The organism is Acinetobacter sp. ANC 4654 (assembly GCF_002135425.1).
Lineage (GTDB): Bacteria > Pseudomonadota > Gammaproteobacteria > Pseudomonadales > Moraxellaceae > Acinetobacter > Acinetobacter kyonggiensis.
Window position 1 is genome coordinate 1 of sequence record NZ_NEGL01000011.1, and the last position, 46,896, is coordinate 46,896.

Genomic DNA, 46,896 nt, shown 5'->3' on the forward strand with positions numbered 1-46,896 from the left:
AACTTCGAGTAATTTCTACCATCAATCAATGAAAATAATTTCGATCAATCAACCAGTAAAAATCCACACAAGTTGTTCTTCATAATCTCTTAATGATCTTCTTAATACTTCGTCAGTAATTAAGTCGCTCAACTTGATAATCCTTAACATCTCAGCACTTCGTGCTTCGCTTGTTTCCGGCTATCTCGTCGGGATGCTGCGTATTCTATACAGTTTCCAATCCTGCGCAACCCCTAAATTCACTTATTCTTCACGTGTGTCTTTTTTTTCAGCAAAAACTGCAAAAAAACCGTTTTTATAGCTATTTTTTAGGCGTTTTAACCCTAAAAAAACTCATTTTTATAAAAATTTATTTTCAGCATGCTTATTATTAAAGACCTTCTCGCCTTTAAACAGCATATAAACCACATATAGATTAAGTCGCTTTTTATTGAATTGAAAAATAGGGCTGGTTAGCTGCCTAATTTATTCTGCTTTAGCATTACTCAAATATTACGCCACTACTTTAAAGAAACTTTCCCACGCATAATTTTTACCAACAAACATTCCAAGGTTCGCAAAGGTAAAAGAGATCCTAATATTCCCCACTAAAAGTTTATCTTCTGTATGCTTTGAATTATGCTCAAGACTAGAGCTGTACTTTAGTTATTACCTACCAATCTGAGTTAGAGACTACAATTACAGTCACCCATATATCATATTTTAAAAATAAAACTCCCCTCGGGAATTTATAGCGCTAAAAAATGAGTGCGTTAAATGTCTATTTTATAAAGGTAAATACAATCAGATATCTAAACAACATGCTTAGCATTCGTGAAGGAAGCATTATCGCTGTGTTATGTGTCAGCAGCTTAATCAAAATAATTCGCCTAAACTCAGTTTGATATCCTTGAATGGCGTAATACCGATAAAACTAAATCTACAAATCAACCAAAAAAATTTCACGCAACTGAATTTTCTATTCTTTTTAGCTGAACAGATTCGCCTAAATTAGACTTCATTAAATTTTAGATAGAAAAAAAGAAAGAGATCTCTCCCAAAATCTCTCCCTTGAAGTTAGATCATTATTAGATCCATAGATGTCATTATTATAGTTATCTACATATATCGTTAAAAAAGTCTCTCGGGGGAAAGACTTAAAACCGTGGAGCTTTTTATAAAATCACTCTCTAACTATGCTTTCTACACAACAGCTAGATGAATAAATCTTATACATAAGCATATAGAAATGCAATACGAATGGAAAAATTTAACTCTTGTTTTTATAAGGTTTTTTTTACTTTGCTTATCTACATAACTTATTAAGAATTTGATAAATAAAAAGCAGACCGAAGCCTGCTTTTATTTCAATGCAAGTATGCTGATTTAGTCAACAAATGTAACTTTCGCAATCGCTTTCTTACCTGCTTGAATAATATAAGTTTTGTTCTCAGTAACAGAAAAATCAACATCAACCACTGCCCAGTCGACTTTCACTGCACCACGTGCAACTGCATCTTTAGCTTGGGCTGCATTTTTAGTTAAACCGGCTGCACGCACAATAGAAGCAATAAACATTTCACCACCAAATTCACCACGAGAAATCGTGACTTCAGGTGTGCCTTCAGGCAATTCACCTTCCGTAATGATATTCCCTGCACCTTTATGCGCATTGGCAGCAGCATCTGCACCATGAAAACGCTCAACCAATTCAAGCGCAAGAATCTTTTTCACTTCTTGAGGATTACGACCTTCTGCCACATCCTTCAACAACACGGCAATTTCATCGAGTGATTTGAAACTTAAAAGATCGAAATAGCGTTCAATCAAACTATCAGGCATTGAAAGTACTTTTTGATACATTGCACCTGGTGCATCAAATACGCCAATATAGTTGCCCAAAGATTTAGACATTTTATTGACGCCATCTAAACCTTCAAGAATTGGCACGGTAATACAGACTTGTGCTTCTTGATCATAACGACCTTGCAGCGTACGACCCATTAACAAGTTAAAGGTTTGGTCTGTACCACCCAACTCTACATCGGCCTCTAAAGCAATTGAGTCATAACCCTGAACCAACGGATACAAAAATTCGTGAATCGCAATCGGTTGATGGTTGTTGTAACGCTTGGTAAAGTCATCGCGCTCAAGCATACGAGCAACCGTTTGCTGTGAAGCCAATTGAATCAGGTCAGCAGCCGTTTTTTCGGCAAACCATTCAGAGTTAAAACGCACTTTGGTTTTATTTGGGTCAAGAATTTTAAAGACTTGTTCTTGATACGTTTTGGCATTTTCCAACACTTGTTCACGTGACAAGGGTGGACGCGTTGCACTTTTACCTGTTGGGTCACCAATCATGGCGGTGTAATCACCAATCAAAAACGTCACTTCATGCCCCAAATCTTGGAACACTTTTAGCTTATTAATCAGTACAGTGTGACCTAAATGTAGGTCTGGTGCTGTTGGATCAAAGCCCGCTTTAATTTTTAAGGGACGATTTTCTTTAAGTTTCTTTAACAGATCCTCTTCAGAAATAATTTCATGAGTGCCTCGTTGAATGAGGGCAAGTTGTTCTTCAGCCGGCAGGAAATTTGACATCACAAAACCCAATACATCTGTTATACAATTTGTGCGATATACTAACACTTTTTCAGCACAATGCAGGCTTAACTATCATCATGACAGCGATCTATATTGGGGTAATGACTGGCACCAGCATGGATGGCGTTGACATCGTTGCTGCTTCATTTGATCCTTTGCAGCTTCATGCCACCCTGACCTTGCCATTTGATCCAGACTTACATGATGAGCTGATGGCACTGACCTTACCGAATGACAATGAAATTGATCGCATGGGCAAAGCAGATGTTGCTTTAGCTCAAATGATTGGCAGTGGCATTAATGAGCTGATTGAAAAAAATCATTTAGATCGTAGCCAAATCAAAGCGATTGGTTCACATGGACAAACCATTCGTCACCGTCCTGAACATGGTTTTACGTTGCAAATTGGTGACCCCAATATCATTACTGAAATGACTAAAATCCCTGTAATTTCAGATTTTCGACGTCGTGATATGGCAGCGGGTGGTCAAGGCGCACCGTTGGTGCCTGCATTTCATCAAGCCTTATTTCAACATTCCAGTATTCACCGCGTCATTTTAAACCTCGGCGGCATTGCCAATGTCAGTATGTTGCCCGCAGGCAACCCAGACGGTGTGTTTGGTTTTGATACTGGCCCAGCCAATATTTTAATGGATGCTTGGTGTCATCGTTATACTGGACAACCCTATGATGAAAATGGCAATTGGGCAGCCTACGGTCAACCGATTCGCAGCTTGCTCGACCGCTTACAAGCACACGAATATTTTTCTAAAGAACCACCGAAAAGCACAGGCCGTGAAGATTTCAACCTAGAATGGTTGGATGAACAAATTGCCGATTGGCACAATGATCTTGAATATAACGAATTAGAAGATATTCCTGAAAATATTCAAGCGACTTTACTCAAACTCACCACGCGTGCGATTAAAAAAGCCATTTATCGTTCAAACATGGATACCGGTGAAGTCTATGTCTGTGGTGGTGGTGCCTATAATTCACATTTACTTGAACAACTGCGCTGGCGGTTACGTAAACACAATTGGTCTGTTCAAACCACATCCGCAATTGGCTTAGCCCCGACATGGGTGGAAGCCACTGCTTTTGCTTGGCTGGCGATGCGCTTTGTCAATCAAAAAAGTGGCAACTTACCTACGGTCACGGGCGCAGCAGGCTATCGAATTTTAGGTAGCATTACTGCGGTATAAGTAAAAACACCCAAAATAAAAGGTCTGCTTTATACAGACCTTTTTTGATTCTTAGATTAACATCTTAAAACCATTGATTTTATCGCATCATTTTTTGGGCATTTTCATTGCGAAAAGCAGCTAAAATTTGTTGTCCCGCGCGCCCTGTTGGACTAAGCCCCAAACGAATCTGCTCCTGACGAATTGCTTGACGACTTTTATCGCCAATCAATCCATCGACTGCGCCAATGTCATAACCTTTATTAAGCAAAAACTGCTGAATTTCACGACGTTCTGCCCGTGAAGTACCCGCATCATCAGTCGGCCAAGTTTGACTAAAACTACCACCGCCTTGTAAGCGATCAGACAAATGCGCAATGGCTAAGGCATAACTTTCCGCAGCGTTATAACTATATATAGCATCGAAATTTTTAAAGACAAGAAAGACTGGACCATTCGCGCCAGCAGGTGCCATCAGTCCAGCGGCACTACTGCTCGATAAATTCCCTTGAATTAAAGCGCTCCCATCCGCACGAGCCACACCACGACTCATCCAGCTACTTAAAGACTTTTTATTGCGACGACTTTCTCCACCAATTGACAGATCATCTGGAATGCGCACTTCAAAACCCCAAGGCATACCGGTTTGCCAACCACGTTTTTTTAAGAAATTTGCAGTAGAAGCCAAGGCATCCGAGGTACTGGAAACCAAATCACGACGGCCATCGCCATCAAAATCCACTGCCAATTCTTCATAGGTTGAAGGCATAAACTGGGTATGACCAAATGCGCCTGCCCACGAGCCTTTCATCTGCGCTTCAGTTAAATCACCGCGTTGTAAAATTCGCATGGTGGTAAAAAACTCACCACGGAAAAAACTTTGACGACGACCTTCACAGCTTAAAGTGCCCAAAGCTTGTAATAAAGGATAACTGCCCGAAATTTGACCAAAATTACTCTCCACCCCCCAAACCGCCACCACGGTTTCAGCGGGTACGCCATAGGTGGCTGCAACACGATTTAGCACCTCACGATGTTGTGCCAATTTTTGCTGCCCCAATTGCACACGCTCTTCATCCACCAAACCGGATAAATAATCCCAAATCGGGGTAGAAAATTCAGGTTGATAGTTCAGTTTTTCAATCACTGAATAATCTGGGGTTAAATTTTGCGTATAACGATCATAGGTCAAACCCGTTACACCCGAACCAATTGCTTGAGAACGTAAATTAGTCAGACATTGCTGAAAATTATTTTGTGGTGCAGATGCTGTATTAAAACTGGATGGCGAAGAAGAAATACTTTGACCATTAATAATCAACTCAGCCTTGGCCTGAGTCATGGCTAAAAAAACTGAACCTAAAACGAAAGCTAAGCGACGCATAGTATCCCTAATGGTATTTGAATTTAAATTATGTTTTTACCATACCATCATCAATCCAGAACGTCTGAATCAAATCGTAAATTTAAATTCATTCCTTTTGTTTTAAATTCATATTTACCTTTTTAAATTTAAAAAGTTATCCACAACACCCACTTTTTTTAAAATTTAAATTCAAAATCAGCCAAAATATAAATTCAAATTCGCATATTTAAATTTAAATAGACTTTTTAAATTCAAACACACTGTGGATAAGTTGATTTCTTTATGCTTTATAGGTTTTTACACAAATAAAACTTTAAATTCAAAACTTATTTTTAAATTTAAAGTTTGAATTCATCATGCAAATATCACTTTGAATTCATATTTTTTAAATTCAAAATCATGGCTTTTGAATTCAAATTGAGATCATTTTAAATTTATTTTTATCTTTTGAATTTAAAAAATCTGCGCTGCTCTACCTCAGTAAAAATTAAATACAGCAGATTTTTTTTGTGTTGGTTTTTTATGCAGAATATTTCTGAACTATTGCATCAATGGCATGCTGTTATTTTTATTTTGTTCCAGTAAATGCGGTGCTCGTTCAAAAGAGGCGCAATCATGCCCGAACTTCAGGCATAAAAAAAGCGGTCATTGGCATGACCGCTTTTTTTCCATTCAATCGAAGGATTAAATGCTCATATCTTGAGTAAGTGCCAATGGCTCTGGCAAAATTTTCGCCAATTGGCGACACAAAGTGGTCAATTCAGCACTGTCATTTGGCATTAACGTGATGTGACCAATCTTACGACCTTCACGTTCAGTCTTATTATATAGATGTAAATGTACGCCATTAAGCGCCAATACATCTTCAGACTTTGGATGCTTGCCAATGATATTGATCATCACGGTCGGGCGAACCACATCCGTTGAACCAAGGGGTAGACCCGCAACGGCACGTATATGGTTTTCAAATTGCGAGCAGATAGCGCCTTCAATGGACCAGTGACCTGAGTTATGCACACGAGGTGCCATTTCATTGGCATATAAACCGTTGTCAGTCACAAACAATTCCAGTGTCAACACACCGACATAATTCAAATGATTCAGCAGGCGAGTGATGTAATCCTGCGCCACAGGCTGTAAATCAGCACTGTTGGGTGCAGGAACAATCGAGTGCGATAAAATACCATTATGATGGTGATTTTCAGCCAACGGCCAAGTTTTCACATCACCGTTCTGACCACGCACCGCAATAATTGACACTTCACGAGAGAACATCACAAAGCTTTCTGCAATCAATGAACCCGCTGGACCCAATTCCGCCCAAGCTTGTTCCATTTGATCTGCTGAACGCAGCACAAATTGACCTTTACCATCATAACCACCCGTGGTGGTTTTCAGGACAATCGGCAAACCCAGTTCAGCAACCGCTTGTTGTAAGCTGTCTAATGAATCCACTGCACGATAGGGTGCAACAGGAATATCTAATTCATCAAACAAAGCTTTTTCTGACAAACGATGTTGTGCAATGGCTAAGGCTTGACGCGGTGGATGCAAATCTTTGTTTTTGATCAATACATCAACATCAGCCAAGGGCGTGTTTTCAAACTCTAAGCTAAATACATCAGCACTGTTGATGAAATCCTGTAAACCATTTTCAGCTTTGCTTGAAATCACCTGACCCAATACAGCCGATGGACAATCTGTGCTTGCTTCAAAGAAAGTACATTGAATATTCAGTGGTAGGGCAGCTTGTGCCATCATACGGCCAAGTTGACCACCACCAAAAATACCGATGGTTTTATCCATAACATGTGTCCCGTTTTAAGCTTGGCTCGGAATGTGACCCGGAATATTGTTGCTTGCTACTTTTTCAGTTTGGGCATCACGAAACTCAGCAACATTTTTTGCAATTTCAGGACGTGTCAAACCTAAAATTTGCGCTGCCATAATTGCCGCATTGGTTGCACCCGCAGGGCCAATCGCCAATGTACCGACCGCAATACCCGCAGGCATTTGCACGATAGAAAGCAATGAATCGACACCATTTAAAATAGACGATTTCACAGGAACACCCAGTACAGGTAAGTCCGTTTTCGCTGCACACATACCCGGTAAATGTGCTGCACCACCTGCACCCGCAATAATCACCTGAATACCACGTTCACGTGCTGTTTCAGCATATTCGAATAAACGATCAGGCGTACGATGGGCAGAAACAACTTCAGCTTCAAAAGGGACACCAAGCTGTTTCAGCATATTGGCAGTGTGTTCTAAAGTTGCCCAATCAGATTGAGAACCCATGATAATTCCAACTAAAGGAGCGTCTTGTGCAGCGGCCGCATTCATTGCAAATATTCCATAAACGAATGTAAGGAAGGATAAATCTCGACGAGAGCCAAGCTTTACATGAATCAGAAGCTCGCTATTATAGACTGAAAATTCGTCTCACCAAAATTTAACAGATACCGTACTGCTATATTTCCGCTATTTTTTTGGAAAATAATAAAGAAATTGATTTCAAACCCTAAAAGTAAATTGATACGCGGAAATGTCATTCGCAACTGTTTGAGGCAGGACTACACTTAATAAGTAATGTTTCTGCGATTAATATAGTTTTCGGTGGTATCTAACGAGTTTTGCGAATGACAATGATTTTGCTTACTTTTGCCAAAACAAAAGTAAGTCGAACCGAAGGTTATTTCCAAAATTGAAGGACCATTGAAAAGGCTTTGTTGTGTAAACCACATTTTTATAAAATCAAGTTTTACTGATTTCTAAAAACAAAATAGACACAGCCCAAAAGACACAATCCTGCCCACACATAATCCAACTTAAAAGGCTGTTTAAATAGAAAAATCATAAAAGGCACAAAAACCAGCAAAGTCACCACTTCCTGCGTGATTTTCATCTCGCCCAATGACCAACCTTGCTGCGCGAGCAAGCGTGTTGCAGGAATCATAAAACTGTATTCGAGCAGGGCAATCAGCCAACCAAATAAAATCGCCTGCCAAAGTGGCGCACCATGTAAAAATTTTAGATGACCATACCAAGCCAAAGTCATAAAACAATTCGAGACAATTAAAAGTAACAGGGGAAATAACATGCTGAATTTATCTGGAACACTCGTGAATATTTTACGTTTTTTAAATAAAAAATCATGTCATTTCAGTGCTGATTTTTCTTCCCGACAATATGCATCAAACAACACCATAAAACCCATCCTGCAATCCCATGAATAGATACAAGAAAAACTATCTTTTCAGTGAAACCCTTGCTATCGTTGCTTTCAAATCAAATTAATCACGACAACAGCACAATAAAAAAGTGATGTGTCTAAAACACAGCGGAGTTAAGTGTATGCATCTGCATATTTTGGGTATCTGTGGCACATTTATGGGTTCACTGGCGCTGTTAGCGCGTGACTTAGGTCATAAAGTGACGGGTTCAGATGCAAATGTCTATCCACCGATGTCGACCCAGCTTGAAAATGCAGGCATTACTTTAATGCAAGGTTATGACCGCAGCCATTTACAACCCCATCCTGATTTGGTGATTGTTGGCAACGCGATGAAACGTGGCATTGATGCTATTGAATATATGCTCAATGAAGGCTTACCGTATATTTCAGGTCCGCAATTTCTTGCCGATCATGTTCTACAAGGCAAACATGTTTTAGGGGTTGCAGGTACTCACGGTAAAACCACAACCACAACCATGCTGGCTTGGGTACTGGATCAAGCGGGTTTAAATCCGGGGTTCTTGATTGGTGGTGTACCTTTAGGTTTTAGCGAAAGTGCACGTTTGGGCGGTGGTAAATACTTCTGTGTCGAAGCTGATGAATACGATTCTGCATTCTTCGACAAGCGTTCTAAGTTTGTACATTACCATCCTAAAACAGCGATTTTGAACAACCTTGAATTTGACCATGCCGACATTTTTGATGACTTGGCTGCCATTCAAAAACAATTCCATCATTTAGTTCGTACCATTCCAAGTGAAGGTCGCATTATTGCCCCGATTACGGAAAGCAATATTGATGAAGTGCTCGAAATGGGTTGTTGGACACCTGTGGTTCGAACCAGTTTAGAAGCCAATGCCAAAGCCGTGCTTTCTGCGGAACAACTTTCTGCTGATGGTTCACATTTTAAAGTACTAGAAAATGGTGTAGTCAAAGGCATCGTTACATGGAATATGACGGGGCAGCATAGCGTTGCCAATGCTTTGGCGACCATTGCCGCTGCTGAGCATGTCGGTGTTTCGATTGAAACTGCTTGTGCAGCATTGTCAAATTTTGGCGGTGTAAAACGCCGTATGGAATTGTTGGGTACAGTGCGTGGCATTGAAGTGTATGACGACTTTGCGCATCATCCAACAGCCATTGAAACCACTTTAGACGGCGCACGTAAACGCCTTGCCGAACGTAAACTTTGGGCGATTATTGAACCACGTTCCAACACCATGCGTATGGGCAGCCATAAAGATGGTTTAGCCCATTCTGCACGTTTGGCCGATGAAGTGATTTGGTATCAACCTGAAGGTTTAAACTGGGATTTACAACCGGTGATTGAAGCGGCTTCAAATAAAGCGGTGGTTGCTCGCTCACTGGACGATATTATTCAAACAGTGGTCAATCAAGCAGGCGAGGGCGATGCTGTGGTGATTATGTCGAATGGCGGTTTTGGCGGGTTACATCAGAAATTGATTGCTGCGTTACAAGCTTAAAATTCAGCGCTGTAATTCTAAAAAGCCAATTCACACATATGAATTGGCTTTTTAGTTTTTAATTATTGTCATTTTATAATTCACATAAAAGCAGTCACTCCTATCCGAGGAAAACTGTTTGAAGCTATTTATTGTTTATGCGAAAAATATATTAAGCAGCCACATCCACCAAACTCTGATCACGCTTAAACATCGTATCCACATAAGAACAAGTCGGCACAATCTTTAACTGCTTTTCACGTGCAAATTCAACCAAAACATCCAGTAATTTTCGCGCGGCACCTTGCCCACGCAAAGAATCATCCACCCAAGTATGATCTGCAACAATAATATCTTCACTACGCCACACATAACTCATTTCTGCAATGCGTTTGCCTTGAGCATCGTCTAAAAAGAATTCACCTTTTTGTTGATTATCTAAATGTTGAAATTGCATAACGTCCTCTAAATTATTCGTTTCTAAATTATTAATACTTAAAAACATATCTTACCGAAATAAAACAGCATGCATAGTTGGATCTTTGTCGAATACAAATTTGATCAAAAGATAAAGTCTTTATATTTTTATTTTCACAATAAAAATCAGCCCCATATCATCAGTAAAAACTAATTCACTCTCCATACAACGTCACTTATATGAGTATAATTAATCACAAATACCCAATTAAAGGGATATAAAACAAAATCTTAAACCTTTAGATTGATCAGTAAATTTTATAGACTAACGCTTATGGATCTTGATTTAATTGCGATCATTTTTTTGTTTTGTATTGCACTCGGCCTAGTATTGTCAATTTACAAAGAAAAGTTAAAAAACCCATTTAAATAAGCGATCAATTCAGTAGAAAAATTAACTAAGCAATATTCTAATGATCATCTTTTCACTATTTTTAGCATTACTTTTCCACGACATTTTAGCTTAACAAGTCTGCAACTTAAGCCTAAAATTTAACGCTGCTCATTTAAGTTTCCAAACTTATGTCAATGTCATCTTCAGAAACAGCGTCTCCCAATCCATCACACCAATGGATTTGTGTCATCACCCTTGCTTTTGCTGCCTTTATTTTTAATACCACTGAATTTATTCCTGTAGCATTGCTGAGTGATATTGGTCAGAGTTTTAATATGCCTGCCACAGATGTAGGCATCATGATTACCATTTATGCATGGGTGGTTGCACTGATTTCATTGCCCATGATGTTAATAACCAAAAATATTGAACGACGCTTTTTGTTAATCGCATTATTCGTGGTTTTTATTGTTAGTCATGTGCTGTCTTATTTTGCATGGAGTTTTGAGATTCTGCTTACAAGCCGAATCGGCATTGCTTTTGCACATGCATTATTTTGGTCAATTACAGCTTCATTAGCCGTTCGTGTCGCACCCAAAGGTAAAGAATTTCAAGCCTTAGGTTTGTTGGCAACTGGAACGGCTTTAGCCATGGTTTTGGGTATTCCTTTCGGTCGCATGATTGGTGAAGCCTACGGTTGGCGCAATACCTTTGCTTTAATTGCCATTGGTGCAGCACTCATTTGTCTGACCTTGGCAAAAATGCTGCCGAAGCTGCCCAGTATCAATTCAGGTTCATTTAAAAGTATTGGCATCCTATTTAAGCGCCCCAGCTTGATGCTGGTCTTTGCATTGACGATTATCATCATTAGCGCGCAATTTACCGCTTATAGTTATATCGAACCCTTTACCCTGAATATTGCACATTTTAGTTCAGTACAAACCACCACTTTATTGCTGATTTATGGTGCCGCAGGTTTCTTAGGTTCTTATTTATTTGGCAAATTTGGTGCACGCTATCCTAAAGTTGCGATTCCTTTCAGCAGTCTATGTTTAGCCATTTCCATGTTGCTGTTGCTGCCTCTAGCACAAAATATGACCAGCTTAAATATGCTCAGCTTATTTTGGGGAATGGGTATTATTGGCTTAAGCTTAGCCCTACAAGCCAAAACGCTCAACCTTGCGTCAGATGCAACTGATGTGGCTATGGCCATTTATTCAGGTCTTTATAATGTCGGCATTGGCGGTGGTGCATTATTGGGTGGATGGGTTACCACACGTTATGGCCTAAGTTATATTGGCTTCGTGGGCGGCTTAGTCGCAGTTTTCGGCATGGTTTTGGCATTAGTGTTGGTGCAGCGCAAAGACTTTATGAAATTGTAACAACTACAGATAAAATTTGCACAATGACCATAAATATGCGATTCTTCAACCATATTTGGATTTAATCCAAAACTAAATTATGTTGAACAAGGGGAGTAGCCTCCTTCAAACGTCAGCCATTTAATCTTTTTAAATGACTGACGTGTCAGAATATCGTCATTACACTTTGCAAAAAGTCGGTATCTGAGCATCTGAAGTAACCAAACATTGGTATTCAGATGTAGGCAAGACCTTGATCATGTTGACACAGATGTTTAAATCATCTGGCAACAGGTCAAGGTTTTTTTTATGGCCGGTTGTCAGATGTGGAGGATTCACATGGAAACAATTGGCAATTTATGGCTGTATTTAGCATTCTTCGGTTTAGTTGCCGTCATGCTCACCATCGACTTTTTAGGCTTTAAACAAAAACAAGGTCAAGAAGTCAAAATTAAAACCGCAGCGTACTGGAGTATGGCTTGGGTTTCTGTCGCTGTTCTATTTGGTGGGGGCTTATGGTTTTACCTACAACAAACCGCTGGCATCGCCATCGCAAATACCAAAGTCATGGAATACTTTGCAGGTTATCTGTTAGAGAAATCTCTCGCGATTGATAATGTCTTTGTTTGGTTAATGATTTTTGCTGCCTTCGCTATTCCACCCGCTTTACAACGTAAAATTCTGCTTTATGGCGTACTTGGCGCGATTGTTCTCAGAACCATCTTTATTTTTATTGGCGCATGGTTCGTACAAGAGTTCTCATGGGTTCTTTATATTTTCGGTGCATTCCTCGTTTATACCGGCTTTAAGTTCTTAAAAGGACATGAAGAAGATCCGAATATTGAAGATATGGCGATTTTAAAGTGGTTGCGTAAGCACATACGTATCACACCTAAGCTAGAAGGGGATAAGTTCTTTGTTCGTCAAAATGGCCTGTTATGGGCAACGCCATTATTTCTGGTGTTAATTTTGGTTGAAGCATCGGATGTCATTTTTGCCGTCGACTCTATTCCTGCGATATTTGCAGTCACCAGTGATCCCTTTATTGTCTTAACTGCAAACTTAATGGCGATTTTAGGTTTACGCGCAATGTTCTTCTTGCTGGCGGGGGCTGCATCAAAGATGCACTATTTACCCTACGGTCTAGGAATAATCTTGCTGTTTATTGGTTTTAAAATGTTGATGCTAGACGTATTCCATATGCCAATTTGGATTTCACTTGGCTTTATTGTCATCACTTTGGCCATTACCGCTTGGTTATCCATTCGCTATAACAAGAAGCAAGAATCACTGTCTTAATGTCTTGCTAACCATAAAAGCCTTCCCCACGTGGAGGGCTTTTTTACTCCCAAAATAAAAAACTAAAGACAAGACCAGATATACGAAAATGCAATCCGCCACTGTTCAATACGGGAACATGCTCATAAACAGGTTAAAAGTGCATCCATCATCACAAGCGTAATTTGTTCCATCTGCGCAAAAACTGCTTTTCTTCCATTCTTTGCATAAAAACATGATGACTGACCAACGCAGCATTCCATCTTAGTTTTAACTCAAATAAATCATCTAGACCAAAGGGTGCAATAATTTCAAACTCATTATTTTCCAATAAGCGTACAGCAACTGCCGTCGCCGTTTCAGGCCATAAAGACAATGCATGTTGAATCGATTGTAACGGTGGAATCGAAGCGCCATCTTCTGTGGTATACCATTGGTGAACCCATGCCTGATTGACGACATCCCAGTCATTTTCAGGAAACTTCTGCTTTAAAATTTCAGCCAAATGCTGCTGTTCAAAACCAGACAGATCTTCTGCATCATAAAAAATCACATCAATTTCAGTCTGTGAAAGTTCATAATGCTGATCATGTAATACAGACCAAATAAGATTACGAATCACACCTGCACTACAAAATGCCTCGGGTTTCACTTGTCGTAAAAAAAGCAATCTGGCATAAAGATCCCGATGCTTTAAAAGGTTTTTCTTCAGCAGATTTTGATAGTTTTCAGCCAACGGCATCCTTTGCTCCTTGAGATCTCATCACAATCGGCATTCAATATGCCTAAAAATAGAATAATTTCAGGTACAATCAATCGAAAAAATTACACGTTAAAGGTTATTGTATGTCTCCCATTCAGGCTCAACGCGCCGTTCGTGGTCGCTTTCTTGATATTCAACACACGGTTTCTCAAGCAGCAGATATTCCTCAAGCCATTCGTTACCTTGAAGATGGTTTAGTCATTACCACAGCAGGGAAAATCACGTGGTTTGGCACATGGCAAGAGGGGCAGCATTTGCTGAATGAAGATATACCATTTGAGCATTATCCTGAGCAACTGATTGTGCCAGGTTTTATTGATACCCATATTCATTTCCCACAAACCGAAATGGTCGGTGCTTATGGCGAGCAACTGCTCGAATGGCTCAACAGTTATACCTTCCCAACAGAATTGCAATTTAAAGACAAAAACTATGCAGACCAAATCGCCCAATTTTTTGTGCAAGAACTGCTTAAAAATGGCACCACGACTGCTTTAGTTTTTTGTAGCGTACATGCTGAATCGGTTGATGCATTATTTGAAGCAGCAGAGCAGCATCACATGCGTTTAATTGCAGGGAAGGTAATGATGGATCGTCATGCGCCCGAAGACTTATGTGATACAGCTGAAAGTGCTTATAACGACTCTAAAGCACTGATTGAAAAATGGCATGGCAAAGGTCGTAACTTGTATGCCATTACGCCACGTTTCGCACCGACCTCGACTCCTGAGCAACTGGCAAAAGCAGGGCAGTTAAAAGCGGAATATCCTGAGGTCTATGTACATACCCACTTAAGCGAAAACAAAAATGAAATTGCTTGGGTTAAAGAATTGTTCCCTGAACAACAAGGCTATTTAGATGTTTATCATCATTATGGTTTAACAGGGCAGCGCTCGATCTTTGCCCATTGTGTCCATTTAGAAGAGGCAGAATGGGACTGTATGCATGAGACCAATTCAGCAATTGCCTTTTGCCCAACCTCTAATTTATTTTTAGGCAGTGGTTTATTTCCTTTGAAAAAAACATGGGAAAAACAAGTCAAAGTCGGCTTAGGCACAGACATTGGTGCAGGCACGTCATTTAGCCAACTACAAACCTTAAATGAAGCCTACAAAGTGCAACAACTTCAGGGCGATAAACTTTCTGCTTTTGAATCTTTGTATCACGCGACTTTAGGTGGAGCCAAAGCCTTAGATCTGGCGGATAAACTGGGGAATTTTAATCTGGGTAAAGAAGCCGATTTTATTGTATTAGATTTAAAAGCAACCGCCTTACAAGCCCTACGCCAAGCACGTGCCAAAGGCATAGAAGATGCTTTATTTGCCCTGATGACCATGGGCGATGATCGTAATATCCATGCCACTTATATTTATGGAGAACCCGTTTATATCAAAGCATAAAACTTAAAAAAAGAGGCAGTAAAAAGAATGTATTGCTAATGTTAATCGTGCTGAATTGTGCTTTTTAAATCAGGTATGAGACTGTACAACTCAAGGCTGAATACATTTTCAACTGCAAAAAAGATGCATCTCTTGAGTAGATGTATTAAAATTAGAGCATCTTTTGAGGTGTTGCTGGTCAACACCTTTTTTATTTTTTGATTTGCTTTTAGGTATCTACCCATGACCATTCATATGAGCGTAATGATCTCAGCGGAAGAAATTCACGCTAAAGTCAAAGAGCTTGGTGCAAAAATTGATGCTCACTATGCCCATAGTGACAAAGAACTTGTGCTGATTGGTTTACTTCGCGGTTCAGTTATTTTCATGGCTGATTTATGCCGTACCATTAGTAAACCGCATGAACTCGACTTTATGACGGTATCTAGTTACGGTGGCGGTACGACATCAACACGTGATGTCAAAATTTTAAAAGATTTAGACGGCGAAATTCGCGGTAAAGATGTTCTGATTATTGAAGATATTATTGATTCGGGCAATACCCTCAGCAAAGTGTTGGAAATTTTAAGCACCCGTAATCCTCATTCTATCGAACTGTGTACTTTAATCAGCAAACCTTCACGCCGTGAAATCGAACTTGATGTGAAATTTCTAGGCTTTGAAGTTGAAGATAAATTTATTGTGGGTTATGGCTTAGACTTCGACCAAAAATATCGCCATATTCCCTTTATTGGTGAAATTGGTCTATAAGCACACCATAGCGACCAAGAAAGACTTAAAGTGGCCGAAGGCCACTTTTTTTATTCATTACATTTTCAAACAAACATAAAAACAACAGTTATTAGCATGATTGATCTATTTCATTTTCGATAAATGATTAATTATGAACATGAAAGCGAATTGAAAGTAGATAAACAAACGATAAAAAAGGAGAAGACACATGTGGTCACTCATCGTTGCGATCGTGGTCGGTTTTATTGCGGGCTTAATTGCTCGAGCCATTCATCCAGGAGATGATAAAGCAGGTTTTTTGATTACCGCTTTATTGGGTATTGCAGGGTCTTTATTAGCAACTTATGGTGGGCGTTTGCTCGGACTTTATGGTGAAAACTCTGCTGCTGGATTTATTGCCTCAGTCATTGGAGCCATTATTATCTTATTTCTTTATAACTTGGTTTCGAAAAAATCTGGCGGCTAAAGACACTTTGTAACGCGCAACTCATCAAATAAAAAAGTACCTTTCTGCAAAGGTACTTTTTTATGCTTTAGTTCAGCAAGCACTACATTCTATAAGCCTAATTCTTGCCACATTTTTTCTATTTCTTGTGCAGGGTAGGCACCCATCAGTTTAAAACCATTGGAGAAAATAATCGCCGGCGTACCATTTAAAGCCAATGATTTACCTAAAGTTAAATTATGCTCAATTGGATTGGCACAGGTTTTTTTCGAACTCGGTTGAATGCCTTTGGCAATCAAATTTGACCATGCTAAAGCAGGATCTTTTTCACAGAAAACCTGTTTTGAAACAGCAATAGATTGCGTTTTAATCGGGTAAATAAAAGTATAAATCGTGACATCATTCAGCTTGGTTAATTCAGTCTCAAGCTGTTTACAATATGGACAATTTGGATCAGAAAAGACTGCGATCTGGCGTTTACCATTACCTCGCACCGTTTTTACAGCATCCTGCAAAGGCAATTTTTTCCAATCAATACTATTTTGCTTGAGCATTAAATCTTTGGTCAAATTTTTCTGATCACTTAAACGAAACATTGAACCAATTAAAATATGCTGGGTATCTTCACCAACATATACCACTTGACCATCCATCGACCCACTATAAATACCTTTCATTTCGGTGGCTTGAATATTTTCAATCTTCAAGTTTGGATGTTGTTTCATAAGGTTAGTCTTGACCGTATCAACATTGGCCAAACTTAAGGTTGAAATAAAGCTGACGAAAGCCAATGCCAATGTTTTTTTAATCATGTTTTTTACTCAAAGGTTCAAATTATTCAATGCGATTCTACTCAAAATCCAACCAGAACTTTAGTCATTTTTAACCATCATTACTTAAACCAAACATATTGCATGCTTCAGGTTTCACGTGGAACATGTCTATTTTTACAGAAAATTTATTTCTACTGAAATATGCACGATTTCATCATGAATGGATAAAGCCTCACGAACTTGGTCTGCATTTAACTCAGCATCAGTGACTAAAGCCAAAATACAAGAAAACTTTCCTTTTCCAACTTTCCATACATGCAAATCGGTAATCTCTGCCTGAGGAAACTCAGCAATCACTTCACGAATTTCCTCGACCACGGGATGATTCATTTCTGCATCAAGCAAGGTTTTTCCAGTCTCTTGTATCAGACCAATCGCCCATTTTGCAACCAAAACTGAACCCACAATACCCAATACTGCATCAAGAAAGCCCCAATCTAAATACTTCGCTGCGCACAAAGCAATAATGGCAAAAATTGAAGTAACCGCATCCGCCACCACATGCATAAAAGCTGCTTTTTGATTTAAATCATGATGGATATGAGCATGCTCATTTTCATGCTCATGATGGTGATGGTGATGGTGATGGTGATGGTGATGGTGATGGTGACCATCATGCAGTAGCCAAGCACAGATCAGATTAATCACCAAACCCAAAATTGCAATTGGAATGGCTTGGTTATAGTGAATATCAACAGGGTTAAATAGTCGTTCTATAGACTGAAAGGCCATAAATAGTGCCACCACCATCAATAAAATAGCGCTGCTATAGCCCGCTAGAATTTCAATTTTCCATGTCCCAAAATTAAAGCGGCTATCCTGTGCATAATGACGGGCAGAGCGATAGGCAAAATAAGCCAAGCCTAATGCCAACATATGCGAACTCATATGCCAACCATCAGCAAGCAATGCCATTGAATTGTAAATCCAACCGCCAATCACTTCTAATAACATCATGACTGCCGTTAGAATAGTCGCGAAGAGGATACGTTTTTGTGCGAGGGGATTACCTTCATCAAACTGATGAGTGTGTGATCGTATGAGTGGGGCTTTTTGCATAATCTTAGTGCTGAAATATACTCCCCCACAGTATATTGGTTTTTTTGGAGTATTGTATTGGCTCATTTACATCAAGATCAGAAAATTAAAAATCGTGTTAAACGCTTACAAGGGCAAATTAATGCAGTAGAGCAAGCTTTAAATAGCCCTGAAAACTCGTGTATTACGGTATTACAGCAAGTCGCTGCAATTAAAGGGGCGGTAAACGGTTTAATGAATGAATTAATTGAATCACATTTGCGCCATCACGTGATTAAGGAACAAACTGCAGTGAATGAACATGAACTTGCTGAGTTTTTAAAATTATTAAAGCGTTATGGTTAAATGATTTACATCTTATAAATTGACGTGATCGTTAAAGAAGAACTAATCTACAACTCTTCTTATTTCTCTCCAAATGTTCGCTATTTTTTAAATTTAGCGGGTGTTTTTGTGACCCGACATGATGACTCAACAATCATGGCGACCCTTTCTCATGGTCAGCCTAGCACTTTGTATTGGAACCATTGGAACGGCACTCGCCAGTCCTTTATATCCCATTTATCAAGAACTCTGGCATCTACTCCCTAGCCATATTACCTATATCTTTGTCGCCTATATGTTTGGTTGTCTGGCAACCTTGCTCTTCCTAGGTCGTATCAGCAACAGTTTAGGATTTCTGCGCACCTTACAAATCGGCATCATTTTTGTCATCTTAGGCTTAGCCATTTCCGCGATTGCACCCAATGCAGCTTGGTTGGCTTTTGGGCGCTTTATTATTGGTATTGCTTCAGGACTGATCAGCACTTCAGCAATGTTAGGCCTCATTACGACGATTCCAGAGCGTCATAAGCCAAATGCACCTCAGTTAAGTTCGATCATTACGGTGATTGGTTTTGGATTGGGACCATTTATTGGTGGATTGATTGCACAATTTTCGACTTCCCCTTTAACAACGCCTTATTTACCGATTATTGCGGCTGCAATTGCATGCTTTTTCGGTTTGTTTTGGCTAAAAGTCCCACAATTTAAAGCTCAACCTTTTTCCATTGCACCGCGTTTAGAAACACCAGAAGTCCAATATAAATCATTATTTTTTATTGCAGGCTTCACCGCATTCTGTGCTTTTGCAGCCTTTAGTTTATTTGCATCGCTGTCACCTTCTTTTGTTAAAGATTTAATTCCTTGGCATGGGCCTTTGATTAGTGGGGCTGCAATTTCAAGTATTTTACTGATTTCTGCTTTAGTGCAATTTTTTGCTAAAGATCTGACTGCGGCTAAAAGCTTAACTTTAGGGTTGATGACCTTAATGCTCAGTTTTATTTTACTCGGCTTATGCATGAGTATGCAGTGGAGTATTTTGTTCTTTGTCAGCGATATTTTGTTGGGTATAGGGCATGGCCTAGGCTTGTTAGGTGCATTTGGTTTAATTCACCAAATGACTAGCACAGATAACCGTGCAGCTGTAATGTCGACCTATCTATTTATTGGTTATTTAGGCACGATTGTACCAATTATTGCCGTGGGTTATTTAGCAGATCATTTTGGTTTAACCACTGGTATTTTAGGATTTTGTATAGGCGTTGGTTTACTCTGCTTAACTTTAATTGTTTGGCATAAAAAGATTGCATGATTAAAAAACAGCCTTCAAATAAAGTCCATTTTTTAATCAATTCTAGAAAATTTTTAACGGTAAAGAATCTACAATTTCATCAATGTTATGATGTAAATATGGTTTTACTTTTTACCGTATCTCTTTACCTATAAATTGTCTTAGATCTTGTCATGCGGCATCATCTATCGACTGTTGATCAGTTTTAAAAAGAAAAAAGGGCATCAAATATGCCCTTCAATTGATTCTTTTATGCATTACTTTCCAATACAGAAAGATCCAAAAATTTTACCTAGCAAATCATCAGCACTAAATTCACCGGTAATTTCTGCCAAAGCATTTTGTGCCAGTCGCAAAGATTCAGCCACTAACTCACCCGCTTGATACACCACCAACTGCTCATGCGCTTCAGCCAAATATACCTGTGTACGCTTCATTGCATCTAAATGGCGTGTACGTGCAATAAAGGTATCTTCTTCTGGTTGAAAACCCGCATGCGCTGTAATCGCATCTATAAGCGATTGAACACCTGTTTCCTGCTTAGCAGAAACCGTGATATGACGAAAACCCTGATAATCACCAATATCGGCTGGGGCATGGGTTAAATCACACTTATTAGCAATTAACATTAAGCGTTTCGGTTCAAGATGCTCAGCAAAATAATTCTGTGCCAATTGCAAAGGGTCTTCGCCTTGGCTTAAGTCATAGACCAACAGTAACAAGTCTGCTTGTTCAATTTCTTTAATTGCGCGGCGAATACCTTCTTTCTCGACAATATCGCCCGTTTCACGTAAACCAGCAGTATCTGTAAGGGTAATGGGCAAACCATTTAAACTAATTTTTTCATGTAATACATCACGCGTTGTACCCGCAATATCCGTGACAATGGCACGTTCATTTCCTGCTAGGGTATTAAGTAACGACGATTTTCCTGCATTGGGTTTACCTGCAATCACCACCTGTAAACCTTCACGCAGCAACCGACCCTGACGTGCTGAGGCTTGTACTGCCGTAACCGAGCTTTGCACATCTTGTAGTAGCGCTAAAATTTTACCGTCAGCCAAAAAATCGATTTCTTCTTCAGGGAAATCAATCGCAGCTTCAACATGTAAACGCAAATGAATCAGTTTTTCTAACACAGTGTTTACACGCGTTGAAAATGCACCTTGTAAAGAACGTACCGCAGAACGAGCCGCTGCTTGTGAGGTTGCATCAATCAAGTCAGCAATGGCTTCGGCTTGAACTAAATCTAACTTGCCATTTTCAAAAGCACGCATCGAAAACTCACCAGCTTTGGCTGCAATTGCACCCAGTTCCAACAAACGTGCCAGCAAAGCATTTTGAATGACAGGACCACCATGCCCTTGCAACTCCACCACATCTTCACCTGTAAATGAATGTGGGTTAGGAAAGCAAATCGCTAAGCCTTCATCCATCACCTCACCAGCAGCATCATAAAACTGCCGAAAACCAGCAAAGCGTGCCTTCGGTAGATTTTTCTGCGTCAAAGCTTCGGCAATGGCATAGGATTTAGGACCTGACAGACGAATGACACCGACACCGCCACGCCCAGGTGGAGTCGCAATTGCAGCAATCGTTGTTCGGTTTTGCATAAAATTCACCTTAAAAAATCCTAAATCACAGCCAAATAAAAATCCGCCTAAGATTACCATCTTAAGCGGATTTATTCAGCTATTCGCAATCAGTCGTGATTAAACAACTTCGCGTTTGGCACGGTCTTTTTCAACACCTTTGTTGATCAAACTTTGTTGCAAGATGGTAATACTATTATTGACAATCCAGTACAACACCAAGCCCGCAGGGAAGAACAACATAAATACAGTAAAGACAATTGGCATGATTTTGAAGACTTTCGCCTGCATTGGATCAGCCGGTTGTGGATTTAAAGACTGCTGAATAAACATGGTTGCACCCATCAATAAAGGTAGGATAAACCACGGGTCCATTGCAGACAAATCTTGAATCCAGCCTAACCAAGGTGCGTGACGAAGTTCTACAGACTCCATCAATACCCAGTATAAGGCTAAGAAAATTGGCATTTGCAACAGCAGTGGCAAACAACCCGCAAGTGGATTGACTTGTTCACGTTTATACAATGCCATCATTTCTTGGGAGAAACGCATGCGGTCTTCACCGAACTCTTCTTTCATGCGTTGCATTTCAGGTGCAATCACACGCATTTTCGCCATAGAGCGGTAGCTCTTAGACGACAATGGCCAAAGAATCAGTTTTACCAAGACAGTTAATAAAATAATTGCCCAGCCCCAGTTACCCACTAAGCCGTGGAAGAACTCAAGACCCAAGAACAATAATTTCGCAATTGGCCATAACCAACCATAATCTACAGTTTGGTTTAAACCTGTTGCTAACTCTTTTAACTCAGATTGAACTTTAGGACCTGAATAGAAGGTTGCATCTAATTCAGCCGCAGTACCTGCAGGCACATTAATCATCGGTGAAGTAAAACCGATAATATTCATGTTGTCTGTTGATTGACGCGATTCTAATTTCGCACTATAAGGCTGACCACCCGCCTGAGTCAGCTTAAGATCACCCGGAATCCAAGCACTGACAAAATAGTGTTGAACCATTGCAACCCAGCCACCTTTTGCTTCTACATTCAATTTTTCTTCATTGAAGTTAGCAAATTTAAGCTTGTTGTAATGTTCTTCAGGCGTACCCCAAGCACCACCCAAGAATGTTCCTAGGGTGAAAATACCTTGGTCTGATTTACCTGGATCATCTGAATTATCACGTTTGATTTGACCAAACATCTGACCTTGCCAATTGCCTGCACTACGATTGACAATTTTGTGGTTCACAATAATCGGATATTGACCTTGTTTAAAGGTAAATGTCTTGATGATTTCTACACCATCAGCCGTTTTATAAACCATTGGCACAGATAAAACTTTAACAACTTTGCCATCTTCAGTTTTTTCTGCTTTAGCATCCGCTAAGTTATAAGATGATTTTTCAATCTCATAAACAGGACGGCCATTACGGTTACTGTCTGGCCCATTTAAACCAATCAAACCAGACTGAGCAACATAAGTACGTTTTGCATCGCTTTCCAGCATGACAAACGGTTGATCACTGTCTTTATTTTTATCATGGTTCAATAATTCAATACGAACAATGTCACCACCTTTAGGATTAATCCAAAGATGATAAAGGTCAGTTTGTACTGAAATAAGCTGTTGACTTACAGGTGCCGTAACATCTGTTGTTGTTTGCTGAGTTGCAATATTTGCTTGAGGCATGTCAGACGCTGTAGTAGCTGTTTGACCATTTGGCAAATCTGCAGATACTTCATGCGAAACAACCGCAGCTTCTTGCTGAGGTTTGGTTTCCGCATGACCATAATCTTTTTGCCATGCCAAAATAAGCAAATATGCGACGACAAACATGGCCCCTAGAATTGCAAACCTGGCCCATTGTTGCATATCTATTATCCCAAGTAGTTAGAGGAGTGATTTCGGTTCAATAAACGATCACGAAAGGGTACAACAACGTGAAGCATTTGAGAATCTATTTGCTGAAATGAAATAAAACGAATTGCTTTCTGGGGAACAGGGTCATAACCCGAACCACCCCAAGGATGACAACGACAAATACGTTTTGTAGCTAACCACGCACCACGCACAGCACCATAAGAATGAACTGCTTCTAAAGTGTATTGAGAACATGTTGGAATATAACGACAGCGGGGTCCCAATAAAGGACTAATCGCGATCTGATAGAATCGAATCAACCAATGCAGTAAACGTACCATTGGCCATCTCTACTTTTGTGGGGAGGGAGCTATCTTTTTATGCTTATTGGCAAGGCGTTGCAATTTCTGCCAAGCAAATTGTAATTGCTGCTGCAATTCTGCATTAGGAATTGCTTCAATACCTACTTTAGGCATGACCACAATATCTAATAAATCTAATTGCTGTTGATGTAGGCGAAAACTTTCGCGAGCAAGACGTTTTACTCTATTCCTTTCATGTGCGCGACGCACTTTTTTCTTAGCAACAACAATACCCAAACGACTTGTAGGTTGTTCGGAATTTTTTGCCAAAAATAAGAAATGGGGTTGATGCACTTTAAAAAGCGCACCATCAAACACACTTTTATAATCGGCAGCACAGCGTATACGTACGTCTGTGCTGAAGCCATAAAGTGTCATAACACCCAAAATCGTAATAACTTAACTAATTAAACAGTTAAGCTATGACGACCTTTTGCACGACGACGAGCTAATACTTGACGACCAGCTTTAGTAGCCATACGAGCACGGAAACCATGAACACGCTTACGCTTTAATTCTGATGGTTGAAATGTACGTTTCATATTGAAACTCCAAAAATGATCTTTCTATGAAGGTTCGCGATTTTAGTGCTCATTCAATGAGCTGTCAATCAAAAACAAACTTTCTTGCAAAATAAGTCTTTTTTTTAAAAATGAAGATCATTCGAATTATTGAATTAATTTTAAGCTGTTTGTATTTTATACACAACACAAACTATTGATTAATAAAACAACATAAGTTATGAACAGAAATATTCACAATATTATCCACAACTCAGTGTTGATAAGATTTATTTGCTTGCTTTTGAATTTAAATTTAAAAATATTGAGAGTTATCCCCAAAGCAAAGTGCTCTTATTAATTAAATTCAAATTTATAAATTTAAATTTATTACTATTAGGGAGCTATTTTTCTGTGGAAAAGCACTTTTTACTTTTATTAATCATTAGCTTATCTTGTGGGTAAACATGTTTTTATAACTTTATTAAATTGTGGATAACTTTGTGATATATTTTATCCACAGCTTGATGGTAAGTTTATCCACACCACAATTTAAATTTAAATTTAATTTGAAAATTACGTTTTAAAGCGATATTTCGCTAATTTTGCCATGACAGATGTGGATAACTTCGATAGAATGGCGACCCGCTTAGTCGGGCTCAAATAATTTTTTACCAATAAATGGAATAAATAGGGGTTTCACATGCTTTGGACAGACTGTTTAACTCGTTTGCGACAGGAGCTTTCGGGGAATGTCTTTACAATGTGGATTCGCCCTTTGGTTGCTGAAGAGCTTAATGACACATTAAGACTGTATGCACCCAATCCTTATTGGACACGTTATATTCAAGAACATCATCTTGAGTTGATCACGATTTTGGCAGAGCAAATGTCAGAAGGTCGTGTACGTAAAGTTGAAATTTTGGTGGATTCTCGTCCAGGTGCAATTTTGTCAGCCAATGAACAACCCGCTACAACAACGGCTGCACTGCAATCTACTCCTGCTGCAATTGTTAGGCCACGAAAAGAAAAAGAAGAATCAACAGTCAAAAATAGTCGTAAACGTTTATTAAACCCATTATTTACTTTTTCATTATTTGTTGAAGGCCGTTCTAACCAAATGGCTGCAGAAACGTGTCGTAAAGTTTTAACGCAATTAGGGGCTTCGCAGCATAATCCCTTATTTTTGTATGGCCCGACAGGTTTAGGTAAAACGCATTTAATGCAGGCTGTGGGGAATGCTTTGTTACAAGCAAAACCGAATGCGCGTGTCATGTATATGACGGCAGAGAGTTTTGTTCAAGATTTTGTCAGTTCTTTACAGCAAGGCAAGGTTGAAGAATTTAAGAAAAATTGTCGCTCTTTAGATTTATTATTGGTCGACGATATTCATTTGCTTGCGGGTAAAGAAGCCAGTTTGGTCGAATTTTTTTATACTTTTAATGCATTACTTGATGAATCGAAGCAGATTATTTTGACTTCGGATCGTTATCCTAAAGAACTCACGGAACTTGATGCACGTTTAGTTTCACGTTTTTCTTGGGGCTTGTCGGTCGGTGTAGAGCCACCCGATATTGAAACTCGGATTGAAATTTTATTGAAAAAAGCCGAAAGCAATGGCGTAGATTTACCGCGTAATTGTGCGTTATTTGTCGCACAACAAGTCGTGGCCAATGTACGTGAGCTTGAAGGTGCACTCAATAAAGTGGTTGCTATTTCTCGTTTTAAAGGCACGCCAATTGATTTGGAGGTGGTGCGTGAATCATTAAAAGATGTGTTAGCGATTCGTGCAAGAACCATCAGTACTGAAAATATTCAGCGCGTGGTGAGCGAATATTTCCGTATTCCATTAAAAGAAATTGTGGGACCTAAGCGTACCCGTATTTATGCACGTCCACGTCAGTTGGCCATGGGCCTTGCGCGTGAACTTACAGGGGATAGTTTTCCTGAAATTGGTATGGCATTCGGCGGGCGTGATCACAGTACTGTGATGCATGCCTGTGAGAAAGTACTTAGTCTTCGTGAACAAGATCCGATCTTCAATGAAGACTATAAAAACCTGCAGCGTTTGCTGCAAAGTTGATCTGTTTTGATCAAATTCTATTCTTGCAATGCGGCATATTCTGCCGCATAGTACACTGCTAAAAAATTAGTTAATTGACCTGAAATCTTCAGTTGTTAGAGGAATATGCCGTGCGTTTGAAAATCGCGAAAGAAAGCTTACTTAATGTTCTATCACATGTCGTAGGAGCGGTTGAACGTCGCCATACTTTAAATATTTTATCTAATGTAAAAGTCCAAGTGAGCAACGAATCGTTAACCATTACCGGTTCAGATTTAGAAGTAGAATTGGTTGCCAGCACCAATTTGGCTGAAGGTGCGTGTTTGCAAGTGGGTGAAACGACTGTCCCTGCACGCAAGCTGATGGATATCTGCAAATCATTACCCGCTGCGGCATTGATTGACCTACAAATTACTGAAGATCGTTGTATTTTAAAATCGGGTAATAGCCGTTTTGTATTGGGAACGCTGCCTGCTGAAGACTATCCACTTTTGAGCACTGAAAATACTCAAGGTACGCAAGTTACGGTTACGCAACGCGAGTTAAAACGTTTGTTTGAGAAAACCGCTTTTGCGATGGCAGTGCAAGATGTACGTTTTTATTTAACCGGTACATTACTTGAAATTGATCAAAATCAGCTTCGTGCTGTGACTACTGATGGTCACCGTTTAGCGTTATGTGAAACAGCCGCAATTTCAACTGCGACTCAAGCCATTCAAGCCATTGTTCCACGAAAAGCGGTTGCTGAATTACAACGCTTACTCAGCATTGAAGATGAGCAATTGTCTTTGTTGATTGGTCGTGAATTGTTAAATGTGACTATTAGCATCGCCAGTCGTGACAAAGAACAAGGCAGTATTATGGTTCGTTTTACCACGAAATTGATTGATGGAAAATTCCCCGATTACCGTCGCGTGATTCCACGTGGTGGTGATAAAAATGTATTGATTGCGCATGATGTATTTAAGCAATCGCTACAACGTGTTGCTATTTTAAGTAATGAAAAATTACGTGGTGTGTTTTTAAACTTTGGTGCAGACTGTTTGCAGCTTCGTGCCAATAATCCAGAACAAGATGAGGCAATTGAAGATTTAGCGATTCAATATGCTGATGCACCGATGGAAATGTCATTTAATGCACAATATTTATTGGATGTATTGGGCGCTTTAGATGGTGATGATGTGTCGATGACCATGACTGAAGCTAACCAATCTGTATTGGTACACGATCCATCACAACAAGATCAAACCTATGTTGTGATGCCGATGCGTGTTTAATTTGCAGATTTTTGACAAGATCAAACGATGCATATTACGCGTTTAAATATAGAACGTGTTCGAAACTTAAAAACGGTTGTACTCCAAGAGTTGCAGCCGTTTAATGTCTTTTATGGCCCGAATGGTTCTGGGAAAACCTCTATTCTTGAAGCCATTCATTTATTGGCGACAGGGCGTTCCTTCCGTACCCATATCCCGAAAAACTATATTCAAAATGAAACAGCCAATGCCATTGTTTTTGCACAGTCTGCCACTGAAAAAATTGGGATGCAAAAATTATTGTCAGGTGAGCAGCTGATTAAAGTCAATGGCGATCATATTGCCACTCAAGGACAATTGGCTAAACTTCTGCCTTTGCAACACATCGATCCACAAAGCACCGATATTATTGACCATGGCGCGAAACCACGGCGACAATTGATTGACTGGTTGATGTTCCACGTGGAACCTGAGTTTTATCATGCCTGGCAATATTATTCTCGTGCTTTAAAACAACGTAACAGTTTGTTGAAATCGAGAAGAAATATCGGTTTGAATGAATTGGAGCCGTGGAACAAAATGTTGGCGGAGTATGGCGAAATGTTGCATTCACAGCGCAGTGGAATCGTCGAGCAATGGAAAGTTTATTTGGAGCAGGATTTAAAGCATTTATTGCCTGATGTAGAGCTTCAATTGGAATATAGTCCAGGCTTTCATACCGAACAGGGTTTGCTGAATGACTTAACCGTACATCATCAGAAAGATGTCGATCGACGTTATACTGAATATGGTCCACATCGTGCAGATTTACGTTTAAAAACAACGCTAGGTGATGCGGATGTGGTGCTTTCACGGGGGCAAAAAAAGCTGCTGATTATGGCCTTAAAACTGTCACAGATTGCAATGCTGCATGCCTGTAATAAGGAAACTGTGGTATTATTAGATGATCTGACAGCAGAATTAGATTTAACCGCACAGCGACGATTAATTGAGCGATTGAGCCAGCTAGGTAGTCAAGTTTTTATTACCACTTTAGAGCATGAATCAGTAAAAAAACATTTACATGATTTGTCTATTTCTTATCAATTATTCAATGTTGAAAACGGTCAAGTTCAAGTTGTTGTGCAATAGTTTTTAGATTTTACCCATCTTTGGATAGACCTTTATTTCACTAGGGAGAAACCATGAGTTCAGAAGATCAAGCTGCTTCTCAAACAGAACAAACCAATGAAAAGGCTTATGATTCCTCTAGTATCAAAGTATTACGTGGCCTAGATGCTGTTCGTAAGCGTCCAGGTATGTATATTGGTGATACTGACGATGGTTCAGGTTTACATCACATGGTGTTTGAGGTGGTCGATAATGCGATTGATGAAGCCTTAGCGGGTCACTGTGATGAAATCTTAGTCACCATCCATGAAGATGAGTCTGTAAGTGTTGCAGATAATGGTCGTGGGATTCCAACGGATATTCACCCTGAAGAAGGGGTATCTGCCGCTGAAGTGATTTTAACCATTCTGCATGCTGGCGGTAAGTTTGATGATAATAGCTATAAAGTTTCCGGTGGTTTACACGGAGTAGGTGTTTCTGTTGTAAATGCCTTATCGAGTAAATTATTACTGAATATTCGTCGTGCTGGTAAAGTTTTTGAACAAGAATATCATCATGGCGATCCAGTTTATAAATTACGTGAAATTGGTGAAACCACTGAATCGGGTACGACGGTTCGTTTCTATCCGAGTGAATTAACCTTCTCTCAAACAATTTTTAATGTTGATATTTTAGCGCGTCGTTTGCGTGAACTTTCATTCTTAAATGCTGGGGTTCGTATTGTTTTACGTGATGAACGTATCAATGCTGAACATGTATTTGATTATGAAGGGGGCTTGTCCGAATTTGTAAAATATATTAATCAAGGTAAAACCCACTTGAATGATATTTTTCACTTCACGACGGAATCTGCTGAAACTGGCATTACGGTAGAAGTGGCCTTGCAATGGAATGATAGTTATCAGGAAAATGTCCGCTGCTTTACCAACAATATTCCACAAAAAGATGGTGGAACGCATTTAGCAGGTTTCCGTGCAGCATTAACACGTGGTTTAAACCAATATCTTGATAGTGAAAATATTCTCAAGAAAGAAAAAGTTGCTGTTACAGGCGATGATGCGCGTGAAGGTTTAACCGCAATTGTTTCAGTGAAAGTGCCTGATCCAAAATTCTCATCACAAACCAAAGAAAAATTGGTTTCTAGTGAAGTGAAAACTGCTGTAGAGCAGGCCATGAACAAGTCTTTTTCTGAATATCTTTTAGAAAATCCACAAGCGGCTAAATCGATTGCGGGCAAAATTATTGATGCAGCACGTGCGCGTGATGCAGCACGTAAAGCGCGTGAATTAACCCGTCGTAAAAGTGTTTTAGATATCGCGGGTCTGCCAGGTAAATTGGCGGATTGCCAAGAAAAAGATCCAGCATTGTCTGAACTTTACTTGGTCGAAGGTGACTCGGCGGGGGGGTCTGCAAAACAGGGTCGTAACCGTAAGATGCAAGCCATTCTTCCGCTTAAAGGTAAAATTTTAAACGTAGAACGTGCACGTTTTGACAAAATGATTTCCTCTCAGGAAGTGGGCACGCTAATTACTGCACTGGGTTGTGGTATTGGCCGTGAAGAATACAATCCTGATAAATTACGTTATCACAAAATCATCATCATGACCGATGCCGACGTCGATGGTTCGCACATTCGTACGTTATTGTTGACCTTCTTCTTCCGTCAAATGCCAGAACTTGTGGAACGTGGTTATATCTATATTGCCCAGCCACCCTTGTATAAGTTGAAAAAAGGTAAGCAAGAGCAATATCTTAAAGATAATGATGCTTTAGAAACCTATCTTATTTCGAATGCAATTGATGAGCTGAACCTGCATATCAGTGCTGAGGCACCTGCGATTCGTGGTGAATCTTTAGCCAAAGTGATTGCTGATTATCAAACCTCACAAAAAAGTCTAAATCGTTTAACGCTGCGTTATCCTGCAAGTTTATTAGATGGTTTGCTTGGTTTGGAAGCATTTAAGCTAGATCAAAATCATGATGAAGATTATGTAAAACAATGGTCTGAACAGTTGCGTGCAGCCATTGAAAAATACCAACCAAGTTTGCGTCCTGAAATCACTTTAGAAGCTTTTGAAAAAGAGCATGCAGATGATGAGAAAGTGACGCATTATTGGCCACGTGTAACGGTCTATGTACATAACTTGCCGCATTATTATTTACTTGATTCTGGATTATTGGCTTCAAGTGAATACAAGCGTTTACTGCAAAATTCGAAGAGTTGGTTCAGCTTGCTTGAAGATGGTGCTTATTTGCAAAAAGGTGAGCGTAAAATTAATGTCACCACTTTCCATCAAGTTTGGCAACATATTTTATCCGACTCACGTCGTGGCATGATGATCCAGCGCTATAAAGGTTTGGGTGAGATGAATGCGGAACAGCTTTGGGAAACTACCATGGATCCTGAAAACCGTAACATGTTACAAGTGACCATTAATGATGCGATTGAAGCAGATCGTATGTTCTCTTGTTTAATGGGAGATGATGTGGAACCACGTCGTGCTTTCATTGAAGAAAATGCTTTAAATGCGGATATTGATGCCTAATGTGTTGATGAGTTAAGTAATAAAAAGCATCCTTCGGGATGCTTTTTTAATGCTATTTTGATTTAAATGGGATTAAATTTTAATCATATTTTTTTATTAAAATGACTTATTGCTCTGTCATGATGCTTTTAAACAGAGGAAATCATGATGCAATATGACGAGGTGAGCACGATGGATAATCAACTAGAAAAGATCCGAGATATTTGGGTGAATGCATTTTTTACCGGCAATTTTGATCTGTTGGCTCAATATGAGCATGCAGATTTCAAAGTGGTGTATGAGCAAGAAGGACGTGTGGAAAGTACCTTTACCCGTTATGAACGTATTGCACATGCTGTAAAAAATGGAGTGTGGAAGCCGCAAAAACCCACAGTGGAATTTGAAGAGTTTGAATTTGATCGAGATTTGACGCACTGTAAAATTCTCATTGGTTTGGAAAATCAAAAGAAAATTCAGGAATTGTGGGTTAATGAGGGGACATGGAAAATTATAGAACTCAGATTTTTAAAATGAAAAAAGCTGCATTTAAATGAGTAAAAAAGCTAATTTTATTTGATTACTGGTGTGTGTGGCTAAGTTTTTTAGTGGATTATTCTTATTAAATACGCATGTGGAAAGTAAATTTATCCACAAGTGTTTTTAGAATTGTGGGTAAGTATTTTAAAATTAAACATTGAGTTTGAATTTAAAGTCTATGGGTTGGTAATTTTAAAATTTAATTCATCTGACCCTCTAATGCTTAAAATCTCGACAAAAGTATTGTGTAGTAAAATTAAAAAATTGCAGTACAAGTTTGAAATTGCACTGCGATCATTAAATTAGCATCACTTTAGTTTTACTTAAGAATTGATTTTGGCTTATTCGAAAGAGCTTTCAAGTTCTTCCAATTCCATCATCAATTCAAGCACTTGCTCTTCAGCTTGTGCTAATTTTGCTTTGAGTTCAGTTTGCTCATTCATCAGTTTTAGCAAATCATCCTTACGGTTCGCTTCATATAGCGCGCTATTACCTAATAAAACTTCAATTTCTGCTAAGCGTGGCTGAACTTTGGCAATCTGAGCTTCATTTTTTTCAATATCTTTACGAATTGGACGACTTAGCTCACGATTACGCGCTGCTTCTTTACGCTGCGCTTCTTTATCCAATTTAGAAATGGTGGGTTTTACTTCCACTTGTGATTGAACTGGTGCAGCGGGTTGTTGCCCAGTCTTCATCATGTCAATACGTGCTTGGCGTAACCATTCTGCATAAGCAGTTAAGTCACCATCAAATTCACGACTTTGACCGCCATGAACCAAGATCAATTCATCACAGACTGAAGCAATCAATTGACGTTCATGCGAAACCAGAACCACCGCACCTTCAAAGTCTTGTAGTGCCATCGTCAGTGCATGACGCATATCTAAGTCTAAATGGTTGGTTGGTTCATCTAGAATTAACACGTTTGGACGTTGCCATACAATCAGTGCTAAAGCCAAACGAGCGCGTTCACCGCCAGAGAAACTTTCACTTGGCGTGTCCATACGTTCGCCACTAAAACCAAAGCTGCCTAAGAAAGAACGTAAGCTCGCTTCACTGATTTTTCGATCTGCAATACGTGCCAATTGCAACATTGGGCTGGCATTACCATCCAAAGCATCCATTTGATGCTGGGCAAAATAACCAATATTCAGCAGTTCAGAATCTTTACGCGTCCCTTGTAATAATTGTAAATCGCCAACCAGTGATTTAATCAGGGTTGATTTACCTGCACCATTCATTCCCAATAAACCAATTCGACTGGTTGGGGTAATTTGTAGGCTAACATTGGTCACAATCAGTTTTTCACCGTAACCAATATCGGCATTTTCAAGTTCAAGTAAAGGTGAACTCATTTTCGTTGGTTCACGGAAACTAAAGGTGAACGGTGTATCGACATGTGCAGCAGAAAGTTCCTGCATCCGTTCCAGTTGTTTAATTCGGCTTTGCGCTTGTTTGGCTTTGGTGGCTTGTGCTTTAAAGCGGTCGATATATTTTTGCAAATGTGCACGTGTTTCTAATTGCTTTTCATAGGCTTGTTGTTGTTGTGCTAAACGCTCACTACGGGTACGTTCGAAAGTCGAATAGTTGCCAGTATATAAAATCAGTTCTTGATTTTCGATATGTAAAATATGATCGGTAATGGCATCTAAGAAATCACGGTCATGTGAAATAAGAACCAAAGTTCCTTCATAGGCTTTCAACCAATCTTCTAACCAAAGAATTGCATCTAAGTCTAAATGGTTGGTTGGTTCATCAAGCAGTAATAAATCTGAACGGCTCATGAGGGTACGTGCAAGGTTCAGACGCATACGCCAACCGCCCGAGAAGCTTGAAACATCGAGTTGTGATTGATGTTCAAAGAAACCTAGACCTGCCATGAGTTGTGATGCTTTAGAGGATGCTGAATAGCCATTAATTTCATCAAAGCGACCATATAAATGGGCAAGTTCATCATCACTTAAGCTGTCAGGATGATCCAGTTTGTTCTGAATTTCCCAATACTCTTCATCACCAGACAAAACAAAATCAATTGCTTTCATTTCTAAAGCTTTGATTTCTTGTGCCATATGGGCGACGGTCCACACTGCAGGGCGGGTTAAAGAACCACTGTCTGATTCCATGCCGCCAAGGAGTGCATTAAATAATGTTGATTTTCCTGCACCATTGACGCCTGTTAAGCCAATTTTCCATCCTGGATGTAGCTGCATGGATGCTTTTTGAAATAAAACACGTCCACCGCGACGTATAGAAAGTTGATCTAACTGAATCATTGAAATATCTAAATGAGAAGAATGGTGCGCGTATTCTAAAGGAAGCGACTCAGAAAAGAAAAAATCTGAGGCATTATTCTTGGATAAAGGGGATTCTTTGCGTAAATAAATAAAAATGTGACAAATTGTTTAAAAAATAACCTTTCGTCAGAAATGAAATCAAAGCTCTATTTTTGCCCTTAAAACAACACTATAGTTATTTTTAGAGGAGTTATTGAAAAAAAATAAGGAAAGATGATGAAAAAAGGAATTTGGCTGGTCTCCACGGGACTGTTATTGAGCTGTTCAAGTTTGGCTCAAGCAAAACAAGATATCTGTGTGTTTGATTTGCTCGGCAAAGCAGGTGAATCTTATAAAATGATGGAGGAATGGGCACTCGCTGCAAAAGGATGGAATACAGATGTCCGATTAATTGCATATCAAAATGAAGAAAAAGCAGATAACGATTTTAAAAATGGAAAATGTGATGCCATTTATATGACCACCATGCGGGCACGTGCATATAATAAATTTGCAGGTTCTATTGATGCTTTAGGGGGTGTTCCCAGTAATGCAATTGCGCATAAAGCCATCATTTATGTGCTAGACAAAAGAAATATTAAAAGATTAAAAACAACCATTGATAATGTGCAATATGAAGTGGGGGGTATTGGACAAATTGGGCCTGCATACATTTTCGTTAAAGATCGTAATATTAATACGATTGAAAAAGCGGCAGGGAAAAAATTTGCCGTTTTAGAATATGATAAAGCACAAATTGCTATGGTCAAACGAGTAGGTGCGATGCCTGTTCTGTCAGATGTTTCAGATTTTGTCAGTAAGTTTAATAAAGGGCAAGTTGAAATGGTCGGTGCACCCGCTTATGCATTTAAACCTTTAGAAATGGACAAAGGTTTAGGCACGAATGGGGCACTTTTTAACTTTCCAGTGCTGAATGTGACGGCCGATTTAATTTTTAATACGGAAAAATTTCCAAGCAATTTGGGCATTCAATCGAGAGATTGGTTTATTAAACAATTACCGCGTCAATTTGCGATGGTGAAACGTTTAGAAGAGGGTATTCCTGCGAAATATCGCATGCAATTATCCAAAGAAGAAAAAGAAAAATATCAAAAATTATTAAGAGATGGTCGCATCGAATTAACCAAGCAAGGCATTTATGATGCTTCGATGATGACAGTGCTGAAAAAAGCCCGTTGTACGGTAGAGCGAACCAATTTTGAATGTTCTTTAGGGGGTGAATAAACCTGCTCCACAAACGAATTGTAAAATAACGCAAATTTTTTGCGGATGAGCTAATAATTTTTATTATGTAAGTTTATGATTTTATTTTAAATTTATAGAATTAAAAAAAATTGATCTACAGAACATAAAAAAATGGAGCAAATGCTCTATTTTTTTATTGTGAACTTGCTTAATATTTATGGCGTGAATGGACATTCGTCAAACAACAAGATTCTAAAAAGGACCGCCACAATGAAAAAAACGATTCTCGCATTAGCCGCATTTTCTGCTGTAGGTTTAGCGACGACAGCTCAGGCAGCTAAAGTGGATGTATGTGTATTTGACTTACTGGGTAAATCTGGTGAATCCTATCAAATGGCTCAGGAATGGGCGCTTGCTGCCAAAGGATGGGGAGCGGAAATTAATTTAATTCCACGCCAAGATGAAGCAGTTGCTGATAATGATTTTAAAGCAGGCAAATGTGATGGCGTTTTTATGACGGCGATGCGTGCACGTCAATATAATAAATTTGTGGGTTCTATTGATGCTTTAGGTGGTGCACCAAGCAACACGATTGCACAACGTGCGATTACTTTTGCCCTTGATCAGCGTAATGCGCCAAAAATGGTGAGTAATTTAGGGGGTAAAAAGTATGAAGTGGCTGGTATTGCACCTTTAGGCTCGGCTTTTATTTTTGTACGTGATAAAAAGATTGATTCGATTGAAAAAGCAGCGGGTAAAAAATTTGCTGTATTAGGCTATGATGATGCACAAAAAATTATGGTGCAACGTGTTGGTGCTCAAGCGGTCATTTCTGACGTTTCTAACTTTGTAGCCAAGTTCAACAATGGTCAGGTGGATATGGTGGGAGCACCTGCTTATGCGTACAAACCTTTAGAAATTTATAAAGGTTTGGGTTCCAATGGTGCGATGTTTAATTTTCCAGTACTACAAGTCACAGCCGATTTTATTATCCGTCCAGATCAATTCCCAGCAGGCTTTGGACAAAAATCACGTGATTGGTTCGTGAAAAATTTACCGAAAAGTTTTGCCATGATTAACCGTCTTGAGACCAGTATTCCTGCCAAGTTTAAAATGAACTTAACCGCTGAAGATAAAACCAAATATCAAAAATTGCTTCGTGAAGGTCGTATGGATATGACCAAACGTGGAATTTATGATGTTGGCATGATGGGCGTATTGAAAAAAGCACGTTGCTCTGTCGATAAAGCCAATTTTGAATGTTCACTTGGTGGTGAATAGTATTGATTTTTAAAAATAAAGCCTAGATTAAATCTAGGCTTTTTTGTCGAATTAAATCTGTCATTTTTGCCATTGTTGTCAGCTCAAAAAAGCGTAGTCTTAAAAAATGGTGATAAAATTTTTTATCATAAAAATGAAATCAAGGATTACGTTTGTGATTCATGATAAATAGATAAATAAAAACTCAAAAAGCTTCAATCTCAGATTGAATGAAAACAAAGAAACAAGGAAGAAAAAAATCATGATGCCATGGTCTAAAACACTGCTATTGGGTATGAGTTTGTGTGCTGTAACGGGTGTTACTCAAGCAAAACAAGTAATGTGTGTATTTGATTTAGTCGGTAAAAGTGGCGATGTTTTTACCCTGATGAAAGACTATCAACTTGCAGCCAAAAATTGGGGTGCAGATATTGAATTACGTGTGGGTCAAAATGAAGCGGTCATTGCTGAAGATTTTAAAGCAGGTAAATGTGATGCAATTAGTGTCACAGGAATGCGCGGTCGTCAGTTCAATGATTTTACTGGCTCTTTAGATGCGATTGGCGCGATCCCCGATTTAAAACTTGCGGTGAAGGTGATGCAAGGTCTAGCCAGTCCAACTTTTGCTAAACATATGGTACACGGCAAATATGAAGTGGTGGGGGTGATACCCGTAGGTGATGCTTATCTAATGGTCAATGACCGAAATATCAATACTGTGGCGAAAGCAGCAGGCAAAAAAATTGCAGTCTTAGATTATGATGAAGCACAAAAAATTATGGTTCAGCAAATTGGTGCACAAGCAGTCAGTGCGGATGTCACTAACTTTGGTGCTAAATTTAACAATGGTCAGGTCGATATTATTGGCGCACCTGCCGCTGTATTTAAACCTTTAGAGTTACATAAAGGATTAGGCAGTAAAGGCGCTATTGTGAATTATCCAATTTTACAAGTTACCGGTAACCTCATTATTCGTCCAGATAAATTTCCTGCTGGTTATGGACAAAAATCACGTGAATGGGTGAAAAGTCAGTTGCCTCGTGCTTTTGGTATTTTAGGTAAAATGAAATCGGATATTCCCCAAAAATATTGGATGCAAGTTCCTAGCGCAGATAAACCGGGTTATCAAAAATTGATGCGCGAATCACGTGTCGATTTAACCAAACGTGGGATTTATGATAAACGGATGATGAAATTATTATGGCAATTCCGTTGTAAGGAAGACCCAAAAAATTTCGAATGTAGTCTTCAAGATGAGAACTACAAACAATCTTGATAAAAATACTCAGATTTAACTTTAAATCTTCAAAGACTGACCATATATTGGGTATGATATACTTGAATTATGGTCTTTATCTTTTAAAGACATCTGAATTGAACAGAGGAATCCAACATGAATGCCCAAACTTTGGTGCTGACCGACAATGCTGCGAATAAAGTACGCCAATTGCGTGATAGTGAAGGCAACCAAGAATTAATGTTACGCGTTTATGTTACAGGTGGTGGTTGTTCAGGTTTTTCTTACGGTTTTAACTTCGCTGAAAGCATGAATGAAGATGATGCTGAATTTATCAATGGCGATGTCAAAATGCTGGTGGATTCTTTAAGCTATCAATATCTTGTAGGCTCAGCAGTCGATTATATTGAAGGCTTGGAAGGTTCACGTTTTGTGGTACAAAATCCAAATGCAACAACAACCTGTGGTTGTGGTTCATCTTTCTCGATTTAATAAAAAGCTTGAAAAAAAGCCCTCATTTTTTGAGGGCTTTTTATTGAAAACAGAATATATGATGGTGTTAAGAATAAATCGTTAGGCTTCTAATTTAGCAGCTTCTAAAATATCAAAAACAACGGTTGTCACGTCTTGGCTTAAATCACGATTGTTGAAAATTTCATGTGCTGAAATGGTGACATCTGTATCACTTGGCAGTAAGCGTTGTTCTTCTTCAATCAAATGTTGAATGGGCAATAAGGTGTGTTTGATTTGCAAATGAAGAATATCGCTGAATTCAAGATTTTCATCTTCTAATTCAATCAATTGTTCATTCAAAAAGGGTAATAAAATTGAATGGAGGTAAGGCTGAATCTCAAGAATATCAAAGATTTCGATCTCACGTGTTTGCTCAATCGTACTAATGTGATCATTCATTTCAATCAGAATATGGTAGTAACTCACACGCGTCTCCAGAGATTTTATCTTGTTATTTCTGTACATCACAATAACATGAAATACGGACTATTTCCGTTCTATTATTATGCATATACTTATAAAAAGTAAGGGATTTTTACATTGTATCTCAGTCGCTGCTTAACGGGCATGTAACAAAGCTAAATCGGCAGGGGTTAGGCTGAAATTTTGCATATTTTGATCCTTCATCATTGGATACATCAGTGCGACGGGGTCTTGATTATGTTTTAAACCCAGCGCATGTCCAAATTCGTGTGCGAGGGTAAGACGTAAATCATCTTTGGATGAAAACTCATAAATATTAATCTGTTTGCCATTAAACAGTCCTTTATCAAATAACCGAGCTTGAAAGCGTTGATTAAATTGATCAATAGATTGATTTAATTGGTTGTTAATTTGATTGAGTTCGCTCACCTGATCATTTAATTTTTGAATTTTTTGGTTGTACAGATTGATTTCTTGTTCTAGCGCAAAGATTTGTTGTTGGAGTTGATGACGTTGTTGTATAAACAGATCACGCTGTGAGGGATGGATACCCCCATTTTGATTCATCATGGCAATTTGCTGATTATATTGGTCTAATTGAGCATCTAGTTGTATTTTCTTCGTGTCGAGTAGGACATTGGCACGATCTATTTCATCTTTAAGTTGCTTGAGGTTTTGATTCTTATTTGACCAAATTTGCTGATTTTGTTCAATATTACCTAGTTGTTGACGGCGTTGATTCGATTCATCTTGGCGCTCATCGTAGATTAAATGAATCGTAAGTTTGGCATTCGGGTCATAAATAAAATAATCTTTGCCTGTGCCTAGTTCCCAAATATCAGTGGCTTGTTGACTCAGTTGTATGACCTGCTCTTTGCTTAAACCAAAACGCGGGTCAACTTCGGCAATACGATAACGTAGACGCGTATCGAAAGGATGCTTAAGTCGATCAGACACTGCGTTATAGCGAAGTTGATGGTGGTGATGTGTTTGATAGGTCATCAACAACAACCAAATAACGGCAAGAATCAGGCTGAGCATACGCATAAAATTGATTAATCTAGATCACTGGATTTGAGAGCAATAGATAGATGGATTGGGTCAATAAGCGTAGGTGCTAATTCCCCTGAAAGTAGCAATATTTTGATTAAAGTATTCATTTTACCCATTCTTGAAGATATTTTATTTTGTTGATGACTTTAGCAAAAAGCATGCTTGAATACATTAAAAATGGACATAAAAAAACCGCGCTTATGCGCGGTTTTTTTATAACTTAATTAAAGTGACAAATTATTTTTTATCATCTTTAACTTCAGTGAACTCAGCATCTACAACGCCGTCATCTGCTTTTTGTTGTTGACCCGCATCGCCACCTTGGAATGCATTTGGATCAAAACCTTCAGCACCGCCTTGAGCACCTTGAGCTGCTTCATAAGCACGTTGGCTAATTGGCATGATGATGTTTTGAAGCGCTTCAGTTTTCGCTTTGATTTCTTCTACATCATTTTCTTTGGTCGAAGCTTCAAGCTCAGTAACCGCAGTTTCAATCGCTGTTTTTTCGTCAGCAGTCACTTGTTCACCAAGATCTTTCACTGCTTTTTGAGAAGAAGACACTAATGCATCAGCTTCGTTACGTGCTTTCGCTAGTTCTTCGAACTTACGATCTTCTTCAGCATTCATTTCAGCATCTTTAATCATCGCTTCAATTTCAGCATCGCTCAAACCAGAGTTTGCTTTAATCTGGATCGATTGCTCTTTACCCGTGCTCTTGTCTTTTGCAGACACTTTCAAGATACCATCGGCGTTGATGTCGAAAGATACTTCAATTTGTGGCACACCACGTGGCGCAGGTGGAATGTCACCCAATTGGAAGTTACCTAACAATTTATTTTGCTGCGCCATTTTACGTTCACCTTGGAACACAGAAATGTCTACAGCAGGTTGGTTGTCAGCAGCAGTTGAGAACACTTGAGATTTCTTCGCAGGAATCGTGGTGTTTTTCTCAATAATTGCAGTTAACACGCCGCCCATGGTTTCAATACCAAGTGTAAGTGGTGTTACGTCAAGTAAAAGTACGTCAGTTTTGTCACCAGACAATACTGCACCTTGAATCGCAGCACCCATGGCTACAGCTTCGTCAGGGTTCACGTCTTTACGTGGCTCTTTACCGAAGAATTCTTGTACTTTCTGTTGAACCATTGGCATACGTGATTGACCACCGACCAAGATTACGTCAGAGATGTCGCTTGTTGAAAGACCAGCATCTTTAAGCGCAATACGGCAAGGTTCAATGGTACGAGCAACAAGGTCAGCCACTAAGCCTTCAAGTTTTGCACGTGTTACGTTGATCACTAAGTGTTTAGGACCAGTCGCATCAGCCGTGATGTACGGAAGGTTAATTTCCGTTGCATTTGACGAAGAAAGCTCGATTTTTGCTTTTTCAGCTGCTTCTTTCAAACGTTGTAATGCAAGTGGATCTTGTTTCAAGTTGAAGCTTTGTTCTTTCTTGAACTCTTCAACTAAGTATTCGATTAACGCATTATCAAAGTCTTCACCACCAAGGAATGTATCACCATTGGTTGATAATACTTCAATTTGTTGGTCGCCATCTAAGTCAGCGATTTCAATGATAGATACGTCAAAAGTACCACCACCTAAGTCGTAAACTGCGATTTTACGGTCGCCTTCTTTTTTGTCCATACCGAACGCAAGTGCAGCAGCCGTTGGTTCGTTGATGATACGTTTAACTTCTAAACCTGCGATTTTGCCCGCATCTTTAGTTGCTTGACGCTGCGCATCATTGAAGTAAGCAGGAACCGTAATCACGGCTTCAGTTACTGTTTCACCTAAATAGTCTTCAGCAGTTTTTTTCATCTTTTTCAAGATTTCAGCTGAAACTTGTTGTGGCGCGAGTTTTTTATCGTTCACATCAACCCAAGCATCACCATTGTCTGCTTGAATGATTTTGTAAGGTACAAGACCAATGTCTTTTTGTACTGCTTGGTCTTGGTACTTACGACCGATCAAACGCTTGATGGCATACAATGTATTTTTTGGATTCGTTACTGCTTGACGTTTCGCAGATTGACCAATCAGAATTTCACCATCTTTGTATGCAACAATTGATGGAGTAGTACGCGTACCTTCTGCATTTTCGATTACTTTAACTTTGTCGCCTTCAAGTACAGCGACACAAGAATTTGTTGTACCTAAATCGATACCAATGATTTTAGCCATTTGGATGTTTCCTCTAAATTTTTTACAATGTTTTTGCTTGTTATCCGATATGAGAGCCATTCAATTTTTTTCAAGTTCTTTAAACGAAAAAAATAGAAAAACTCTCGAATTTCTTTACTTTATTGACCCACTAAGACCATTGCAGGGCGAAGTAAACGGTTTGATAAGGTATAACCCTTTTGTAATACAGTGCCGATTTCACCTGCTTTAGCATCGGGTGCGATACCCACTGCTTGGTGTAAATCTGCATTAAAACCGTTATTCATATCCACTTCTACTACACCGAACTTTTCCAGCGTATGTAGCAGTGATTTTAACGTCAGTTGCACACCTTCAAGTAATGCTGATTCCGTGTCACCTGCAGCTTGAATTGCGCGTTCTAAGTTATCAACCGAGTCGAGTAGCTCTTTTGCGAACTTCTCAATCACCGTTTCTTTGTGCTTTTCAGCATCACGTTGAATACGTTCCACGCTTTTTTGCGCTTCGTATACAGCATTGGCTGTACGTGCTTTTTCAAGTTTTAAACTTTCTTCCAAGTTTTTAATTTGTGTTTGTAAATCTTCAACTGAAACGGCAGTTTGCTCTGTTTCAGCTTGAGTTTGTGCTGTTTGTTGATCAACTTGCTCTTGCCCAAGATCCTGAACTTGTTCGTTTTGCTCAGTTGCCATAGATTTACTCCGTTTAAATGGGTTCTTAAACATGTACAGTCCTTTTGGCTGCAGTGTTAACTGGGTTAATCCTGAACTGCCATGAGTGATAAAATTCATGATTACTACAAAGGTCGGGGCAGGCGATAAAAATTCAAGCGAGACAAGCAATTAAATCTGTTTAATTTGATGAAAAGCGTTAAAAAATACCGTTTTTCGCGCAATTGGGTAAAAATGATTGGATTATTGATGCTTAGCTTGATGTTATAGATAAAATAATGACCCACTTAAAAAAGCCCAAGGGCATCAGGTACTGAGTGATCACCTTAAGGGCAACCCGAAAATAGCAGTACACGCCAATACTTATTATAAGCAGAGACAATTTCCCCACTTTTGCAGACCCTTCTTAAATCTTGCAACAAATTCAAAAATAAAAAGTCTTCACATTAAAAAATGTGCTTTAAGCTCATCGCAGTAAATATTATGGTGGTTGCTGTTAACAAAAATTTAATTCCGAAACAAAGTGCTGCATCATCGTGAACAATATAAAGTTTAAAATTTTGTGATCGTTATTTGTGTTAATGCATAAAAAAATGCCCAGTAAAAAAGGGCATTCAATGGCGTAGATAAAAAGATTTTAATCGTCGTGACCATGACGTTGCTGTTTATCATAATCTCGGCGAGGTTCATCCCAACGTTTTTTTTGAGATTGATCTTGCTGTTGTATTTTTTGACGATTTTTCAGATCTGATTTTTCGCGTTGTTGGTCAATCCGTTGGCGTTCACGTTGCTTCGCATCCCAACCCGATGAATTCGGTTGATTTTGTTCAGCGTACTTACGTTGTTCACGTTTTTTGCGATCCCAATCCGACTGTTTTTGACGATTTTGTTCCCATTGACGACGTTCAAGTTCACGCTTTTGACGTTCTAGCTCTAAACGGTTTTGTCGTTGTTGATATTCCCAATGTTGACGATTACGCTCACGATCATAGCGATAGTCATAATCTCGATCATAATGACGGTCGGAGCGATTGTCATAACGTCCAGCGTAATAACCGTCATTTTCAGGGAATGCTACGCAACCTACAGCTAAAAATGTGGTTGCTAAAGCCAGTAGCATGAGTTTTTTAGCCATAGCCTATATCCTTCTTTTTAAGGAGTAGCAAAAACACTCCGAAATATACGTGGAAATTGTCAATGACAAGGTATAAAAAGAAGATTAGCGTATGAATGGTTTTACTGTGTATATAGATGATTAGACTTCTATAAGATTATGGTCACTTATAAGCCGATCATGTAGAAAATATGAAGAATATAAAAAAAGGAAGGTGCATGAATGGTTGCTTTTAATCAAACGCTACAGACGATCATCGAAAAAGGACAAGGCATCGCAGCACGCACTTTAGATCGCTTGCCGAGCCTTGCGCAAGAGTCTTTGGTTAAAGTTTTAGGCTATCCCTATCAATATCCTGAGCTTGACCCATTAATCAAATGCATGATGGCTGTACAGTTAAAACAAGGCAATCGTGGTTTTATTGGTGCAGATGTCATTCGTGCCCGTAAAGCCTTTGACCTGCAAATGCAGTCGATTAAGAGCAAACCAACCCCTGTGAAGCAAGTCGAAGATATACGTTTGCCTTTACACAGCGGCACGATCTTCGCGCGACATTATCATCCTGCCCCAAGTAAAAAACTACCGATGATTGTGTTTTATCATGGTGGTGGTTTTGTCGTGGGAGGGCTAGATAGTCATGATGAAGTGTGTCGTTTACTTGCTGTGTATGCGAAAGTGCAAGTTTTAAGTATTGACTATCCATTAGCACCCGAAACCAGCCCAATAAAATTAATTCAAACCTGTGAAGATGCCTTGGCATGGGTCTATCAAAATAGAAAACAGTTTAAAATTTTAAAAAATAGAATTTCAGTTGCTGGCGATAGCGCAGGGGGTAATATTAGTACGGTGGTTGCACAGCGTAGTGCCCATAAAGTATATGCACCGCAAGCCCAATTGCTCCTCTATCCCGTTGTTGATTTTAAAAGTCGTCATCCATCGTTCTATGCCTATAAAGATGGTTTGCTTCTGACAGGAGAGGATATTGATTTTGTGACGCACTATTATGCAGAACAGCATCAAGTGGCATTAGATGATCCGATTATTTCTCCCACCTATGGTAAACACGATAAGTTACCACCTGCATACGTGATTACAGCGGGTCATGATGTATTACATGATGAAGGTGAAATTTACGCCTATAAACTACGGCATCGTGGCGTAAAAGTGCATTACCAAGAATATAATGATCAACCGCATGGTTTCGTCAATCTCACCCCAATTTCTTCTCGCGCTAAAAAGCACTTCATTGAAATTAGTAAGAACTATAGAAACTTTTGGGATAAACACGCTTAAGCTTTTTTCTTAATTGATGTAGCCACCATATAAAAAGGTGTTTCACGTGAAACACCTTTTTATTTTTTCGCAATTTTAGCTTTGGGTAAGGTCAGTTGAAATTCGGGCACATAAAAACTGTGTAAATATTTCGCTTGAGAAAAATCAGGGAAGATATCACGCGTATTTTTCCATGCGACTTGTTTTAGTTTACATAGCTTGCCACGAAATTGAGGGCTGAATTGATAATGTAAACCTTGCCATGTTTGTTGGATGTTTAACAGTCGTGCTGGTAAATGATGGCTATTCATATAAAAAGTTTGGCTATGTTTGTACTTATATAGGCATAAGCTCATTTCTTGTTGTTCAAATGAAATGGTGCAATACACCACATCATCTTTGATTACCCATTCAAATTGGGCAAGTTGTTTTGGAATGCCCCAAAAATATTGACCATGAATAACGGAAGTCTCGGTCGACACATAAATTTTAGCAATGGAAGATAAGTGTCTTTTACTGATTAAGGGGTGGTCTAAAAGGAGCAGTTCATCATATGGGCCAATAGGGGACTCATGATAACGAATCAATATGATCTGTACCACTCGACCAATTGGAGACGGTGCAATGTGAAAAGCGTGATTGTGTTTAATAAAGTTTGGCGTTAACCAATAATTCAAAATAAAAGCATCACCATGTAAATGCCAAGGCGGATCATGATGAAAAGCCACTGTACTTAATGCTTCATTCATTGTAATTCTCATTTATCCCAAAAAGAGATACTGTTTTATTTATATTGAAAGATTAATATATAGTCATTCACAATGACAACTTGAAATAGAAGAGTAAAGAAATGTTAAAACAAACCCTATTCGCTGTAGGTGCTATATGTATAAGTTTACAAGCGATGGCTGCAAATAGCATTGTAGAAATGAAAACCTCAATGGGAAATATTGAAATAGAGCTCTTTAATGACAAAGCGCCTATTTCAGCAAAAAACTTTGAAGGCTATATAAAAGATAACTTCTATAACGGCACTATTTTTCACCGCGTTATTCCAGGCTTTATGATTCAGGGCGGTGGCATGGATGCCAACATGACAGAAAAACAAACCAAAGCTCCCATTCAAAATGAATCTTATAATGGTTTGAAAAATGTACGTGGCACTTTAGCGATGGCACGTAGCAACAATCCTAATTCAGCCAGTAGCCAATTTTTCATTAATACAGTCGATAACGACTTCTTAAATAAAAGTCAGATGAATGCAGGTTATGCCGTGTTTGGTAAAGTGACCAAAGGTATGGATGTGGTCGATAAAATTACCAAAGTTCCAACGGCAAACTTCGGTATGCACCAAAATGTACCGCAACAGGCCGTAAAGATTGTGAGTGTGAGCATTAAACCAGCAGTGGTGAAAAATTAATAAAAAAATAAAGCAGAAATATTTTAGTCATATTTTTGCTTTAAAATTATGTATTTATGTTTAAATTAGGGTGAAAATGAACCAAAATAGTGCATAAAAATACAACACTCGATAAAACAGTCAGTTAAAAGCGCTTGCTTGTGTACGAAATTGCCCTATACTGTGCTCATCCCGACGAGATAGCCGGAAACAAGCGAAGCACGAAGTGCTGAGATGTTAAGGATTATCAAGTTGAGCGACTTAATTACTGACGAAGTATTAAGAAGATCATTAAGAGATTATGAAGAACAACTTGTGTGGATTTTTACTGGTTGATTGATCGAAATTATTTTCATTGATTGATGGTAGAAATTACTCGAAGTTTATTTGAGAAATAT

40 protein-coding genes and 1 pseudogene are annotated in these 46,896 nt (G+C 39.1%); 20 read left to right on the forward strand and 21 right to left on the reverse strand.

From position 1 onward, the window contains the following. Positions 1-1,365: 1,365 nt before the first annotated feature. On the reverse strand, positions 1,366-2,580 hold the full coding sequence (gene tyrS / locus B9T24_RS14790) for a tyrosine--tRNA ligase (protein WP_086166483.1): 1,215 nt from the start codon (positions 2,578-2,580) through the stop codon (positions 1,366-1,368). An 80-nt stretch (positions 2,581-2,660) separates the two neighbouring features. On the opposite strand from tyrS, the gene B9T24_RS14795 reads away from it, so the two are divergent. Further along, positions 2,661-3,788 (forward strand): anhydro-N-acetylmuramic acid kinase, encoded by a 1,128-nt coding sequence (locus tag B9T24_RS14795; RefSeq protein WP_086166484.1) that lies wholly within the window; start codon positions 2,661-2,663, stop codon positions 3,786-3,788. A 79-nt stretch (positions 3,789-3,867) separates the two neighbouring features. On the opposite strand, the gene B9T24_RS14800 is transcribed toward B9T24_RS14795, so the two are convergent. From B9T24_RS14800 to B9T24_RS14815, 4 genes are all read right to left on the reverse strand, one after another. Then, entirely contained in the window at positions 3,868-5,151 is a 1,284-nt protein-coding gene (locus tag B9T24_RS14800) for a lytic murein transglycosylase (RefSeq protein WP_086166485.1), read from the reverse strand. A 666-nt stretch (positions 5,152-5,817) separates the two neighbouring features. After that, positions 5,818-6,939, reverse strand: a complete 1,122-nt coding sequence (locus B9T24_RS14805) for a 5-(carboxyamino)imidazole ribonucleotide synthase (protein ID WP_086166486.1) — start codon at positions 6,937-6,939, stop codon at positions 5,818-5,820. A gap of 15 nt (positions 6,940-6,954) precedes the next feature. Next, positions 6,955-7,479, reverse strand: coding sequence for a 5-(carboxyamino)imidazole ribonucleotide mutase (gene purE, locus B9T24_RS14810; RefSeq protein WP_086166487.1), 525 nt, complete (start codon positions 7,477-7,479; stop codon positions 6,955-6,957). A 418-nt stretch (positions 7,480-7,897) separates the two neighbouring features. Then, the gene (locus B9T24_RS14815) at positions 7,898-8,236 is read right to left on the reverse strand and encodes a DMT family protein (RefSeq protein ID WP_086166488.1); all 339 of its coding nucleotides are present in this window, start codon (positions 8,234-8,236) and stop codon (positions 7,898-7,900) included. A 254-nt stretch (positions 8,237-8,490) separates the two neighbouring features. Between B9T24_RS14815 and mpl the strand changes: the two genes are divergently transcribed. Continuing rightward, complete coding sequence (gene mpl, locus B9T24_RS14820) at positions 8,491-9,855, forward strand: UDP-N-acetylmuramate:L-alanyl-gamma-D-glutamyl-meso-diaminopimelate ligase (protein ID WP_086166489.1); 1,365 nt, start codon at positions 8,491-8,493, stop codon at positions 9,853-9,855. A gap of 151 nt (positions 9,856-10,006) precedes the next feature. On the opposite strand, the gene B9T24_RS14825 is transcribed toward mpl, so the two are convergent. Further along, a complete protein-coding gene (locus tag B9T24_RS14825) occupies positions 10,007-10,291 on the reverse strand; it encodes a GNAT family N-acetyltransferase (protein WP_086166490.1) in 285 nt (94 codons plus the stop codon). A 542-nt stretch (positions 10,292-10,833) separates the two neighbouring features. On the opposite strand from B9T24_RS14825, the gene B9T24_RS14830 reads away from it, so the two are divergent. Both B9T24_RS14830 and B9T24_RS14835 read left to right on the forward strand, forming a co-directional pair. Beyond that, the gene (locus B9T24_RS14830) at positions 10,834-12,027 is read left to right on the forward strand and encodes a sugar transporter (protein WP_086166491.1); all 1,194 of its coding nucleotides are present in this window, start codon (positions 10,834-10,836) and stop codon (positions 12,025-12,027) included. Between the two features lie 318 nt (positions 12,028-12,345). Further along, entirely contained in the window at positions 12,346-13,305 is a 960-nt protein-coding gene (locus tag B9T24_RS14835) for a TerC family protein (protein ID WP_086166492.1), read from the forward strand. A gap of 151 nt (positions 13,306-13,456) precedes the next feature. On the opposite strand, the gene B9T24_RS14840 is transcribed toward B9T24_RS14835, so the two are convergent. Continuing rightward, positions 13,457-14,026 (reverse strand): nucleotidyltransferase family protein, encoded by a 570-nt coding sequence (locus B9T24_RS14840; protein WP_086166493.1) that lies wholly within the window; start codon positions 14,024-14,026, stop codon positions 13,457-13,459. 104 nt (positions 14,027-14,130) lie between these two features. Here B9T24_RS14840 and guaD point away from each other — a divergent pair, with 104 nt between their 5' ends. The 3 genes from guaD (at position 14,131) to B9T24_RS14860 (ending at position 16,645) form a co-directional block, all read left to right on the forward strand. Continuing rightward, positions 14,131-15,447 carry a guanine deaminase gene (guaD, locus tag B9T24_RS14845; RefSeq protein WP_086166494.1) on the forward strand — a complete coding sequence of 439 codons (1,317 nt, stop codon included), beginning with the start codon at positions 14,131-14,133 and terminating at the stop codon, positions 15,445-15,447. A gap of 222 nt (positions 15,448-15,669) precedes the next feature. Continuing rightward, on the forward strand, positions 15,670-16,197 hold the full coding sequence (gene hpt / locus B9T24_RS14855) for a hypoxanthine phosphoribosyltransferase (protein WP_086166496.1): 528 nt from the start codon (positions 15,670-15,672) through the stop codon (positions 16,195-16,197). A 190-nt stretch (positions 16,198-16,387) separates the two neighbouring features. Next, positions 16,388-16,645: a GlsB/YeaQ/YmgE family stress response membrane protein gene (locus B9T24_RS14860; protein ID WP_086166497.1), complete on the forward strand. Its 258-nt coding sequence runs from the start codon at positions 16,388-16,390 to the stop codon at positions 16,643-16,645. Between the two features lie 89 nt (positions 16,646-16,734). On the opposite strand, the gene B9T24_RS14865 is transcribed toward B9T24_RS14860, so the two are convergent. Together B9T24_RS14865 and dmeF are read right to left on the reverse strand one after the other, a co-directional pair. After that, on the reverse strand, positions 16,735-17,436 hold the full coding sequence (locus tag B9T24_RS14865; protein WP_086166498.1) for a DsbC family protein: 702 nt from the start codon (positions 17,434-17,436) through the stop codon (positions 16,735-16,737). Positions 17,437-17,543: 107 nt separating this feature from the next. Next, positions 17,544-18,516 (reverse strand): annotated as a pseudogene (gene dmeF, locus B9T24_RS14870) (CDF family Co(II)/Ni(II) efflux transporter DmeF). Between the two features lie 57 nt (positions 18,517-18,573). Between dmeF and B9T24_RS14875 the strand changes: the two are divergent. Then, positions 18,574-18,840 (forward strand): metal/formaldehyde-sensitive transcriptional repressor, encoded by a 267-nt coding sequence (locus tag B9T24_RS14875; protein WP_086166499.1) that lies wholly within the window; start codon positions 18,574-18,576, stop codon positions 18,838-18,840. A gap of 121 nt (positions 18,841-18,961) precedes the next feature. After that, positions 18,962-20,128 carry an MFS transporter gene (locus tag B9T24_RS14880; RefSeq protein WP_086166519.1) on the forward strand — a complete coding sequence of 389 codons (1,167 nt, stop codon included), beginning with the start codon at positions 18,962-18,964 and terminating at the stop codon, positions 20,126-20,128. A gap of 236 nt (positions 20,129-20,364) precedes the next feature. On the opposite strand, the gene mnmE is transcribed toward B9T24_RS14880, so the two are convergent. The 5 genes from mnmE to rpmH all read right to left on the reverse strand — a co-directional run bounded on the left by mnmE (position 20,365) and on the right by rpmH (position 24,466). Beyond that, a complete protein-coding gene (gene mnmE / locus B9T24_RS14885; protein WP_086166500.1) occupies positions 20,365-21,720 on the reverse strand; it encodes a tRNA uridine-5-carboxymethylaminomethyl(34) synthesis GTPase MnmE in 1,356 nt (451 codons plus the stop codon). 99 nt (positions 21,721-21,819) lie between these two features. After that, positions 21,820-23,574 (reverse strand): membrane protein insertase YidC, encoded by a 1,755-nt coding sequence (gene yidC / locus B9T24_RS14890; RefSeq protein ID WP_086166501.1) that lies wholly within the window; start codon positions 23,572-23,574, stop codon positions 21,820-21,822. A 5-nt stretch (positions 23,575-23,579) separates the two neighbouring features. Further along, on the reverse strand, positions 23,580-23,903 hold the full coding sequence (gene yidD / locus B9T24_RS14895) for a membrane protein insertion efficiency factor YidD (protein ID WP_086166502.1): 324 nt from the start codon (positions 23,901-23,903) through the stop codon (positions 23,580-23,582). Positions 23,904-23,912: 9 nt separating this feature from the next. Further along, complete coding sequence (gene rnpA / locus B9T24_RS14900) at positions 23,913-24,302, reverse strand: ribonuclease P protein component (RefSeq protein WP_086166503.1); 390 nt, start codon at positions 24,300-24,302, stop codon at positions 23,913-23,915. Positions 24,303-24,331: 29 nt separating this feature from the next. Next, positions 24,332-24,466, reverse strand: coding sequence for a 50S ribosomal protein L34 (rpmH, locus tag B9T24_RS14905; RefSeq protein WP_000831329.1), 135 nt, complete (start codon positions 24,464-24,466; stop codon positions 24,332-24,334). A 661-nt stretch (positions 24,467-25,127) separates the two neighbouring features. Between rpmH and dnaA the strand changes: the two genes are divergently transcribed. The 5 genes from dnaA (at position 25,128) to B9T24_RS14930 (ending at position 31,911) form a co-directional block, all read left to right on the forward strand. Beyond that, entirely contained in the window at positions 25,128-26,507 is a 1,380-nt protein-coding gene (dnaA, locus tag B9T24_RS14910; protein WP_086166504.1) for a chromosomal replication initiator protein DnaA, read from the forward strand. Positions 26,508-26,617: 110 nt separating this feature from the next. Next, complete coding sequence (dnaN, locus tag B9T24_RS14915; RefSeq protein ID WP_086166505.1) at positions 26,618-27,763, forward strand: DNA polymerase III subunit beta; 1,146 nt, start codon at positions 26,618-26,620, stop codon at positions 27,761-27,763. Positions 27,764-27,790: 27 nt separating this feature from the next. After that, positions 27,791-28,873, forward strand: a complete 1,083-nt coding sequence (gene recF, locus B9T24_RS14920; protein WP_086166506.1) for a DNA replication/repair protein RecF — start codon at positions 27,791-27,793, stop codon at positions 28,871-28,873. 53 nt (positions 28,874-28,926) lie between these two features. Next, positions 28,927-31,398: a DNA topoisomerase (ATP-hydrolyzing) subunit B gene (gene gyrB / locus B9T24_RS14925; RefSeq protein WP_086166507.1), complete on the forward strand. Its 2,472-nt coding sequence runs from the start codon at positions 28,927-28,929 to the stop codon at positions 31,396-31,398. A 171-nt stretch (positions 31,399-31,569) separates the two neighbouring features. Continuing rightward, a complete protein-coding gene (locus B9T24_RS14930; RefSeq protein WP_086166520.1) occupies positions 31,570-31,911 on the forward strand; it encodes a hypothetical protein in 342 nt (113 codons plus the stop codon). A gap of 344 nt (positions 31,912-32,255) precedes the next feature. Here the strand turns inward: B9T24_RS14930 and B9T24_RS14935 are convergent, their stop codons facing one another. Further along, complete coding sequence (locus tag B9T24_RS14935) at positions 32,256-34,190, reverse strand: ATP-binding cassette domain-containing protein (protein ID WP_086166508.1); 1,935 nt, start codon at positions 34,188-34,190, stop codon at positions 32,256-32,258. Positions 34,191-34,427: 237 nt separating this feature from the next. On the opposite strand from B9T24_RS14935, the gene B9T24_RS14940 reads away from it, so the two are divergent. The 4 genes from B9T24_RS14940 (at position 34,428) to erpA (ending at position 38,385) form a co-directional block, all read left to right on the forward strand. Next, positions 34,428-35,435 (forward strand): putative solute-binding protein, encoded by a 1,008-nt coding sequence (locus tag B9T24_RS14940; RefSeq protein WP_086166509.1) that lies wholly within the window; start codon positions 34,428-34,430, stop codon positions 35,433-35,435. A 231-nt stretch (positions 35,436-35,666) separates the two neighbouring features. Beyond that, a complete protein-coding gene (locus B9T24_RS14945) occupies positions 35,667-36,677 on the forward strand; it encodes a putative solute-binding protein (RefSeq protein WP_086166510.1) in 1,011 nt (336 codons plus the stop codon). Between the two features lie 244 nt (positions 36,678-36,921). After that, positions 36,922-37,932, forward strand: a complete 1,011-nt coding sequence (locus B9T24_RS14950) for a putative solute-binding protein (protein WP_086166521.1) — start codon at positions 36,922-36,924, stop codon at positions 37,930-37,932. A gap of 117 nt (positions 37,933-38,049) precedes the next feature. Continuing rightward, positions 38,050-38,385 (forward strand): iron-sulfur cluster insertion protein ErpA, encoded by a 336-nt coding sequence (gene erpA / locus B9T24_RS14955; RefSeq protein ID WP_086166511.1) that lies wholly within the window; start codon positions 38,050-38,052, stop codon positions 38,383-38,385. 81 nt (positions 38,386-38,466) lie between these two features. Here erpA and B9T24_RS14960 read toward each other — a convergent pair whose 3' ends face one another. The 5 genes from B9T24_RS14960 to B9T24_RS14980 all read right to left on the reverse strand — a co-directional run bounded on the left by B9T24_RS14960 (position 38,467) and on the right by B9T24_RS14980 (position 43,848). Then, positions 38,467-38,844 carry a hypothetical protein gene (locus B9T24_RS14960; protein ID WP_170261097.1) on the reverse strand — a complete coding sequence of 126 codons (378 nt, stop codon included), beginning with the start codon at positions 38,842-38,844 and terminating at the stop codon, positions 38,467-38,469. A gap of 120 nt (positions 38,845-38,964) precedes the next feature. Further along, positions 38,965-39,876, reverse strand: coding sequence for a matrixin family metalloprotease (locus B9T24_RS14965; RefSeq protein WP_086166512.1), 912 nt, complete (start codon positions 39,874-39,876; stop codon positions 38,965-38,967). Between the two features lie 243 nt (positions 39,877-40,119). After that, positions 40,120-42,066 (reverse strand): molecular chaperone DnaK, encoded by a 1,947-nt coding sequence (gene dnaK / locus B9T24_RS14970; RefSeq protein ID WP_086166513.1) that lies wholly within the window; start codon positions 42,064-42,066, stop codon positions 40,120-40,122. Positions 42,067-42,185: 119 nt separating this feature from the next. Continuing rightward, positions 42,186-42,734, reverse strand: coding sequence for a nucleotide exchange factor GrpE (gene grpE, locus B9T24_RS14975; RefSeq protein WP_086166514.1), 549 nt, complete (start codon positions 42,732-42,734; stop codon positions 42,186-42,188). A gap of 616 nt (positions 42,735-43,350) precedes the next feature. After that, positions 43,351-43,848 carry a hypothetical protein gene (locus B9T24_RS14980; RefSeq protein ID WP_086166515.1) on the reverse strand — a complete coding sequence of 166 codons (498 nt, stop codon included), beginning with the start codon at positions 43,846-43,848 and terminating at the stop codon, positions 43,351-43,353. Positions 43,849-44,049: 201 nt separating this feature from the next. Between B9T24_RS14980 and B9T24_RS14985 the strand changes: the two genes are divergently transcribed. After that, positions 44,050-45,120 (forward strand): alpha/beta hydrolase, encoded by a 1,071-nt coding sequence (locus B9T24_RS14985; protein ID WP_086166516.1) that lies wholly within the window; start codon positions 44,050-44,052, stop codon positions 45,118-45,120. A 59-nt stretch (positions 45,121-45,179) separates the two neighbouring features. Here the strand turns inward: B9T24_RS14985 and B9T24_RS14990 are convergent, their stop codons facing one another. After that, positions 45,180-45,848 (reverse strand): acetoacetate decarboxylase family protein, encoded by a 669-nt coding sequence (locus B9T24_RS14990; RefSeq protein ID WP_086166517.1) that lies wholly within the window; start codon positions 45,846-45,848, stop codon positions 45,180-45,182. Between the two features lie 101 nt (positions 45,849-45,949). Here B9T24_RS14990 and B9T24_RS14995 point away from each other — a divergent pair, with 101 nt between their 5' ends. After that, on the forward strand, positions 45,950-46,519 hold the full coding sequence (locus B9T24_RS14995; RefSeq protein ID WP_086166518.1) for a peptidylprolyl isomerase: 570 nt from the start codon (positions 45,950-45,952) through the stop codon (positions 46,517-46,519). Positions 46,520-46,896: the final 377 nt, after the last annotated feature.

Excerpts from the sequence above, each read along its gene's own strand:
- tyrS (WP_086166483.1), bottom strand. The coding sequence starts at position 2,580 with ATGTCAAATTTCCTGCCGGCTGAAGAACAACTTGCCCTCATTCAACGA.
- B9T24_RS14795 (WP_086166484.1), top strand. The coding sequence starts at position 2,661 with ATGACAGCGATCTATATTGGGGTAATGACTGGCACCAGCATGGATGGC.
- B9T24_RS14800 (WP_086166485.1), bottom strand. The coding sequence starts at position 5,151 with ATGCGTCGCTTAGCTTTCGTTTTAGGTTCAGTTTTTTTAGCCATGACT.
- B9T24_RS14805 (WP_086166486.1), bottom strand. The coding sequence starts at position 6,939 with ATGGATAAAACCATCGGTATTTTTGGTGGTGGTCAACTTGGCCGTATG.
- purE (WP_086166487.1), bottom strand. The coding sequence starts at position 7,479 with ATGAATGCGGCCGCTGCACAAGACGCTCCTTTAGTTGGAATTATCATG.
- B9T24_RS14815 (WP_086166488.1), bottom strand. The coding sequence starts at position 8,236 with ATGTTATTTCCCCTGTTACTTTTAATTGTCTCGAATTGTTTTATGACT.
- mpl (WP_086166489.1), top strand. The coding sequence starts at position 8,491 with ATGCATCTGCATATTTTGGGTATCTGTGGCACATTTATGGGTTCACTG.
- B9T24_RS14825 (WP_086166490.1), bottom strand. The coding sequence starts at position 10,291 with ATGCAATTTCAACATTTAGATAATCAACAAAAAGGTGAATTCTTTTTA.
- B9T24_RS14830 (WP_086166491.1), top strand. The coding sequence starts at position 10,834 with ATGTCAATGTCATCTTCAGAAACAGCGTCTCCCAATCCATCACACCAA.
- B9T24_RS14835 (WP_086166492.1), top strand. The coding sequence starts at position 12,346 with ATGGAAACAATTGGCAATTTATGGCTGTATTTAGCATTCTTCGGTTTA.
- B9T24_RS14840 (WP_086166493.1), bottom strand. The coding sequence starts at position 14,026 with ATGCCGTTGGCTGAAAACTATCAAAATCTGCTGAAGAAAAACCTTTTA.
- guaD (WP_086166494.1), top strand. The coding sequence starts at position 14,131 with ATGTCTCCCATTCAGGCTCAACGCGCCGTTCGTGGTCGCTTTCTTGAT.
- hpt (WP_086166496.1), top strand. The coding sequence starts at position 15,670 with ATGACCATTCATATGAGCGTAATGATCTCAGCGGAAGAAATTCACGCT.
- B9T24_RS14860 (WP_086166497.1), top strand. The coding sequence starts at position 16,388 with ATGTGGTCACTCATCGTTGCGATCGTGGTCGGTTTTATTGCGGGCTTA.
- B9T24_RS14865 (WP_086166498.1), bottom strand. The coding sequence starts at position 17,436 with ATGATTAAAAAAACATTGGCATTGGCTTTCGTCAGCTTTATTTCAACC.
- B9T24_RS14880 (WP_086166519.1), top strand. The coding sequence starts at position 18,962 with ATGACTCAACAATCATGGCGACCCTTTCTCATGGTCAGCCTAGCACTT.
- mnmE (WP_086166500.1), bottom strand. The coding sequence starts at position 21,720 with ATGCAAAACCGAACAACGATTGCTGCAATTGCGACTCCACCTGGGCGT.
- yidC (WP_086166501.1), bottom strand. The coding sequence starts at position 23,574 with ATGCAACAATGGGCCAGGTTTGCAATTCTAGGGGCCATGTTTGTCGTC.
- yidD (WP_086166502.1), bottom strand. The coding sequence starts at position 23,903 with ATGGTACGTTTACTGCATTGGTTGATTCGATTCTATCAGATCGCGATT.
- rnpA (WP_086166503.1), bottom strand. The coding sequence starts at position 24,302 with ATGACACTTTATGGCTTCAGCACAGACGTACGTATACGCTGTGCTGCC.
- rpmH (WP_000831329.1), bottom strand. The coding sequence starts at position 24,466 with ATGAAACGTACATTTCAACCATCAGAATTAAAGCGTAAGCGTGTTCAT.
- dnaA (WP_086166504.1), top strand. The coding sequence starts at position 25,128 with ATGCTTTGGACAGACTGTTTAACTCGTTTGCGACAGGAGCTTTCGGGG.
- recF (WP_086166506.1), top strand. The coding sequence starts at position 27,791 with ATGCATATTACGCGTTTAAATATAGAACGTGTTCGAAACTTAAAAACG.
- gyrB (WP_086166507.1), top strand. The coding sequence starts at position 28,927 with ATGAGTTCAGAAGATCAAGCTGCTTCTCAAACAGAACAAACCAATGAA.
- B9T24_RS14930 (WP_086166520.1), top strand. The coding sequence starts at position 31,570 with ATGGATAATCAACTAGAAAAGATCCGAGATATTTGGGTGAATGCATTT.
- B9T24_RS14935 (WP_086166508.1), bottom strand. The coding sequence starts at position 34,190 with ATGATTCAGTTAGATCAACTTTCTATACGTCGCGGTGGACGTGTTTTA.
- B9T24_RS14940 (WP_086166509.1), top strand. The coding sequence starts at position 34,428 with ATGAAAAAAGGAATTTGGCTGGTCTCCACGGGACTGTTATTGAGCTGT.
- B9T24_RS14945 (WP_086166510.1), top strand. The coding sequence starts at position 35,667 with ATGAAAAAAACGATTCTCGCATTAGCCGCATTTTCTGCTGTAGGTTTA.
- B9T24_RS14950 (WP_086166521.1), top strand. The coding sequence starts at position 36,922 with ATGCCATGGTCTAAAACACTGCTATTGGGTATGAGTTTGTGTGCTGTA.
- erpA (WP_086166511.1), top strand. The coding sequence starts at position 38,050 with ATGAATGCCCAAACTTTGGTGCTGACCGACAATGCTGCGAATAAAGTA.
- B9T24_RS14965 (WP_086166512.1), bottom strand. The coding sequence starts at position 39,876 with ATGCGTATGCTCAGCCTGATTCTTGCCGTTATTTGGTTGTTGTTGATG.
- dnaK (WP_086166513.1), bottom strand. The coding sequence starts at position 42,066 with ATGGCTAAAATCATTGGTATCGATTTAGGTACAACAAATTCTTGTGTC.
- grpE (WP_086166514.1), bottom strand. The coding sequence starts at position 42,734 with ATGGCAACTGAGCAAAACGAACAAGTTCAGGATCTTGGGCAAGAGCAA.
- B9T24_RS14980 (WP_086166515.1), bottom strand. The coding sequence starts at position 43,848 with ATGGCTAAAAAACTCATGCTACTGGCTTTAGCAACCACATTTTTAGCT.
- B9T24_RS14985 (WP_086166516.1), top strand. The coding sequence starts at position 44,050 with ATGGTTGCTTTTAATCAAACGCTACAGACGATCATCGAAAAAGGACAA.
- B9T24_RS14990 (WP_086166517.1), bottom strand. The coding sequence starts at position 45,848 with ATGAATGAAGCATTAAGTACAGTGGCTTTTCATCATGATCCGCCTTGG.
- B9T24_RS14995 (WP_086166518.1), top strand. The coding sequence starts at position 45,950 with ATGTTAAAACAAACCCTATTCGCTGTAGGTGCTATATGTATAAGTTTA.